Genomic DNA, 57671 nt, shown 5'->3' on the forward strand with positions numbered 1-57671 from the left:
ATTGAAATTGAAGGAACCGTTGTGGAGAAACTCCCCAATGCCATGTTTCAGGTCGAACTGGAGAATGGTCATCAGGTATTAGCCCACATCAGCGGCAAACTTCGCATGAACTACATTCGTATTTTACCCGGAGATAAGGTGACGATTGAAATGTCCCCTTATGATTTAAGCAAAGGAAGAATCATCTGGAGAGATAAATAAGGCGTTTTTTTCATATACGCCTCCCCTTTATGTCCATGACACACCAGGCTAAAGGGTTAATAAATATATAGGAAAAAGCGCTTGCATTTTAAGACGATTAGTGGTATAATGCTGTAGCGACTTTGTTGAAATACTGGGTGTATTATGTCTAAAGGGCAGCACTGGTTTTAAAATAAAACACACTGCGGGTATACTCAGAAGGCTCTTTGCAAAAGGAGGCTCCGCCGTTGCCAGGCTCGAGAGAGGCTTACCAGGTGCCGGGGAGTGCTTCGCACACAGGTGTCTGAAAGCAGACGCCGGGTGCTCAATGTGAAAGGGCGCATAACGGAAAGGAGAATTGCTGTGAAGGTTAGATCATCAGTCAAACCGATTTGCGAAAAGTGCAAAATCATCAAGAGAAAAGGCAGTATCAGAGTAATCTGTGAAAATCCTAAGCATAAGCAGAGACAAGGTTAAAAAAATTAATGGAGGTGTACTACACACATGGCTCGTATTTCAGGTGTTGATTTACCAAGAGAAAAACGTGTTGAGATCGGCTTAACTTATATCTACGGTATCGGTAGAACAAGTGCTAGCCGCATTCTTACAGAAGCTGGCGTTAATCCTGACACTCGTGTTAAGGACTTAACCGATGACGAAGTTAAAAGACTTGCAGAAGTAATTACTGCGTCTCAGACTGTTGAAGGTGATTTACGTAGAGAAATCGCTATGAATATCAAGAGACTTCAGGAAATTGGCTGCTACCGCGGAATTCGTCATAGAAAGAGCCTTCCGGTTCGTGGTCAGAAGACAAAGACCAATGCAAGAACCCGTAAAGGCCCAAGAAAGACCGTAGCAAACAAGAAGAAATAAGCATTGAACACTTAGTGGGATATCTCACGGATTGAGTGTGACGGTGTGCCCCGCTTTATCGGGCAAAGCCGTTCTTTGACCGGAAGGGAAAAGAACATTTTTGTTAAAATTAACAGCGAATCACGTTACATGTTTTAAAAACAGGAATAACAGGATTCAGATATTCGTACCCTGCGCCGGCTCTCAGGATCCATAGAGCAGGGCGGAGCAAGTAAAAAGAAAGTAGGTTAGTTTAAAATGGCTAAAAAAGTGTCCACTACTAAAAAAGTGACAAAAAAGCGCGTAAAGAAAAACGTTGAACGCGGACAAGCACATATCCAGTCATCTTTTAATAACACAATTGTGACATTAACGGATACACAGGGTAATGCATTATCCTGGGCAAGTGCTGGTGGTCTGGGATTTAGAGGTTCAAGGAAATCTACTCCATATGCAGCTCAGATGGCGGCAGAAACTGCTACTAAGGCAGCTCTTGTACATGGTTTAAAATCAGTAGACGTTATGGTTAAAGGTCCTGGTTCAGGCCGTGAAGCAGCTATTCGTGCACTTCAGGCATGCGGTTTAGAAGTAACCAGCATTAAGGATGTAACACCGGTTCCACATAACGGTTGTCGTCCACCAAAACGCAGAAGAGTCTAATTAGGAGGTAATTACAGTGGCAGTTGATAGAGTTCCTGTTCTTAAAAGATGTAGATCCCTTGGTCTTGATCCGATCTATTTAGGAATAGATAAAAAATCAAAAAGAGAATTAAAAAGAGCAAACAGAAAGATGAGTGAGTACGGCATTCAGCTGAGAGAAAAGCAGAAAGCGAAATTCATCTATGGAGTTCTTGAAAAACCTTTCCGTAACTACTATGCTAAGGCTGAGAGAATGAATGGTATGGTTGGTGAAAACCTTATGATTCTTCTTGAAAGAAGACTTGACAATGTAGTATTCCGTATGGGATTCGGAAGAACAAGAAGAGAGACCAGACAGATGGTTGACCATAAGAGCATCCTTGTAAATGGTAAATGCGTAAACATTCCTTCCTTCTTAGTAAAGGCTGGCGATGTGATCGAAGTAAAAGAAAAATGCAAAACCAATGCAAGATTCAAAAGTGTTCAGGAAACCACTGCAGGACGTATGGTTCCTGCATGGCTTGACGTTGACCATGAGAATTTACGTGGTACTGTTAAAGAGTTACCAACAAGAGACGAGATTGATGTTCCAGTGAATGAAATGCTTATCGTCGAGTTGTACTCCAAATAATTGAAAGTCTGTTGATTAAAGCCGGCTTTCGCCCGGGGGTTTTTATACTTCCGGGCAAGGTTTGAGTATAAGACCCTCGATACAAAATACCCAAAAGGAGGGGCTATTAGTGTTCGATTTTGAAAAACCAAACATTGAGATTGCTGAGATCTCAGAAGATAAAAAATATGGCAAGTTTGTAGTTGAACCGCTTGAAAGAGGTTATGGCACGACTTTAGGTAATTCCTTAAGAAGAATCATGCTTTCTTCCCTACCGGGCGCTGCAGTTAGTCAGGTAAAAATCGACGGCGTTTTGCATGAGTTCAGTTCCATCCCAGGCGTTAAAGAAGATGTGACTGAGATCATTATGAACATCAAGAGCTTATCTATTAAGAATAATAGCGATACCAACGAAGCAAAAGTTGCTTACATCGAGTTTGAAGGCGAAGGTGTTGTGACGGCTGCCGATATCCAGGCGGATCCTGATATTGAGATCATGAACCCGGAACAGGTAATCGCTACCCTTAGTGGCGGTACAGACAGCAAGTTCTATATGGAACTTACGATTACCAAGGGCCGCGGCTACGTGAGTGCAGACAAGAATAAAAGTGAAGATTTACCAATCGGAGTTATTGCCGTTGATTCCATCTATACACCAGTAGAACGCGTCAACATGACGGTACAAAACACACGAGTAGGTCAGGTCACTGATTATGATAAGTTGACATTAGATGTATACACAAATGGTACTTTGGCGCCAGATGAGGCAGTAAGCCTTGCAGCTAAAGTTCTGAGTGAGCATTTAAACCTGTTCATTGATTTATCTGAGAACGCTAAGACTGCTGAAGTCATGGTGGAGAAAGAAGACAATGAAAAGGAGAAAGTACTTGAGATGAACATTGATGAACTGGAGCTTTCTGTCCGTTCATACAATTGTCTTAAGAGAGCTGGAATCAATACCGTTGAAGAATTGTGCAACCGCACTTCCGAGGATATGATGAAGGTTCGTAATCTTGGCCGTAAGTCATTAGAAGAAGTGTTGGCCAAGTTAAAAGAGCTGGGCTTACAGCTTAATCCAAGCGACGATACCAACGCATAATTGGTCCGTTTGATACAGCTGATTTATGGAGAATAAGCACTGATACAGTAAGACCGAAGAAGCATGTATCCGTGTTCCACAAATGGAGGAATATTAAGATGGCAGGATATAGAAAGCTGGGAAGAACTTCCAGTCAAAGAAAAGCATTAATCAGAAGCCAGGTAACTGCATTATTACACAATGGCAAAATCGTGACAACAGAAGCAAGAGCAAAAGAAATCCGCAAAGTTGCGGAAGGTCTGATCGCTTTAGCAGTAAAAGAGAAGGATAACTTCGAGACTGTTAAGGTTACAGCAAAGGTTGCACGTAAAGATAAAGAAGGCAAGAGAGTCAAAGAAGTTGTAAACGGCAAGAAAGTTACCGTATACGATGAAGTTGAGAAAGAAATCAAAAAAGATCTTCCTTCCAGACTCCATGCAAGAAGACAGATGTTAAAGGTTCTTTATGATGTAACTGAGGTTCCGACCCAAGCTGCAGGCAGAAAGAAAAATACAAAATCTGTTGATTTACCAAAGCAGCTGTTTGAAGAGATTGCACCAAAGTATGTTTCCCGCAACGGTGGTTACACACGTATCGTTAAGATCGGTCAGCGTAAGGGTGACGGAGCTATGGCAGTTCTTCTTGAGCTTGTATAAGTAAAGCAATAAAAACCCGATGGTGGAGATAATCCCCTATCGGGTTTTTTTATTGAGATCCTGTTCCTGGCAAAGAACCGCAAGAATAAAGAAAGAATATCGTAAGTTGACGGACAAATGCTTTCCGGGCTATAATGTTAAATATAGAATAATATGGCTATTTTGCCAGATTCGTTAATATAGGAACGGGAGGAATTTATATGAAGCATTTTAAAAGACTGATGGCTTTTGTATCTCTGATAGCCTTGTTGGGAGTCAGTGTTCCATTTGAAGCATCAGCCGCCCCAGCGAAAACCATATCGTCCGTAACTCTCTATGTGGGGATGGAAGAGATTGAGTTGGGAGACACTTTGCCGTCTGAAACTTCTTTTAAGACGAAGGAAGGCAATGGAAATTACGTTTATACCAATAATGATAGATACGAAGTATCTGATTTGGAATGGATAACTTCTGACAACAAAAAGATGAAGGTTGGTTATGAGCCGAAGATGAAGGTGACTCTGAGGGCTTCAGATTCTGATACCTATGCATTTAAGGGGGGCTATCAGTCCAGCAACGTTACCATCAAAGGAGGAACTTATGTATCTTCCAACCGCTCCGGCAGTGATACGTTATATGTTACATTTACCTTTAAGCCGATTAAGGGAACGTATGAATCACCGGAGGATGCTGACTGGAGAGATTCTGGCTACGGCAATGCAAGATGGAGTTCCGTAGACGATAGTTCCGGAGCCTATGACGTGTACTTATACAGAGGCAGCACCGTTGTAAAGAAAGTAGAAAAGTTAAAAGCAACTTCCTATAATTTCTATCCGTATATGACAAAGGCAGGAACCTACAGCTTTAAGGTCCGCACCGTTCCTTATACAGACACCGAAGAAAAATACGGAAAGAAGAGTGACTGGACGGAATCCGGGGAAATGTATCTGCCGGAGGAAAAGGTATCCGATGGCCGCGGACAGGAGTCCGGCAATGGTTCTGTGATATCCAGCGAGGATGTGGGTTGGATCAAATCAGGGAATACATGGTATTACCGTTACCCGGATGGTTCCTACCAGAAGAATAACTGGGCAAAAATCAATGGAAGATGGTATTTATTCGATACCAGCGGTGCCATGCTGACCGGCTGGCAGCAGAAGAATGGTTTATGGTATTATTTAAATAATGACGGTGCCATGTTGACCGGCTGGATAAAATCTAATAACGTCTGGTATTATATGAACCCGTCCGCCTCAAATGGAGTGGAAGGTGCAATGGTATCCGGATGGATCAACTACAACAACAAATGGTACTACACCAACTCCAACGGGGCAATGCAGGAAGGTTGGAAAGAGATAGACGGTAACTGGTATTATTTCTATCCAGGAGAAGGCTCCAAGGCGGTGAATACCACGATTGGAGGATTTCCGGTAGATGCCAACGGTGTTTGGCATAAATAATAACGGGAAAGGATGTAGATGCAGATGAAATGGATACGGGGAAAGGCGGCATGGCTGGTGCTTCTGGGTACGGTCATGCTTCTGGGAACAGGAATGACGGCCAGTGCAGCTGCGGGATTGAAAATCCGTCTGGACCATGGAAGCAAAAGGAGCTGGACAGAAGAAATCCAGGTTCCCCAAGTGACAGTCAATTTCTCAGAGAATACACCGGAATGGAGTAAGGACCCCGATGACTGGGAGCCTGGCAAGAAAGTAACTGCTACCATAACCGTACCAGGTACCTTTACAAGATCGGATTGTACGGTGTATGGCGGTACGTTGATTTCTGCAAAAGCGAAGGACGGAGAGTCTGTCATCAAGGTTTCCTATATACCCGTAGCGAAGCTGGCAGGGCCGGAAAAAGCCGGCTGGAGTGATGCATCAAAAACAAAGGCTTCCTGGAAAAAAGTTCCCTTTGCACACAGATACCAAATTGTACTTTATAAAGAGGGCGGTATCTGGGTAAAGAGCCTGACGACTTCTTCCAACAGTGTAGATCTTCTGCAATACATGGAAAACGGACAAAAATATTATTACACGGTAAAAGCAATTCTAAAGGACTCTTCCGAAGAGGATTATTTAAAGGAAGGCGATCCGGTTACTTCTGATGATTCTGTGGTTCAGGTCCTGGGAGATACCGAAGGATCATGGGCGGAATATAAGGAAGGGAAAAAATACCGGGCAGAAGATGGCAGCTATGTCACCAACAGCTGGAAGATGATCAGTGGAAAATGGTACTATTTTAATAATGAAGGCTTTGCAGCAACTGGCTGGCAGTATCTGGGGGAAAAGTGGTATTACTTCGGCTCAGACGCCGCTATGAAGACCGGATGGCAGCAGCTCAATGGAAAATGGTACTACTTAAATCCTGACGGAGATATGGCGGTTGGCTGGATTCAGCCCCAGCCTGGAAAATGGTATTATCTTTACACGGATGGAAGTATGGCTGCCGATACAACAATAAGCGGTGTTTATCAGGTTGACAGTTCCGGCCTTTGGATAAAAAAATAAAAAAGCTTTTATGCGAAGCTGTCGTATTGATATAAGAATCTATGAATGAGGATGTTCTTTCTTGTGTTTGAAGGAACATCCCTTTTTTATATAAAAGAAGGGGAATGTTAGCGGAAGAAAAGAGAAAAGAGGTGGAATCTTTTTTAAATTCAATGGATGAGCACATATATCTGTTCCATATTTCTGAAACTAAGGACAAATACATTTTTTAATTTCGTACAATTCATGTCAAGCATATTTTAAAATATAAAAAGATTTGTGTCGATGCTTGACTGATCGACATTATTCATCTAAAATTATGTGGCATACGAGTGTATAATTTTATCACAGAAAGGCCTGCTATGGGAATAATAAAAGCGTCTAAGCTGATCTTTGATTATATCAGAAGAGATGAAGAAGAAAATATAGAAGAAATGAAACGTGCCATTGACAATGTCAGTTTGGATATCGAAGCCGGGCAGTTTGTTGCAATACTGGGGCATAACGGTTCGGGAAAGTCTACCTTTGCAAAGCAGTTAAATGCCATCTTACTGCCGACCGAAGGAACCGTATGGATTCAGGGGCTTGATACCTCTCAGGAAGAGAATCTGTGGGAAGTGCGTAAAAGGACCGGAATGGTATTCCAAAATCCGGACAACCAGATCATCGGCAATATTGTGGAAGAAGACGTAGGCTTTGGCCCTGAAAATATGGGCGTTCCTACGGAGGAGATTTGGAAACGGGTAGAAGAGAGCTTAAACGCGGTGGGGATGGCACCTTACCGGTTAAAGTCACCGAATAAGCTGTCCGGCGGACAAAAACAGAGAGTCGCCATTGCCGGAGTCATGGCCATGCGCCCTCAGTGCATTGTCTTAGATGAGCCGACGGCGATGTTAGACCCCAACGGGCGGAAGGAAGTGGTGAAAACCGTCCGGGAATTAAATAAAAAAGAAGGCATTACCGTTCTTTTGATCACCCACTATATGGAAGAGGTTACGGATGCGGACCGGGTGATCGTCATGGACGAAGGAAAGGTGGTCATGGACGGAACACCAAAGGAAATTTTTTCAAGAGTTGAGGAACTTAAATCTTACCGTCTTGATGTTCCCCAGGTGACGGAGCTTGCCTATGAGCTTCAAAAGAGCGGTGTGGATCTGCCGGATGGAATATTGACACTGGAAGAATTAATGGAAAACCTTCTGCCAAAGTTTGCCGGGCATTTTCCGTTAAAGATGACTCCGGAGAATGGAGGGAGCCATGGGAATTAAAGTGGAGCATTTAAGTTATATTTACGGGTATGGCACTGCCTTTGAACAGCATGCTTTAAAGGACATAAACCTTGAAATAAAGGATGGAGAATTTATCGGGCTCATTGGTCATACCGGTTCTGGAAAATCTACTTTGATCCAGCATTTAAACGGATTGATCCGGGCAACCGATGGTGCCATCTATTATAATGGAAAGAACATTTATGACAATGGGTATGACATGCGGTCTTTGAGAAATCACGTAGGTCTTGTATTCCAGTATCCAGAGCATCAGCTATTTGAAATTGATGTTTTTACGGATGTCTGTTTCGGTCCGAAAAACCAGAAGCTTTCAAAGGAAGAAGTTGAAAGCCGGGCAAAAGAGGCTTTAACCATGGTGGGACTGGATGAAAGCTATTATAAACGGTCTCCTTTTGAACTGTCCGGGGGGCAAAAGCGCAGAGTTGCCATCGCCGGAGTTCTGGCAATGAGACCGGAGGTCCTTATTCTTGATGAACCGACGGCCGGTCTGGATCCCAAGGGAAGGGATGAAATTCTGGACCAGATTGAGCGGCTTCACAGGGAGAAGAATATGACCATCATTCTGGTGTCTCACAGCATGGAGGACATTGCCCGCTATGTAGACCGGATATTGGTCATGAATCATGGGGAGAAGGTGTTTGATGATACGCCAAAGGAAGTATTTAAGCGTTATAAGGAATTGGAAGCCATCGGCCTCGCCGCTCCTCAGATCACCTATGTGGTCCACACTCTGAAAGAACAGGGTGTTCCCATTGACAGCAATATTACAACCATTGAGGAAGCCAGAGACGAGATTTTAAGGCTTCTTGGAAAATAGGCAGGAGATACTATGTTTAAAGACATTACATTGGGACAGTATTATCCCGTGGATTCCCTTCTTCACAGACTGGACCCAAGGACAAAACTGTTCGGGACTATGGTTTTTATCATATCCCTTTTTGTTGTAAATAACATCTGGGCGTATTTGCTCGCAACCCTGTTTTTGGTTACGGCAATCCGGTTAAGCCATGTTCCTTTTTCTTTTATGGTCCGTGGTTTAAAAGCAATCGTATTTCTTTTGCTGATCAGCGTCAGCTTTAACTTGTTCCTGACGCCAGGGGAAGAGATTTTCCGTCTGGGATTCATTAAGGTGACAAAAGAAGGAATCGAGATAGCGGCATTTATGGGAGTCCGCCTTATTTACCTGGTGGTGGGGTCTTCCATTATGACGCTGACCACCACTCCCAATCAGCTGACTGATGGACTGGAGAAAAGCCTGAAGGTTTTAAACCGGGTGGGAGTTCCGGTTCATGAGGTATCCATGATGATGTCCATTGCCCTGCGTTTTATTCCCATTCTTGTGGAAGAAACAGATAAGATCATGAAAGCACAGATGGCAAGGGGCGCGGATTTTGAAACAGGAAACTTGATTCAAAAAGCAAAAAATATGATTCCGCTTTTGGTACCCCTCTTTATTTCTGCCTTCCGGCGCGCCACGGATCTTGCCATGGCAATGGAGGCCAGATGTTATAGAGGCGGGGAAGGAAGAACAAAAATGAAACCGCTCCGCTACAGGAGCCGGGACAGAATCACCTATCTGGTTTATTTTCTGTATATTGGGGGTATCGCAGGACTTCGGGTGTTGGGATAAAATTCCCCAAAAAGGAGGAGATATGAAACGGGTAAAGATGATCGTGGCCTATGACGGCACCAATTACTGCGGATGGCAGATCCAGAAAAACGGAATTACCATTGAAGAGGTACTTAATAAGACCCTTACGGATCTACTGAAGGAGCCTATCACTGTGACCGGCGCCAGCAGGACTGATTCCGGTGTTCATTCGGAGGGCAATGTGGCGGTATTTGATACAGAAAACAGAATGCCGGCAGATAAAATCTGTTTTGCCCTCAACCAGAGACTGCCGGAGGACATCCGAATCCTTCATTCGGAAGAGGTGGCACCGGATTATCATCCGAGAAAACAAAACTGTGTAAAAACATATGAATATAAAATATTGAACCGGAAAATCGAAATTCCAACCCTGCGCCTTTACAGCCATTTCTGTTACTTTCCTCTTGATGTGGAGAAGATGCGGGAGGGCGGTGCCTATCTGGTGGGAGAGCATGATTTTAAAAGCTTCTGTACGGCCAGAGGACAGGCGGAAGAGACCGTAAGGACCATTTATAGCCTGGACATTGAAAAGACCGGGGATTTGATTACGATTCGTGTGAAGGGAAGCGGCTTCTTATACAACATGGTGCGGATCATAGCCGGCACGCTTATGAAGGTGGGAATGGGAGTTTATCCGCCGTCCCATGTGGAAGAAATACTTGATGCCAGAGACCGGAATGCGGCGGGACCAAAAGCGGCTGCCAGAGGACTTACCTTAATCCGCCTGGATTATGAGAAGGAACTTGAAAAAGAGATTCATGGAGAGAATAAGAATTGGAGCTACACCCTTTGCCAGGATAAGATCGTTTCCGAGGGGAGCGCCTGGCTTACCATACACCGGTGCACCCAGGAAGACTTTGAGCGGCTTTTGATCCGGGTGGTCCATCAGGCGGTCAGAAATGGTGCAGAGAAGGTTTTTGTAAGAGATGAAGAAGGAGCCGGAAGAATCATTGTGGGACAGCCCTATGGGTTTTATGTTTTCAAAAATGATGATGAAAACGGACTTTGGCTCGTCACGCAAAAATAAGCAGGAAAACCTTGATTTTATAGGGAAAAAAGGTTGACACATCAGGCTCAATGTAATATAATGTATAACTGTGACGTTAGACGAAAATGTTCAACCATGCCCCGGAATGAGCATTTTGCAATACAACTTATTTTAGAAGTTGTATTTTAACTTCTAATTGAAAGGTGCTCAGTTTCGGCACTGTTCATTTAATTATGAAAACATGTTTTCATAATCGAGTTATGATTAATAACACCAGAATTTACAGGAGGTTGTCCAATGAAGACTTTTATGGCTAGTCCAGCAACAATTGAGAGAAAATGGTACGTAGTTGACGCTACAGGATATACATTAGGACGTTTGGCATCAGAAGTAGCTAAAGTAATTAGAGGTAAGAATAAACCGATCTACACACCACATATGGATTGCGGTGATTATGTAATCGTTGTAAATGCAGATAAGATTTCCGTAACAGGTAAGAAGTTAGATCAGAAGATCTACTACAATCACTCTGAATATGTTGGTGGTATGAAAGAAACAACATTAAGAGAAATGATGGCTAAGAAACCTGAGAGAGTCATTGAATTAGCAGTTAAGGGTATGCTTCCTAAGGGACCTTTAGGCAGAAGCATGATTACAAAACTTCATGTATTTGCAGGTGCAGAGCATGATCATGCTGCTCAGAAACCAGAAGTTTTAGAGTTTAAATTTTAATCAGAGGCGCTGAAAGGAGGAAGTTATCATGGCTAATTCAAAATTTTATGGAACAGGTAGAAGAAAAAAATCTATCGCTAGAGTATATTTAGTACCAGGTACAGGTAAAATCACAATTAATAAGAGAGATATTGACCAGTACTTAGGTCTTGAAGTATTAAAGGTTGTTGTTCGTCAGCCGCTTGTTGCTACAGAGACAGTTGATAAGTTCGACATTTTAGTAAATGTTCACGGTGGTGGATTTACCGGACAGGCTGGTGCAATCAGACACGGTATCTCAAGAGCGTTACTTCAGGCAGATGCAGACTATCGTCCAATTCTTAAGAAGGCAGGTTTCTTAACAAGAGATCCAAGAATGAAAGAAAGAAAGAAGTACGGCTTAAAGGCAGCTCGTCGTGCACCACAGTTCAGCAAGAGATAATCTTTCTCTTACGAGAACATTACCAACAAAATATATGCCATACGGCGATCAGAACCTCCCAAGACGATGCAATTGGTATTCGTCCGGGAGGTTTTTGTATTACGAAAAAGAAGAAATGGCAGAAGAGGGAAAATGGAACCATATTATTATAGTCAGATGAATAAGCAGCAGCAAAAAATTTACCAGGTCGTTAAGAGCGGTCTGGAGTCACTGTCACAAAGTTTCGATGTTCCAAGAGTTGAGGGGGCAGAGCTGAGTGACATTTTTCATAAGATACGATTGGATTGTCCGGAGATATTTTATGCTTCCACATTTCGTTATTCTTTTTACGAGGATTCCACATTATTAAAGGTTAAGCCGGAATATTTGTTTGAAAAGAATAAAATCAAAGAGCATCAGCTGGCAATGAAGACCAGGGTGGAGAAGCTTGCGCGGGTGGTAAAGGATAAAAGCGACTTGGAAAAGGAGCAGTATATTCATGATTTTATATGCGAAAACGTAACTTATGATAAACTGAAAAAGCAGTACTCCCATGAGATAATAGGACCATTAGGACAGGGAGTGGGGGTCTGCGAAGGAATCGCCAAAGCGGTAAAGATACTGTGTGACCAGCTGTCGATTCCCTGTATCGTAGTTATTTCCGAAAACAATCCGGAGAAAAACATCAAATATCGTCATGCCTGGAATGTAATTCGGATTGATGGAGTGTGGTATCATTTAGATGCTACTTTTGATAATACCCTAGGGAAAAAAGAAGTGAGGTATGATTATTTTAACCTGGGTGATAAGAGTATTTTTAAGGATCACCAGCCTTTGATCTATAAAGTTCCGGCATGCAGCGAGGAGAATCGTTTTTACTATAAAGAGAAAAAACTTTCTTTTACCAAGAAGGAGGATGTGGAGAAACGCTGCAAACAGGCGGTCAAAAAAGGAAAGATCCTGACCTTTCATTGGAGGGGAGGTTATCTTACGAAAACGGTTATAGAAGAATTACTGGCTGTCATCGAGGAGGCTTCCAAGGAGAAAGAGATGCATAGTCAGGTTTCAATCAACTGGCAGCAGGCAGTCATTCGTGTAAAATTCATTCCGGATCAGATGGAAAATTCTGTGAAGATGGAGGATGCCTATGAAGAGGAGAATGGTACGGAGAATAATGCGGTGCCAGTAGTATAAAAGGGATTAAAAAAAATCATTTCTGTTTTATAGAAACATAGGCGCCATTCAGAAACGTGAAATATATCTTTTATATCAAAATTTAACTATTTGTAAATTAAGTTTATAAAAATATAATTGGACACAATGGAAAATGGTGGTATAATCGTATGTATGACTGAATGGGAACTACTGTTTTTGTAAAAAATGATAAGATAGATTTATGAAAAGGGTATTTCTGGATTTAGAGAGCATTTCAATTTAAAATGTTAGTTGATAAGGAGAAAAAGAATGAATGAAGTAATCCAAAATATTTTGACAAGAAGAAGTATAAGAACCTATCAGGAAAAGCAGATCTCCGATGAAGATTTAAATGCAATTTTGGAAGCAGCTAAATTTGCACCCAGTGGAATGGGAAGACAGAACTGGCATTTTACAGCGGTGCAGAACAAAGAAATTATGGATAAACTAATTTTAGCGATTAAAGAAGCATTACAGAAATCAGAGATTGAGCAATTTAAAAAGATGGGAAGTAATCCTGCTTTTAATCCTTTTTATGGTGCTCCTTCCATTATCCTTACGGCTTACGAAAAAAACTCACAGACAGGGGTTTCGGATTGTGCGGCAGCCCTTCAAAATATGTTCCTGGCGGCTCATTCTCTTAATATCGGCTCATGCTGGATTCACGTTTTAGCGTTTACGGGCAATGATCCTAAGGTGAGAAGTATTCTGACTGAGTTAGGGATTCCGGAAGATTATGAATTATCCGGGACTGCAGCTTTGGGATTTAACAGCAAGGAAGCTCCGAAGGCTGCTCCCAGAAAAGAAGGGACGGTTACCATTATAAAATAATGGCCGGAGGATATCAGTTTGGGGCCTATTAGGAAATCTGTGCTTCAAAACTGGAAAAGGTGCAGTCTGCGGCGGAACGCACAACGTATCAAGTGCAAGGGGATTGCTAAGGCTGTAGCCCATGAGGCAGACAGTATGAGCTGTCTATGAACTTAGGTAATAACACGGGAACAACTCTCGTCCTTTTGGAAACATCAGGGCGGGAGTTTTTTGTTTGAAATGCCTCGTGATTTAAAAATTGGGAACATTTTTATATGACGGAACAGAGAAAATGGTTCTTTAGGAACTTATTTTAAGCATTTAATAACATATAAAACATATGGGTTTATATTATAATATCTAATGATAGACCCGTTTACCAATTAATAGTTTGTAAATAAACACGAAAAACCGTGAATTGTTTTATTTAGAATTGACAGGAGGAATAATGACTCATATAATACATATAAATATAGTATGTAAAAGGAATTAAAGCAGAAGGGAGATTTAACGATGGGAAACAGTGCATTAACAGATTACAACGCTACTTATTTTGTGATGGGCATTCAGTGTTGCTGTATGCCTTGTTTTGCTGTGGTTAAATTTATAATTTCTGACGGATAAATTCAATCTTTTTCTTGCGAATGCGATAGAGGCAGTCCGGATCAGAATTATCCGGGCTGCCTTTTGTGTTTTTGGTTAAGGGAAAAAAGAGGTGTGTACAACTTTTGAATTTTTTGAAGATGGGAACAGTTTGGAATCTAAAGAGTCTTTTGCTGCTGTTACAGATGAGCATTTGATTATTCCCGGGAGGGAAAAGAAGGAGGAAATTCAGTATGAGGATCAGAAGGAAAAATGTAGGTATTTTAGCTCTATTTTTGGCTGCAGCGATGGGGGTCACCGCATGTGGCACGAAGAGTGCTTCCAATGCACCGGAGGGCACCACCCAATTTAAGTATGGAAAGATTGACATTCCGGGGAAAGACGGTGCTCTTTGCGGAGCGCCCATCTACATCGCTTATGAAAAAGGGTTTTTTGCGGAGGCAGGTTTTGACGTCAATTTAATATCCGCAGACAGTGAAACACGTAAGATCGGACTGAATAACGGCACCATTCCAATCGTAAACGGAGATTTTCAGTTCTTTCCTTCCATTGAGGAAGGGGTCAAGGTAAAAGTGGTGGATGGGTTGCACAATGGCTGCATCAAATTTGTCGTTCCCCAAAATTCACCCATTCACACGGTAGAGGATTTTAAAGGAAAGAAAATTGCGATTGATGAAGTTGGGGGAACTCCTCATCAAGTTGCCAGCCTGTGGCTGGAGAAGGCGGGAATATCAGCAAAACCTCAGGATGGAGATGTGACCTTCCTGCCCTATTCCGACGGAAATCTGGAATTAGAGGCTGCAAAAAACGGTGAGGTGGACATTGCTGCACTTTGGGACCCTCTTGGCTCCATTGCTGAAAAAAGTGGAGACTTCCGGGTGGTGTTTGATTTGTCTACGGATCCTGCTTTTGCGGGAAAATATTGCTGTTTTCTTTACGCATCCTCCAAGGTTCTTGATTCCGAACCGGAAAAGATTGCTGCTCTTTTAGGCGCTTATAGAAAAGCCCAGAACTGGATCGCAGAAAACCCCAAGGAAGCTGTTTCAATCATCTCTGATAAAAAATACTCGGCAATTGATGATAAAGAACTGGCGGAGGAACTTGTTGCAAGCTATGAGTATCCCACATTAAAGGAACATGAGTCCGGCGGTTCCCACGTGGCTGATGATGTTAAATATTTTGTTACGGAGATGAAGAATATCGGATATCTTAAAACCAACGATGCGGATGCATTTGCAAACCAGATCTACCAGGAGGTAGATGTAAAATAATCATGCGGCTGGCAATGAGGGAGGATAGAAGGATGAATCAAGTATCTGAATTTAAGCATTCCAAACTGCACCGGTTTTTACCGGGGCAGCCTGTTCGGAGTTTTACCGAGGACAGAAAATACTTTGTACTGACGCTGGTATCTGTTGCAGGTTTCTTTGCGGCAGTACTTGTTAATCTGCTTTTTCCCCAGATTGCGGCTGTTGAGATGAAGTCCTATACGGTAAGTAATATGGTAAGTCTGACAGCGGATCAGGCATACCGGCTGGTATTGACCGGGCTCATCATACTCTACGGCGCAATTGGCATCTATTCCTATTTCAGGGAGGATTTTAGGGAAAAATTTTTAAGCCGTGTTCCATTTCGCTTTACCGTAGGGGTGTTACTGGCATTGTGGGATATATTGGGAACAAAGCTTTTGCTTTTGCCACAGCCGTTTTTTCCGGGACCGTCAAAGATCGTAGAGTCCTTTCTTTTAGAGGGTGGGTATATTTTTCAAAATACGTTGTATTCCCTTCGGCTTTTTACGGTTGGTTTCTTATCCGGTGTGGTGTTTGGCGTGGGAACCGGGATTTTAATAGGTTGGTTTCCAAAGGTTTATTACTGGGTGTATCCGGTTTTAAAGATTACAGGAGTCATACCGGCTGTGGCATGGATGCCCTTTGCCCTGACGCTGTTGCCGGATCCCTTTACTGCAGCGGCCTTTCTCATTGTCATCTGTGCCTGGTTTCCGGTTGCTTTTTTGACGGCTCAGGGAATTGCAAGTACCCCCAAAATCCACTTTGAGGTGGCCAGGACCCTTGGGGCAAAAACTCCGTATCTTGTTTTTCATGTGGCCATTCCTCATGCAATGCCTCAAATATTTACAGGAATTTCAACGGCCAATGGGTTTGCCTTCACAACTCTGGTCATGTCGGAAATGATGGGGCAGCCGGGAGGACTTGGCTATTACATTAACGCATCGAAAGTGTGGTCCGCCTATTATAAGGTGTTTGCAGCTATTTTTGTGATGGCAGTCCTTTTTTCCGCAATTATGAAGGGAATCGGGATCATACAAAACCGTGTTCTGCGGTGGCAAAGGGGGCTGGTAAAATGAGCAACGAGATACTTATGGAGGTAAAATCGGTTGACCGTACCTATATGGATGCCAATAATCATACGGTGGAGGCCCTGAGAAATATCAACCTTTCTATAAAACGGGGGGAGTTTCTCTCAATCATTGGTCCGTCTGGCTGTGGCAAGACCACACTTTTGCGACTTCTGGCAGGGCTGGATGTACCGGAAGCAGGAGTGATTACTCTGGAAGGAAAGGAGGTAAAGGGTCCTCATCCGGACCGGGGATATGTTTTTCAGCAGAGCAGCCTTTTTCCATGGCTTACGGTTGAGAAAAATATTGCGTCTGGTCTGAAGGCGAGAGGGGTATATAAGGAAAATAAAGATGAAATTGCCCAATATATTAAGATGATCGGGCTTACTGGGTTTGAAAAAGTATACCCCCACCAGATATCAGGAGGTATGGCCCAGCGGGTCGCCATTGCAAGGTCCCTGATCAATCACCCGGCAGCCCTGCTTCTTGATGAACCCATGGGAGCCCTTGATGCCTTTACCAGAGCGGATCTTCAGGATAAGATCCTGGAGCTTTGGAAGGAAAATAAGACAACTATGATTTTGGTGACCCATGATGTAGATGAAGCCCTGTATTTGAGTGACCGGGTGGTGATCATGTCTCCCCGCCCTGGAAAAATCAGTGAAATATTAGAGGTTTCCCTGCCCAGGCCCAGACAAAAGAACAGTCAGGATTTTATGATATTGCGCAGCAGCATCCTGGAAAAACTGCATCTTGCCAGTACGGTGCCGCAAGTGGAATATACTATTTAAATAAAAATTTCCTTTGAACTTAAAGAAGAATATGATTCCAACCGGTTCTTTGATAGTCTGAAGCTGATTGCCCTGTCGGAACGTCTGGGCGGTATTTCATATGAGGCAGGTTAAAAAAATTTAAATAAATGTGGTAAAGTGAGTATGTGAGCAGGGGCATGGATGCAGGTTGTTTGTGAGAATTATCTGCATCCATGTTCTTTTTTTATGTACGATATGATGATAAATGTGAAGGTGTAATTTATTGTGAAAAAGATTATTTTCAAAAAAATAGCAGAAAACTATAAATAAATTTATATGTTTCTTCATAAGCGAATTGATTATACAAAGAAGATAGATACATAATACAGAGGGCGGTGTATAATGGTGTTAAAGGGGGGAGTTATGAAGAAGACAATTCATTTAAAAATATCTGTACTGCGAAAGAAAAGGGGAATAACCCAACAGGAATTAGGAGATGCGTTAGGTGTGTCATACCAGACAATCAGCAAATGGGAGAATGGGGTGACAATGCCGGATATTATCATGTTGCCTGAATTGACGGAGTTTTTTCATGTTACGGTTGATGAAATACTCGGATTAAAACCGTTAGAGCAGGAAGAATATCTTTCCCGGAAAACAGAAACAAAGGAATATTGGGAAAAAAAGTTAGACTACCTGCTGCGGACCAGGAGATCCCATTGGAATACGGATTATATGAAATTCTTAATTGATCATGTTTGGAAATTGGATTCTCCTGTCAGAATATTGGATTGTGGCTGTGGATACGGTTTTCTTGGACTTTTGATGATTCCTCTGCTGCCGGAGGGAAGTACTTATACAGGAATTGATTTTGCTGATTCATTAATCGAGGAAGGAAATAAGATATTTTTAAGTTCAGGGATTCGTGGCGAATTTATAAAAAAAGATTTTTATCAATATTCAAGCACTCAGAAATATGATATTGTGATATGCCAGGCAGTATTGAGACATATCAGTTCTCCAGAAGCATTTCTCTCTAAAATGATTGATCATGGCAAAGATGGCGCATGGATCATATGTATAGATACCAATCGGGAGTTTGAATGTGACGGCTTATACATAGATGGAATGGATTATAATTATCTGTGCGATCATATGGGACTGGATAAAAGCTGGAAAACGGAATTGGAACATGAAGGCCGTGACTATGCTGTTGCCATGAGAACGGCATATATCATGAAAAGGTATGGCTTGAAGCATATTGAAATTAGAATGAATGACAAAGTATCCTTTGTTCACCCTGAAGCAGAGGGCTATGAGCAGTTAATGGAAGACTTTATGGAATCCAATGGATGGAATCATGGAAGCAATGAAACTCAATTAGAAAAAAGTACGGAATATATGATAAATCATGGTATGTCAAGAAAGGAAGCGGATAGTTTCCTTCATAAAAATCTTTTAATTGCGGATTATATGAAACGTAATAAAGGAAATATTTCATATACACATTTAATTGGGAGTATGATAACATTTGGAAGAAAAGTGTTTGAAAGCCTATGAAGTGAAATCTCCTTATTAAGGATTTATCACTTTTACTTATATAGACAATATACTGACTTTATATATTGCACTCCGGGAATATATAATTGTCAAAATATTGTCTATATGAATAAAAGTGCTCAATGGAGTATTTTCCTTAATACGATATGCCAGATTCTATAAATACACGAATAAAAAGCCGGTAACATTCCTTTTACTCATTTGACAAAAGCGTATGAAAGAAATATAATAACCTACAATTACCTGCCGGCTTTAACTTGTAGATATCATGCTGCCACAACTGAACTAAGGGGATATGAGTAATCTTGTGATTTGAAGGGAGATAAAAGGATGAATCATTTAGGAACCGTTACTTTGGAAACCGAGCGTCTGATATTACGTCCGTTTCAATTGGAGGATGCCAGTGATATGTACCACAACTGGGCGGGCAGTAAACTTGTTACCAAATTTCTTGGCTGGCCGGCTCATACATCGGTGGAAGAATCGAGGAAAATCCTCGATACCTGGGTGAAAAATTACGCGGATCCAAAGTACTATGAGTGGTGCCTGGAATCCAAAGAAAACAATCAGGCCATCGGCAGTATGGGAGTCGTGAAAGTGGATGAGTCTATAGAAGCTGTGGAAATCGGCTACTGCATCGGCGAGTCTTATTGGCATAAGGGAATGACAGCGGAAGCCCTTCAGGCAGTGGTTCGATTCCTGTTTGAACAGGTCGGCTGTAACAGAATTTCAGCAAATCATGACATAAATAATCCCAATTCAGGAAAGGTCATGAAAAAAGCCGGGCTGCAATATGAAGGAACGCTCCTTCAGGCAGGAAAAAGCAATGCAGGGATTTTTGATATGGCGGTACATGGAATTACGAGAGCCATGTATTTTGCCAGATTTAGCGGGGAATTCGCAGCAGAAACCAGAAGAAATACATAAAGACAAGGAAGTGAACGTGATATGAAAAACCCTCTGAACTATCAGGTAACAGAATATGACTGCGGTCCCACAACGTTGCAAAATGCCATGAGTTTTCTCTTTAAGAGGGAAGAAGTACCGCCTGATGTCATTAAACATATCATGCTTTTTTGTCTTGATTCCTATAATGCAAAGGGCGAATTCGGTAAAAACGGTACATCCAAAATGGCAATGATGTTTTTAAGCGACTGGCTCAATCAGTTCGGCAAGATGAAAAAGTTTCCCATACACAGTGAATATTTAACGGGAGAAGAGGTATTTATAGGAGAGAACAGCCGGATCATGTATGCCCTGCAGCAGGGCGGGGCGGTAGTGGCACGGGTGATGTATGGCTGCTGGCATTATGTACTGCTTACTGGTGCGGACTCCAAACAGGTCTATCTCTTTGATCCTTATTACCGGAAAAAGCCGTTTCGCCAGCCGGAACTGAAGCTGATTAACGATATGCCTTACAGCCGGAACCGCAGCGTTCCCTGGGAGATGGTAAACAGTACAGGAAAAGGCTGCTATGCCCTTGGCCCCATTGATACGAGGGAAGCCACCATCATCTTTAACCGGGACACTCAGAAGAAGGCGGCAGATACCATTGAATATTTTATTTGATGTTCCATAGTGTTTCGATGACTTAAAATTTACAACGAAGCGGTTTTGAACTGCTTCGCTGTTTTGGGTAGGGCAAAGAGCCGGAGCTTGTTTAAATGCCAATGTTTTGTGTATTATAAAGGAAAAGGGAAAAAAATCACCTGTAAGGAATGGGGCAGTTTGCGCACTTATTTACAGAAAGGAAGAGTGACATGGAATCTTTAGGGTGGGAAAGAAAAAATCGTTTAGGAGGTCAGAAAACATGAAAGAGAAAACTCCTCGTAAAAAAGATACGATCAAAAAGGAGAGTAACCGGCATAAAATTGTTTTTGCTTCCTTTCTTACGATTTTAGTGGTAGCGGCTGCAATCTCTTTTAAGATGTTTGTGATCGGTTTTCCCCTGGAAAATTACAAAACCGAAACAGCAGTTGCGGGCGGGAAGCTGGAAATTAAAGGGGAAATCAGTGATACCAATCGAGTATACAGCAGTTATAAAGTCAAAGACGGGAAATTGACCGTCTATGGAAGTCTTCCGTCTTTCTGGAACAAAAGGCGGCAGTTTGTCCTTGCATATGATTTATCAGAAGGGGATATTTTGGTCAATGGGGATACCATTAAATCCGACGGAACCGTCATTACCAAAAAGGCCAGGGAATTATTTGAGAACAAAAATCCCAATATCGGAAATATGGCGGCCAATGAAAAGATCGCTCGGACGCTGGGAATCTATGACAGTTTAGGTGAATATAAAAATGAACTGCATACTACAGAGGAGCCTTTCGGCTGGACGTTTTTGTTCCAAAAAGAGGTACTTTCTGCCAATCAGGTGAAATTTGATTCCATAATGGAATCCTATGGGGCAGCACTTCTGGCATTGATTGACAACTGCGGGGAAGTGACCTGGACCTATACCAGCGGTCCCCAGACCATAAAGAAAACTTATACGCGGGAAGAGGCCGATAAAAGGTTGGGGCGGGATATAAAATCATATGCCGAAAGCCCGGAAAAGGTACAGGAACTCCTTGATTTGTTAAATATTAAATAGGACAAGAACAACCAGGGGAATCTGGTAGAAAACCACGGAATTTTATCAAAGGAAGACTGTTTATGGTATAGCGTGGATGGAAAAAAGGTATTATAATGATATTGTACCAGCAATGTCTGAGTTCACACGAAGTACAGCGTTACAAAGAAAATAGTATACATGCGGGAGGTATTTTATGCAGACATTTAAAGAGTTGTATGAAAGTACAGTCAGATCAGTACTCAATCAGGATTCGGATAAGACGGCACCCAAGGCCGGTAATTACGATCCCTATCATCTGGATTGTCTTTTAAATCCAAAGAAGCACCCGTTGGTAATCCGCACAGGGAAATGCACCTGCTCCAAAGAAAAAAAGAGCGAGTGTCTGGACCGCTGTCCATTTGGAGCATTGAGTATGGGAGAAGATGGGATTCTTGTGGATCCGGATCTTTGCTTTGGGTGTGAAAAGTGTATTGACGGGTGTGCCAAGGAGAAACTGACTGCAACCACAGACATTATTCCGGCTTTGAAGGCCATCCGCAGCTCCAAAGGCTTGGTTTATGCCATGATCGCACCTGCATTTCTGGGACAGTTTTCCAAAGAGGTGACGCCTGGAAAGCTGAGGACGGCGCTGAAGGAAGTGGGCTTTGACGGAATGCTGGAAGTGGCTTTATTTGCCGATATCCTTACCCTGAAGGAAGCCCTGGAATTTGACAAGAACATTAATGATGCCAGTGACTTTCAGCTGACCAGCTGCTGCTGCCCCATGTGGATCGGCATGATCCGCAAGGTTTATCATCAGCTCCTTCCCCATGTGCCGGGGTCTGTTTCTCCGATGGTGGCCTGTGGCAGAGTGATAAAAGCACTCCATCCCGATGCTATGACCGTATTTATCGGTCCCTGTCTTGCAAAGAAAGCGGAGGCAAGGGAAAAGGATCTGGCTGGAGCCGTTGACTATGTACTTACCTTCCAGGAGGTACAAAATATCTTTGAGGCCCTGGGAATCGACCCGGCTTCCATGGAAGAGAGTGAAAAAGACCATTCCTCCAGGGCAGGCAGGATCTACGCCAGAAAGGGCGGAGTCAGCGAGGCAGTAGAGCTTACGTTGAAAGCCATCAATCCCAACAGGGAGACAGAGATCATCACCAAAAAGGCCGATGGGGTACCAGCCTGCAAAAGGATGATTCAGGACATCATGGACGGTAAGATTGAAGCAAATTTCTATGAAGGTATGGGATGTGTGGGCGGCTGTGTAGGCGGTCCGAGAGCCATCTTAGGAGCCGAGCAGGGAACGGAATTAGTCAATCATTACGGAGAGAATGCCACGTATCAGCATCCGGCAGAAAATCCATATGTCATTGAGCTTTTGCACCGTTTGAATCTGGATACCATTGAAAGTCTTTTAGAAGAAACGGATTTATTCAGCCGGGACATTGCTGGAAAATCATAAAACCATTTCTATCAGCACACAGAAAAATGGGATGGATAAAAGAGATAAAACCGTAGATAAAAATACACAGGAAGCAGCAAACTTCTCATCTCCGCTGTATTTGGCAGCGAGTATGGCCGTGGTGGTTCCGGCAGGCATCCCGGATAAAACCACGGCCACGGAAGTCACCAGCTGATCCAGCTGGAGAACCCAGCATAAAAGGAGAACAATGGCAGGTATGGCGATCAGTCTGATGAAGCTGTAGAAAAGAGTGAGTTTGCTGCATACTGTTTTTAGGTCCACTTCAGCCAGAATTCCTCCGATGATGAGCATGGACAGGGCGGTGGTACAGCTGCTGAAAGATAAAATGGTCTTTTTGGCAAAAGCGGGTACCGGGAGCTGGAGCACCATGATGAGAAAACCGATGATAACTGCGATGATGCAGGGGTGAGTCAGGACCTTTCTTATGACTTCTTTCCCTTTGGCTGGTGTGAAGCAGGAGATGCCTGAGGACCACATAAAGATTCGCTGCGGGATTAAATAAATGGACGCATAGAGCAGTCCCTGGCTTCCATAGATTTGTTCCACCAAAGGATTGCCGATAAAACCGGCATTGGAGCAGATGGTGGCATATTTTAACACTTTTTGTCTGGAGGATGTGTGGTTCCGGTATAAGAAACTGCTTCCAAACAGACAGGTGATCTGGATGCCGAAAGAAATAGCCAGTATGGAAAAACAGGATTTTAAAATATCCAGATTCATCTCAATAAAAAACGAATAGATGATGTTGCAGGGCAGGACCACATTGACAACCAGTGCGGTCAGGCCTTTTCTTATTTCAGAGTCTATGACCCCGAGCTTACAAAGCAAATATCCTGTGGCAATGAGCAAAAAAATCATAATCTGCATATCCAGTAAATTCCCAAACATTCCACCAGTCCTCCTGTTATTTATCTATAAGTGATAATAACTTTATGTATTTATCGTTAAATGATAACTCATCGAAGAAAAAATATCCATAAGCAAAATTAAACAATATTTTTATCATTTATAAATAAAAAAAGAAAGGTTTTAGCTAATAATGATAAAATTTAACTTTTATGTATTGACAATGGTGGTCTGGTAACGTATTATGATGCAAAGCAAAACAAGCAGACAGATTACTTTGAACGAAGGCGTTCCTCTAAAAAAAGGGGGAGCGCCTTCTTTTCGTTTAAAGAAAAGGGAGGAAAGAAGAAGCGTGGATTCAGATAAAATCAGGGAAAACTTTTTTGGTATTGCAGACATTGGAAGGAATGAAGACGGATCAATCACAAGGCTTCTTTTCTCAAAAGAGTATGAAGAAGCACAAAACCGGACCAGAACATATATGGAGGAAGCAGGTCTTACAACTGCCATTGACCCGGTTGGCAATTTACACGGAGTCCTTCGGTCAGAGAATCCGGATGCCAAAACCATTCTCATTGGCTCCCATCTGGATACGGTGATCCAGGGGGGAGCATACGACGGGCTGTTAGGTATCATTGCAGGAGTGGAAGCTGCCAGGGAATTGGGAGAGAGTGGTTATAAGCTCAATCATCATTTGGAGATTATTGCATTTAACGGAGAAGAGGGAAACGACCTTGGCGGAACCTTTGGAAGCCGCTGTGCCATGGGTCTGGTCCCGGCGGAGGAGGAAGCATATCTTAAAAAGGCAAAGGCATTCGGCCTTACAAAAGATGATTTACTTCATTCCAAAATGGATACGAAAGATAAAAGCTGTTTCCTGGAGCTGCATATTGAACAGGGCAATACCCTTTGGCAGGCGGGAGAAGAGATTGGAATCGTAAACGGAATCGTGGGGCTTGTCCGGTATAAGGTCACTGCATGGGGGCAGAGCAATCACGCAGGCACCACCCGGATGGAACACAGAAAGGATGCCATGATCGGCCTGGCAAAGCTTATGGTGAAGACAGACCAGCTGGCAAGAGATTACGGAAACCATATGGCAGCCACGTTTGGAAAGGTGGAGGTGACCCCCCATGCGGTAGCGGTCATACCGGGGAAGGCAGAAGCGGTTCTGGAAATCAGGAATCTGGACAGAGAGCTGCTGGAACGTTTTTTTGAAGATTTAAAAAATCTGGCACAGGAGCTGGAACCGATTTCCTTTACCTTTGAAAAGCTGGTGGAAAAAACGCCCCAAGCCTGTGATAAAAGAATTATGGAAATTATGGAAACGCTATGCCGGGAAAAACATATCCCCCATCGGGTGATGCCAAGCGGAGCCACACACGATTCCGTGGCCATGGCACATAACATGCCGATTGGCATGATCTTTGTCCCAAGCAAAGACGGCATCAGTCATAACGGTGCAGAGTATACAAAATGGAGTCAGGTCATGACCGGAATCCGGCTTTTATGTGAAACGGTAAAAACGGTGGATAAACTTCACATTTAATAGAGGAAAGGACGGGCAATATGGGAGAGAAAAGAATGGGAATCATGGAGGCGGATCAAACGTTTAATCCGGAAAAGGAGTTCATTCTCCGTGCGGACCGGATCCATAAACGTTTTAAGCATCTGGAGGTATTAAAGGGTGTGGATTTGGCGGTCAAAAAGGGAGAAGTGGTGGTCATCATCGGACCTTCCGGATCTGGAAAGAGTACGCTTCTGCGCTGTTTCAATAAATTGGAGAAGATTGATGAAGGGGAGATCTTCTATAAGGGAGTTCCCACCTCGGATGCTACGGTAAAGACCAGCCATTTAAGGGCCAGAGTAGGGATGGTGTTTCAGCATTTCAACTTATTTCCCAATATGACCACCCTTGAAAACATCACGCTGGCCACCAAACGGGTAAAAAAGTTATCAGACGTAGAAGCCAATGCACAGGCAGAAGGGCTTCTTGCAAAGGTCGGTCTTCTGGATAAGAGAGAGGTATATCCGCAGAAGTTATCCGGAGGTCAAAAGCAGAGAATTGCAATTGCAAGGGCGCTTGCCATGAATCCGGATGTGATGCTTTTTGATGAACCTACTTCGGCTCTGGACCCGGAGATGGTGGGAGAAGTGCTTGGTGTTATGAAGGAAATGGCACAGTCGGGCATGACCATGGTCATCGTGACCCACGAGATGGGATTTGCCAGAGAGGTGGCATCAAGGATCGTATTCATGGACGAAGGCCAGATCCAGTTTAACGGAACACCGGAGCAGATGTTTGGCAGCTGCGGCAATGAACGCGTCAACAGTTTTTTATCAAAGGTCTTATAGGAGAAAATCATGGAAAGTTTGGTGAATTTAGCTTATCAATATAGAAATATGATCTGGATCGGAGTCCGGGTGACCATTATTGTTTCCGTATTGTCCGTACTTCTGGGATTTATATTCGGGACCCTGGTCTGTTTTATGAAAATTAGTAAGAATAAAGTGCTCAATACCATTGGAACCGTTTATGTGGAAATTATACGGGGAACACCGGTGCTTTTACAGATCGCTATGGTTTATTACGGGCTTCCTCTCATGGGACTTCATATTCCAAGCATCACTTTTCTGGGATTCAGCGTGGACAAGCTGGTCTGCGGAATCCTGGCCCTGACCATTAACAGCTCTGCTTACGTCAGCGAAATCGTGCGGAGCGGAATCCAGTCCATCGACAAAGGGCAAAGAGAAGCGGCGTTGTCTCTGGGTCTGGAAAAACCGGATGTCATGAGATTTATCATCATGCCTCAGGCCATCAAAAACATACTTCCGGCTCTGGGAAATGAATTTGTAAACTTGATCAAGACCTCTTCCCAGGTCTCCATCATCGGACTTGCCGATTTAATGTATACGGCAAATGTGATCCGGGGAAACAGCTTCCGCCCCTTTGCCCCTCTGGTGATCGTCGCGGTGTTATATCTGGTACTGACCTTCTCCACCTCTTCGTTGGTGAGAAACGTTGAAAAAAGGTTTAACCGAAGTTCCGCCAATTAGCAGACGGAATTTTATAAAACATAAAACACAAGGAGGAAAAAAATATGAAAAAAAGAATTGCAGCAGCCCTGTTGGCAGGCATAACCCTTATGGTATCTGTGACCGGGTGCTCCGGGGGCGGGACAGAAGCCACAAGGAAAGCCCCGGAAACAACGCCACAAGGGGCAGCCGCATCGGAAGAAACGAAAGCTTTAAGTCCTGTGGCTCTGGAAGGGGTGGACTTAAACAATCTTTCACCGGTGTTAAAAAAGATCAATGACAGAGGAACCCTGATTGTAGGAAATGACTCCACCTATCCGCCCTTTGGTTTTAAGGACCCTCAGACCAATGAAGCCATTGGGGTGGAAAAGGAAATGGCAACCGCCATTGCCGCCAAGCTGTCTCAGGTTCTTGGAAAAGAAATCAAGCTGCAGTTTGAAAGTATGGATTTCAGTGCGGTGCTTTCCTCTTTGGCATCTGGAACCATTGATCTGGTATGTTCGGCCTGTACGGTTACGGAAGAACGAAAACAGATCATGGATTTCTCCGATACTTATTTAAATACCAAGGACTGTCTGCTGGTATTAGATGAGAAAAAGGCCGGATATTCCACACTTGCAGATTTTAAAGACAAAGCCCTGGCCGCCAATACCGGTTCTTCCCAGGAAAAGAGAGCCAATGATTTAAGCACCAGCGTGGTATCTCTGCCAACCACCTCCGATGCTATTTTACAGTTAAAGGCAGGAAAGGTAGAGGCCATCGTTATTGATAATATCGTGGCGAAACGTTATATATTTAACGATCCTTCCCTCCACGCATTTGAGATCTCTGATGAAGAGCTTGCACCGGTGGACAAGGCGGTTGCCATGCAAAAAGGAAATGAAGACTTAAAAGCAATTGTCAATGCAGCCATTGCCGAACAAAAGGAAGCCGGCAATATTGATCAGTGGATTGATGAGTATACAGAAATTGCGGCAGAGATGCAGGTGGGCAGCTAACCGTTGAACGCATTGTGCATGGCCTTATATCAGCATATCATTCCCAAAGAGTGGCATGCTGATATGCTTTTTATAGAAGAAACTGACATTGATAAGCTTCCTGCTTCTATGAAAGGCATTGAGATTTTCATCGGACAGCCCTATTTGGTAAAAAAAAGTTTGCTGGATAAGCTGCCGGATCTAACGTGGGTCCAGATCACAGGTGCCGGATATGACCGTGCGGACGTGGACTATTTGAAGGAAAGAAACCTATTGCTTACCAATACCAGAGATGTGATGAGCATTTCCATTGCAGAGGATGTATTCAGCAAAATGCTGTTTTTTACAAGAAGAATGAGAGAGTTTGAATCCGCCAGAAAGGACCATAGATGGGAATCCTTTGGAAGCAACCAGTGGATGAGCACCATTTATCGGGATCTTTATGGAAAGACCATTGGGATCGTGGGGGACGGTTCCATTGCAGGAGAGATCGCGGTCCGGGCCGGAGCTTTTGGAATGAAGGTGCTGGCTTATGGAAGAACGGATAAAAAAAATCCGGTTTTCCATGAATTTCTTACGGGAAGGGAAGGGCTTAAAACCTTGGCGGAACACAGTGATGTTATGGTCATAGCGATTCCTCACAATCCTGAGACAGAAGGGCTCATTGACCGTGAGTTTTTCCGGTGGGTGAAAAAGGACTGCATCTTTATCAATGTGGCCCGGGGAGCCATTGTAGAGGAACAGGCCCTCATTGAGGCCATAAAGGAGAAAAAACTCTACGCTGCCCTTGATGTATTTGAGCAGGAGCCTCTTTCGGAGGATTCAGAGCTTTGGGAGCTGGACAGGGTCTATCTCACCTCTCACAAAAGCGGGGCCGGTGACAGCTGGGTGGTATTTCTAAAAGAACTTATAACAGAAAATCTGGCGGCTTATCAGGCGGGCCGGCCCTTAAAGAATCAGATTCCCCTATAATCTGGAGAAAGAAGGTGTACTGTGAAAATTCTCATTATCAATCCGAACAGTGATGAAAAAACCAATGAAATCATCCGGACAAAGGCGGAAGCATTTGTAAACGGAGCCTGTGAGGCAGAGGTAAAAAGCCTGAAAAAGACGCCCAAACTGGTTTCTTCCTATGAAGATATTGCTTTGGGTGCCGGTGAGATGATGGACCTGGTGCGGGAAGGGGAGGCATACGATGCCTTTATTGTGGCCTGTCATTCGGACCCCAACTTAGATTTATTAAAGGAGATCACTTCAAAGCCTGTGGTAGGAATTGCAGAGGCTTCCATGAAGCTGGCTTCCATGGCAGGAAATTCCTTTGCCGTCATTTCCCCATCCGTAAAGTCTATATCAAAAAAAATGGCATTGGCCCGGAAATATCATTGTGAAAGCCTGTTTCAGGCCACCCGGGTCCCGGCTTCCAATGAGATAGAAGATATTTATCAGGCGGCAAAAGCGGCGGTGGAAGAAGCCCATGTGGACTGTATCGTATTGGGTTGTGCCAATTATGCCAATGCGGATAAGTATTGTGAAGAAAAGCTTCATGTGCCGGTATTTGACGGTGTAGCCTGTGCCCTGATGATGGCCCAGGGACTGGTCATGTATCAGAAGTATAAAACGTGTAAATAAGGAGGAATCCATATGTTGGATCTGGTATTAAAAAATGGAAATGTGTACGTGGAAGGAAGTTTTAAGGAAACTGCCGTCGGCGTAAAGGATGGAAAAATTGTAATTATTTCTGATGAGGCGTGGATGCCAGAGGCAGAAAAAGTAATTGATATAAAGGGACAGTATGTGATTCCTGGCACCATTGATACCCACGTTCATTTCAGAGATCCGGGAAGATCGGAGCGGGAGACGTTTTATACGGGGTCTCTTGCTGCGGCAGCCGGCGGTGTGACCACCGTCATGGAACACCCTATTTCCATGCCCCCTCAGTATAACAAGGAGATTTTGGATAACCGGATCAAAGTGGCAGACTGCCAGAGCATTGTGGATTACTGTTTTTACGGGGCAGCCGGGGCACAATTTCCGGAAGAGATCACCAAGCTTGCAAAAGAAGGGATCGTGGCGTATAAAACCTTTCTTCATGCAGCTCCCGAAGGCAGAGACAAAGAATTTATCGGACTCACCATGGCAAATGATGCGGAACTGCTCATCGGTCTTACGGAGGTGGCAAAGACCGGACTCATCTGTGCCACCCATGCAGAAAACAACGATATGATCTCTGCCAACATAAAAAGACTCCGTAAGGAAGGCAAAGTCAGCGGACGGGACCATGCATTAAGCAGACCGCCCATCAGTGAGATCGAAAGCGTAGAGAAAATGCTCCGCCTGGCAAGAGAGACCGGGGCAATCATCGAATTTGCTCATATCTCCACACCAGAGGCCATGGAGCTGATCAGAAAAGCCAAATACGACGGTCAGGAAGTCTACCTGGAAACATGCCCTCACTATTTATTCCTTGATGAAGATGATCTGGAGCGATTCGGTACCTTTGCAAAATGCAATCCGCCTTTAAGAAAAAAAGAACTGGTGGAAGGTCTGTGGAAATACATTCAGGATGGAAGTGTAGACTTCATCGGAAGTGATCACAGCCCGTTTTTGTTATCCGAAAAGGAAACCGGATATGAGGATATCTTCAAGGCTCCCGCAGGATTTCCGGGCATTGATCTGCGGCTTCCGCTTATGCTTGATGCGGCGGCAGAAGGAAAGGTGACCATAGAACGGGTGGTGGAGCTTCTTGTGACCAATCCGGCAAAAATCTTTAAGCTGTTTCCTCAAAAAGGAGCCATCCGGGTCGGCTCTGATGCTGATTTTGTGGTATTTACTATGGATGAAACAACCGTAGTGGATAAAAATAAGTGCTATTCCAAGGCAAAGGACATTGCCATCCCTTACGATGGAAGAACGTTAAAATGCAGCTTATCTTATACCATTGTACGGGGACGTGTATTGATGGAACATGGAATTGTAGATGAAAGCGCAAAGGCATACGGGCAGCTGGTGAAACCGGCTGGGGCGTAAAGCCGGAACGCATGAAAAGGAGTTCGTGGAATGGAGTACAAAATATCAAGGAAGCTGGATCTGCTTCCTCCTTCCGGAATCAGAAAGATCAATGAAAAGGCGTTACAACTGGAACGGGAAGGAAAGAATATCATACATCTGGAAATAGGCAGGCCGGATTTTGACACGCCTGAATACATCAAAAAAGCCTGTATCAAAAGCATAGAAGAAGGAAATGTCTTTTACACCTCCAATTTCGGGACCCTGGAGCTTCGGAGGGCCATCGCTGAAAAGCTTGAGAAACAAAACCATATTAAATATGACCCCCAAGAGGAAATCCTGGTATCCGTAGGCTTATCAGAAGCGGTTTATGATGTGCTGTCCGTTCTTTTAGAGGAGGGAGATGAAATCCTGGTCCCGGACCCGGTATGGATGAATTATTTAAATCTTCCAAAGCTCCTGGGGGCAGTCCCGGTGACCTATCAGCTTTTGGAGGAAAACGATTACCAGCTGGATCTGGATGAAATCGAAAAAAAGATCACAGACAAAACAAAGGCAATGGTCATTGTATCGCCCAATAACCCTACCGGAGGAGTGCTAAAAAAACAAACCCTGGAACAACTGGCAGGGCTTGCCGTCAAGCATGATATGATGATGATATCCGATGAGGTTTATGAGCGGATCATTTTTGACGGGGAGACCCATTTAAGCATTGCGTCCATGGAAGGCATGAAGGATAGGACGGTCACCTTAAACGGATTTTCCAAGGCGTACTCCATGACCGGCTGGAGGCTTGGCTATGTGGCAGCCCCGGCTCCCATCATAGCAGCCGTCAATAAGATGCACCAGCATCTGACCACCTGTGCGTCTTCCTTTGTCCAGGCAGCAGGTGTTGCCGCTTTACGGGAAGAAAAGGATGAGCTGCAGCTTATGGTGGCAGAATACAAAAGACGGCGGGATTACCTGGTCTCTGAACTGAATCAGATTCCGGGCTTTCGCTGCCGGATGCCCGGCGGTTCCTTTTATGTATACGTGAATGTTAAGGCATTTTCCATGTCCAGTGCAGAACTTTGTGAGTACTTTTTAATGGAAGGCCACGTGGCGGCAGTACCGGGAAGCGTTTTTGGAGAAAATGGAGAAGGCTATTTAAGACTGTCCTTTGCCAACAGCTATGAGAACATAGCTGAGGCGGTAGAACGGCTGAAAAAATGTGTGGCAGAATTAATAAAGGCAGGTAAGATCAAATGAGCTATCAGGTACTATTGTTAAAAAAGCTTGCAGATACAGGCATCCGTCATTTAATGGACCATGGCTGTGACGTTATCATCAGCAGCGGAAAAACAGAAGAAGATTTTATCCGGGATATGAAAAATTGCGACGGTCTGTTTGTGAGGAACGAAAAAATCACCGCACACATGATGGACATGGCACCCAAATTAAAGGTCATTGCAAAGCATGGGATCGGCTATGACAACATTGATGTTGAAGCCGCAACCAGCCGGAATATCCAGGTGGTTTACGCCCCCATGGGAAATGTGAATTCCGTAGCCGAACACGCCATCATGCTGATTCTGGCCAGTGCCAAACGGTATGGGGTAGTGAACCAGGAAATGAAACGGGGAAACTATGAAATCCGTTATACCCTTCCCGACGGGTATGAGGTAAAAAATAAAACGTTAGGACTGATCGGCTGCGGCAATATCGCAAAGGCTCTGGCAAGAAAGGCATACTTTGGCCTGGATATGAGAGTCATCGGCTATGATCCCTATCAGAAACCCGGATTCAATGAAGCCGGAATCGAGATTTTAGAAAGCCGGGAGGAGGTGCTGCGCCGTTCTGATTTCATCAGCATTCACCTGCCCTCCACCAATGCCACAAAGAACAGCTTTGGGATGGCAGAGTTCAAACAGATGAAACCAACCGCATATTTGATCAACACATCAAGAGGCGATATTGTAATAGAAGAAGAACTGGTGACGGCCTTAAAACAGGGGATCATCAAAGGGGCAGGACTTGATGTATACGATACAGAGCCGGTGCGTGTGGAGAATCCGCTCCTTTCCATGCCCAATGTCATTGCAACGCCTCATTCGGCAGGAATGACGGTGGAAGCCTCCGACGCCTTGAGCCTGACCGGAGCACAGGGGATTGTAGAAGCCTTATACGGGAAAAAGATCACGTGGCCCGTCAACCGGATATTGGTTGACAAGGATGAAGTTATTCAATACAATGAGTATGAAATAAACAGACAGAGAAGGTGATGATTGTGTCACATTTGCAAACCGTATCCAATGCGTTAGACATATTGACTGCACTTGGAAAAAGTGACGATTATTTATCCGTAGAAAAAATTGCAGAGTACTTAAAAGTTCCGGAAAGCACCACCTACCGCCTTTTGCAGACCCTTGAGGCCAAAGGCTTTGTAGAGCGCCATTCCAGGAATAACATCGGCCTGGGTTCCAGTCTTTTGAGTCTGTCCAGGAACATACACGACAAGCTGGACAAGGAGCTGGCTCTCATCGCAAACCCATGGCTGGAAAAGATTACGGAAGAAAGCCGGGAAACGTCCATTTTATCCATAAGAACGGATATTTACAGCAAATGCATCAAAAGTGTGTCATCCCAATATATCATCCGTTTCGTAGCAGAAAATGACCGGTTGCTGAAACTGAATGTAGGGGCCTCCAGCAAAGCCATACTGGCCTTTGAAAAGGAGCGTGTCATCAAATCTGTGTTGGATACGCTTTCCGGGAAAGAGGAGCAGGAGGCGCTGTTAAAGGAATTGGAGGAAATCAGGGAGAAAGGGTATGCAGTCTCCTCCAGCGAATATGACTTGGGCGCGGTGGGCTTTGGAGTCCCTGTGTTCAACTCCCTGGGGCAGATTTATGCAAGCCTGGCAATTGTAGGACCGGATACCAGACTGAAAATTGAAGACCGGGACCATTATGTAGAACTGCTGCAGACAGCAAGCCAGGATATAACAAGTAAATTAAGGTAAATTCTATAAATAACACCAGACCTGGTTCTGGTGTTATTTATTTGGGAAAACGTTTTTCCTATGGGGATTCCCGGATTGTGACTTGCATTTCCCCCTCTAAAAATGATAATATAATAAGGTATGCACAGGCAAGGGCCGAAAGGAAAGAAAGGAATTGGTTATGACAACAGACAGAATGAATCAGCTGGTGATCATGGTGAACTTATGCAGCAGCGTGGTGGAAGGGATCGAACACCTTATGTCCAATTGGAAAAATGAACGGCTGAAGGAAGATGCTGTCTCAGGGCTTATGACTTTGGTGGGAAGTTTAAAAGAAATGCAGGCGGACAAAGCCGTGATCCATGAGACAAGGTGGATGGCCAAAGTCATAAAGAACTGGCTGTTTGTCTATGACCGGGAATTTAAAGACAGGCTGTACCGGTGGTATTTTTCCGCATTAAAGGAGATCCGCAACCTAATGACAGAGGAACTGGAAACATGTCCTGTCTGCGGCGGAAAAGGAAAACCGCATTACGGTGCCGCAGTCTATATGGAAGGAGGAACGAAAGAAGAAAGCGTGCTGAAGCCGGTCCGTGTCTATATGAAATGCAGGGAGTGCAGAAATTACTATCTGGCAAAGGAAGAAGGCGGATTTTTTAAAGGTAAAAAGGGTCACCGCCGCACAAAGGCAGGATGCCAAAGGCTATTGGCCGAACTCGGAACTTTTTGTACAGAAGGAGCCATGCTGTTTATCGGCGGGGAAAGAAGTCAATTATATATAGAAGCAGAAAAGGCAGGATACGTCTTAAAAGCAATCGCTCTGGAAGAAGCCTTTCACAGGAAGGACATGGAAACGTATTCCGTCGTGGTCCTTGAAGAACTTCCTAAAACCAGAGATATCAAAGCGGTGCTGATGGGTGCGGCAGAATATCTGGCAGAGGGGGGAATCCTGTGGTTTGACGGTCTGGATCTGGAACGGTTTCTTGGCAGTTTGGAGAAAAAGGGGACTTCCATCTGGAAACGGGAGGCACAAGAGGTCTGTTTTACAAAGGACGGTGTGAACATGCTGGTACAGGCGTGCGGGCTTTGTGTGCAATCCTACCGCCGCGTGGGAACAGCCAACGGACGTATTGAAGTCATTGCTAAAAAATTAGTCTGAAAGAAGGAATGTAACATGGGGCATCTGACAACCCGTGATGCTTACTTGAATTTAAGTGACCGCATCAACTGGTTTACACAAGGGGCGCCTGCGTCAGAGACGCTTTATAAAATACTTCAGGTTTTGTATTCGGAAAAAGAAGCCAAATGGGTGGCACTTCTTCCGGTACGTCCATTTACGGCAAAAAAAGCCGCTAAGATCTGGGGAACTACGGAATACCGCGCAGAAAGGCTGCTGGAGCATTTATGCGAAAAAGCCCTTTTGGTGGATTCCTGGCACAATGGAGTGCGTAAATTCGTTATGCCGCCGCCAATGGCAGGATTTATTGAATTTGCGCTCATGAGGACCAGAGGAGACATTGACCAGAAATACTTAAGTGAGCTTTACTATCAGTACATGAATGTGGAAGAGGACTTTATCAAGGACCTATTCTTTGTTACAGACACAAAACTGGGGCGGGTCTATGTCCAGGAACCGGTGCTGACCAATGATAAGACCAATCATATTCTGGATTATGAAAGGGCCACACATATCGTAGAAGAGGCAGAGTATATCGGACTTGGTTTATGCTACTGCCGTCATAAGATGTCTCATGCGGGACATCCTTGTGAGATTGATGCCCCCTGGGATGTATGTCTCACATTTGACAATGTTGCCCGTTCTCTTTCAGAGCACGGAGAATATGCAAGGCTCATATCAAAGGAAGAGGCCCTCGATGCCCTGGAACGTTCTTATGCCAGCAATCTGGTTCAGATTGGAGAGAATGTGCGGGAGCACCCGGCTTTCATCTGCAACTGCTGCGGATGCTGCTGCGAGGCATTGCAGGCGGCCAGGAAGTTCAGCCCCATGCAGCCCGTTGCAACCACCAATTATCTCCCTCATATCTCTGAAGAGACCTGTGTGGGATGCGGAAAATGTGCCAAGGTCTGTCCGGTTCTGGCCATTTCCATGAAAGAAGAGGCAGACGGGAAGAAAAAGGCAGTTGTGGATGAAGAAATCTGTCTGGGGTGCGGAGTCTGTGCCAGAAACTGCGGCGTAAAAGCCATCGAGTTAAAGCGCAGACCAAAGCAGATCATCACACCGGTCAACAGCACCCACCGGTTCGTGCTTCAGGCCATTGAAAAAGGGACTTTGCAGAATTTGGTTTTTGACAATCAGGCCTTTGCAAACCACCGGGCAATGGCAGCTTTGTTTTCCGCCATTTTAAAGCTTCCTCCTGTAAAGCAGGCACTGGCAAGCAAGCAGTTAAAGTCCATTTATTTAGACCGGCTTTTGTCCCATTATCAGAAAAAGCCGTCTGCCAAAGAAACGGCAAAACCCATGGCGGGGGAAGCCACAGAAGGAAAAGGGAAGCGGTAACGTGTTTGATAAACTAACGGAAAATGATATTAAAAAGATGAAGGAAGAGATCGACTACCGAAAGCTGGTAGTTCGCAAGAAAGCCCTGGAAGCCGTCAAAGAGGCCAGGGCCCATGGAGATCTCAGTGAAAATTTTGAATACCATGCGGCAAAAAAGGACAAGAACCAGAATGAAAGCAGGATCCGCTATCTGGAGCGGATGATCAAGACGGCTCGTGTCATCTCCGATGAATCCAGGGAAGACGAGGTGGGCCTTTATAATACGGTAGACCTCTACTTTGAGGATGACGATGAGGTGGAGACGTTTAAACTGGTCACTACGGTCCGTGGAAATTCCATGAAAGGCCTTATAAGTGCAGAGTCTCCGCTGGGAAGTGCCATTATGGGACATAAAGAAGGAGACCGGGTATATGTAAAGGTCGATGAAAAAACCGGATATTATGTGGTGATAAAGCATCTGGAAAATACAAAAGACGATGGCAGTGACAAGTTAAGAAGCTATTGACCGCCAAAAGGAACCTATCATGGTAAAAAATATGACAGAGGGAAACATACCGTCCCGGCTGATCGGATTTTCCATTCCACTGGTTTTGGGCAATTTGTTTCAGCTTACCTACAATGCGGTGGATTCCATTGTAGTGGGACGGTTTGCAGGAGAGAATGCGCTGGCAGCGGTTGGGACAGGCAATCCTGTCATGAATATTGTTATACTGGGGATTACGGGGATCTGCATCGGAGCCTCTGTTCTCATGAGTGAATTTTACGGCGCCGGAAAGCAGGAGCGGTTAAAGCAGGAGGTTTCCACTGTTTTGCTGTCCGGGTTTTATTTTTCTCTGGCCGTCGCTTTGCTGGGGACGGGATTCTCCGGGCCTGTCTTGCGGCTTTTGCAGGTGCCGGAGGAGATTTTTAAAGATGCGGTCCTGTATTTGAGGGTCATATTTTTGGGCATGCCCTTTACCTTTTTTTACAATGCCGTGGCTTCGGCCCTCCGAAGTGTGGGGGATTCTAAAACTCCCGTCCGTTTTCTGGCCTTTGCGTCTGTGCTCAACGGCACTCTGGATCTGCTTTTTGTGGGAGCCCTTGGAATGGGCGTTTTCGGGGCCGCACTTTCGACGGTAATTGCGGAGGCGGCTTCTGCGGCTTTGTGCATCTGGCACGTTTACCGAAAGGTCCCTCTTTTGCAGCTTGAGAAAAAGGATCTCCGCATAGACAAGGGGCTTTTAAGGCTTACGCTGCAGCAGGGCTCTATTACGGCATTGCAGCAGTCCTGCCAGCCCATTGGAAAGCTTTTGATCCAGGGCATGATTAATCCTTTGGGAGTGAGTACCATTGCTGCTTTTAATGCGGTAAACCGGGTGGATGATTTTGCATTTACGCCCGAACAGAGCATTGCAAGCGGAATGATGACCTTTATCGCGCAGAACCGGGGAGCCGGAAAGCGGGAGAGAGTGAAGAAGGGCTTCCGTTATGGAATGCTTATTGAATTTTGCTACTGGGTGATTATCTGCGCAGTCATCCTGCTTATCAAAATTCCGGTCATGAAGCTGTTTGTGTCCGGAGGTGATGCGGGACTGGTGCCGATAGGTGCCAAATATTTGAGCCTGATGGCATTTTTTTATCTGCTGCCAGCGGTTACCAATGGGCTGCAGGGATTTTTCAGAGGGATGGGGGACATGTCCATCACTCTCATTTCCACCTTGATCCAGATTTCCGTCCGGGTATTGTTTGTATCTTTGCTGGTTCCCGTCATGGGGCTGACCGGAGTTGCCTTTGCCTGTTTTATGGGCTGGATCTGTATGCTGCTTGCGGAGATTCCTTATTATTTCTGGTATAAGAAAAGGAATCCATTTCTACAGGAGAAAACCAATGATTAAAAATATAGTATTTGATATGGGAAGAGTACTCGTAGACTATGAGGGAGATAAAGTCTGCCGTATGTTTATTGAAGATGAGGCGGAGCGCAGGGCAGTCACAGCGAGTGTATTTGAATCCCAGGAGTGGCTTTTCCTGGACATGGGACTAATGACGGAGGAAGAGGCGTTAAAGAGAATGCAGGCCCGTCTGGAAACAGACCATGCAAAGGAAATGGCGGCTCTTTGCTTTAACCATTGGCATGAATATAACATGCAGCCCAGAAAAGATATGGGAGACCTGGTAAAAGAACTTAAAAATCAGGGCTATGGGATCTATTTATGCTCCAATGCTTCTGTGCGTATTCTTTCCTGCTATCAGATCATTCCAGGAATTGACCAATTTGACGGAATCTTATTTTCCGCAGAGGTAAAATGCATCAAGCCCCAGAAGGAGATGTATCTTCATCTCTTTGAACGGTTTCATTTAAAGCCGGAGGAATGCTTTTTCATTGACGATCTGCCCATGAATATTGAAGGCGGAAGGGCATGCGGCATGGACGGCTACTGCTTTGCAGACGGAGATGTGGACCGGTTAAGAGAATTTTTGTCTCATTTAAATGAGGGACAGTCACTTACATAATTGTTTGCTGGCACATGAAAGATCAGCTGACAGCACACCAGACAGGAGAAATGCTTCGTATGTACCGGATACAGATAAACGATATGGACTTAGAACAGATAGCCCGGTCCGGCCAGTGCTTCCGCATTGGGAAAAGGGAGGAACATAAGGATATCTTTTCCATTGCGGCGGGGGAACACTATGTGGAGGCAGTGAAGGAAGGAGACCACTTTCTTTTTTCCTGCAGCGAAACGGATTTTCACCGCATCTGGGCCGGATACTTTGACTTACAGACCGATTACGGTGGCTATAAAAGCCATGTGGCTTCGGACGATTCCTACTTACGGGAAGCCGTGAAATGGGGCTGGGGAGTCCGGATATTACAGCAGGATTTATGGGAAATGATCATTACTTTTTTGATTTCCCAGAACAACAGCATCACCCGGATCAGAGGCAGCGTGGAAAAGCTCTGCTCTCTGTTGGGGGAGAAGAAGTCTGGCATTGGCTTTGCCTTTTTGCCGGATAAAAGCCTGATTGAGACGAAACGGACCTACCAGACATTTCCCAAGCCGGAGGCCATTGCAAAGGCCGGCCTTTCCGGACTTTCTTCCATGGGGCTGGGATACCGGGATAAATATATCCTGTCTATGGGAGAGTTTTGCAGCGGGCAGGAAGGAAAGGCATGGCTTGAAACACTGAAAGAGGCAGAATATAAGGACGCCCATGAAATGCTCAAGCATCAATACGGCATTGGGAAAAAGGTGGCGGACTGCATCTGTCTGTTCGGACTGCATCATGTGGGAGCCTTTCCCGTGGATACTCATGTGAAGCAGATCCTGGAGTCTCATTATCCCCAGGGCTTTCCGTTAGAGCGGTATCAGGGGTATGCGGGGATTCTGCAGCAGTATATGTTTTATTACAAGGTAAACGATGTACATTCCAGAAAATCTATTCCTTCCTTATAGGCGAAGGGGTCATTCCCCTTTGCTGTCTGTTCTTGCAGATCTTGTCGAAACATTTCATACTTTTATCACACAATCAACAAAAATATATCACACATTTTTCACAATTCCCTTCTAATCTAGATGAGAGCGCAAATATGCGAAAAAGAACAGGAGGAGAGAGCGTTGATTGAAGTCAAAAACCTGGTTAAAGATTATGGCGGCCATCTGGCTGTAGATCATTTAAGCTTTACCATCGAAGACGGTCAGATCTATGGCTTTCTGGGACCGAATGGTGCCGGTAAATCAACCACAATGAATATTATGACCGGTTATATCGGTGCAACGGAGGGCGATGTACTGATCAATGGCCATAATATACTGGAAGAACCGGAGGAAGCCAAGAAATGCATTGGTTATCTTCCGGAACTTCCCCCCTTATACGTGGATATGACTGTAAAAGAACAGTTATATTTTGCGGCAGAGTTGAAGAAAATCCCCAAAAAAGAAAGGGAACAGGCTGTCTCCAGCGTAATGGAGCTTGCGAAACTCTCGGATGTTATGGGCCGTCTGATCCGCAACCTGTCAAAGGGCTACCGCCAGCGCGTGGGGCTGGCACAGGCAGTGTTGGGATTTCCTCCGGTCATCGTTTTGGATGAGCCGACCGTAGGTCTTGATCCCAAGCAGATCATTGAGATTCGGGACACCATCCGGGAGCTTGGCAAGAAGCATACCGTGATTTTAAGCTCCCATATCTTATCTGAGGTCAGCGCCGTGTGCGACCATATTCTGATCATTGACAAGGGAAGGCTGATTGCCAGCGATACGCCGGAGAACTTAGAGCGGCAGATGGCAGGGGCTTCGGGAATGGAGCTTTTGGTAAAAGCCCCGAAAGAAGAGATTGTAACCACTCTGGAGTCCATTCCTCAGGCAGCGGATGTTACGGTAGAGGAAAGCGGAGAAGAAGGAATCAAAAAAGTTTCCATTCATTTAAGCGGTGCAGAACAAGAAGACGGTGAGGATATCCGGGAGATCATTTTCTTTGCGTTTGCAGATCAGAGACTTCCCATACTTTCCATGCAGTCCCAGAAGGCATCTCTGGAAGAAGTGTTCCTCAAATTGACATCAGAAGCAGAAGAAGAGAACACCATGGTGATTCCGGAAACACAGGAAGAAATCCGGGAGACAGAAGATGGAGAGGGGGAAAAAGAAGAATGAGAGCAATCTATTGGCGGGAACTAAAGTCCCATTTCCAGTCCATGACCGGGTATGTATTTATAGCCTTTTTGGTGCTGTTTATCGGAATTTATTTTATGGCGTATAACATGATGAGCGGGTACCCGTATTTTTCCTATACCCTTTCGGGTATGGTGACAATCATCATGATCGGTATTCCGGTACTTACTATGAGAAGCTTTGCGGATGACAGAAAGACAAAGACCGACCAGCTCCTCTTGACCGCCCCAGTCACCGTTGCCAAAGTGGTTCTGGGAAAATACTTATCCATGGTAACGGTATTTGCCGTTCCGGTCCTTCTTACAAGCGTCTGTCCGCTGATCATCAAGATGAACGGCACCGCTTATTTAAAGGCAGATTATAGTACCATTCTGGCGTTTTTCCTGCTTGGCTGCATCTATATTGCGATTGGAATGTTTATTTCTTCTTTAACAGAAAGCCAGATCATTGCTGCCGTGGGAACCTTCGGCATCATTCTTCTGCTTCTGCTGTGGCCCAATCTAATTGGATTTCTGCCGGCCAGCGCTTCAGGATCAGCCATTGGGTTTTTGATTCTCTGGACGCTTGCCGTATTGATCGTGCACAGGGTCACCAGCCATAATCCCCTTGCGGTTATTTTAGAGGCTGTGGGTCTGATCGGTATCGTGGGAATTTATTTGATAAAAAGAGGTCTTTTTGACCGGGCGCTTATCCGACTGCTGGAAAAAGTGTCCGTCACGGATGTGTTCCAGAATTTTGCCAGTCATTACATCTTTGATGCAGGCGGTCTTGTATCCTATTTAAGCATCATATTCCTGCTGATATTCTTGACCGTGCAGTCCATAGAAAAACGCAGATGGAGTTAGGAGGATGGAAATGACCAGAAAATTAAAAAAAGGCGGCTATACGGCGATCCTTTCCGTAATCGTCATCGCAGCCGTTGTGATATTCAACATGATTATAGGCCGTCTCCCGGAAAAGGTGCGGCAATGGGATATGAGCAGCACCCAGATCTATACCCTTGGCCAGACCACAAAGGATCTGTTAAAAGGGCTTGATAAGGACATTACCATTTATGTGGTGGGCGATCCGGCTGTTGTGGATAAACGGATTACCAGCTTTGTAAAACGATATGAAGATTTGTCTTCCCATATTAAAGTGGAAACGGTGGACTCTGTTCTCCACCCGGATCAGCTGAATCAGTTAAAGGCCCAGGACGACGCCCTGTTTGTAAAGTGTGAAGCAACCAACAAAACAGAATCCATTCCATTTACAAGCATCATTAAAATGGATGAATCATCCTATTATTATACCGGGCAGTCCCAGGAATCCCAGTTTGACGGAGAGGGCCAGCTGACCAGTGCCATTTCCCATGTGACAAGTGATGTGGAGAAAAAGGTCTATGTGACCGAAGGCCACGGAGAAGCGGTACTTGGAGCCACGGTTTCCGATATGCTCAAAAAATCCAATCTGACGGTGACCTCCTTAAATCTTCTTACGAAAGGAAGCATTCCAAAAGATTGTGAGCTTCTCCTGTTAAACGCCCCGGTATCCGATCTGGCAGATGATGAGAAAAAGATGATCTCTGAATTTTTGGATAAGGGCGGCAACGTGCTTCTTTTAGCAGGATATTCGGAAAAGGAACGTCCCAATTTAAACCAATTGATGAACGCATACGGTCTGAATCTGGAAAACGGCCTTGCAGCCGATACCAAAAATTTTTACCAGAATAATCCGTACTACATTTTCCCTACCATTCCGTCAGGAAGTGAAGTGACAAATGGTCTCGATACCAAAAGTGCCTCTCTTGTTCTGCAGTCGGCAGCCATGACCCAGTTAAAGGCGCTGCCGGAAGGCGTGGAAGTGACCCCCTTTATGAAAACGAGTGAAAAGGGGATGCTGGTGACGGCTGATAAGCAGACTCCCGGAACCTATATTTTAGGAGCCGTTGCGGAAAAGACCCTGGATTCCGGTACCGCCCGTTTCACCGTATTAAGCACCCCGTCCTTGATTGATGAAGGCTTAAATACCAGCTTTACCAATCTAAATAACTTAAACCTGTTCATGAATGCGGTGACCGCCAATTTTGATGATGTGGCAAACGTATCCATTCCGGCCAAGAGCCTTGCTGTAACCTATAACACCGTGACCCGCGGCGGCCTGTGGGGAATCCTGTTTATTTTTGTGATTCCTGTGATCACCCTGGCTGTGGGACTGGTGATCTTTATGAAGCGCAGACGTCTGTAAAAGGAGGGAAACCATGAAAAAGAAAAAAGGTATTTTCTATGGTGCATTGGCACTGGTTATCCTGTGCCTGATCTATACAGGAACCACCCTCTATCTGGACCACAGCGAGAAAAAGGAAAATGAAAAAAAGGAAGCCGATAAAGCTTATATGACAGACTTGGGGGAGGTGGCAGCCGTTTCTTTTGAAAAAGACGGGAAACCATTGTCCTTTACCAAAAAAAACGGAGTGTGGAACTATGACAACGATGACCTCTTTCCGGTAAAGCAGACAAAGCTGGAGGGCTTAGCATCCACCGTTTCCAAGCTGGAAGCCCTTCGTAAGCTGGAGGGAGGAGACCCGCTCAGCGCCTATGGTCTGGATAAACCCATAAGAATCATCGAAGTAACCTCAAAAGAGGGGAAAAAATCCCGGATTCTTTTAGGAAACGGCACAGAGGATGGAAATTATTATGCAATTGTTGAAGGGGAGACCACTCCCTATTTAATCAGTTCTTCTCTTTACAGTGAAACGGACGGGGAACTCAATGATTTTATGGCTTTAGAAGAATTCCCCGCCATTTCAGGAACGGATATCAAGACCATTACCATAACAGAAAATGGAACCACCCATCATTTTGTAAAAAAGAAACCAGACGATAAAAAGGGGACCGTGGAATGGTATAAGGATTCTGCAGATTCTCCGGATCATAAGCTTAAAGACAATTCCACGTTAAATGTACTGGCGGACTCCCTGAGCAGTCTTACCGTAAAAAACTGTGCCAATTATAAAGTCCAGGAGAGCGAGCTTGCGGGCTACGGCCTGGATAAGCCTACGGCCGAAATCACCTATACCTATGAAAAGAACGGAAAGGAAGAAACTTTTCAGCTGACCGTAGGTTCCCTGAACCAGGATTCCACCAGTTACTATACCCGGACGAAAAATTCCTCCAACATCAATGAGATTGAAAAAGCCTCCATTGATAAATGTCTGAATGTGGATAAACAGGCGTAAACCGTTCTCCGTGCAGGATTTTTTTGGAGAAAATAAAGAATAAAAAAGCAGTGCCGAACGCAAATTTCCGGCGCTGCTTTTTTTAATGGACCGCTCTTTTATTCTCTTTTATAACCTTGATTTATAGTATCAATTCCAATCTTATATAGTTGTTTCCAGTAAAATTATTTTATTTTAGTTGAAAAATCTCGATAAATGTTCTATTATGAGAAGAAATATATTAGCATAGTACAGTGGCATAGAGGGAGAGGACGAGATGAATTACAACATTGCAGTGATCCCCGGTGACGGAATCGGGCCTGAAATCATTGGAGAAGCCAGGAAAGTCCTTGATAAAGTGGGGAGCGTATACGATCATAAATTTCAGTATACCGAAGTCCTGATGGGCGGCATATCCATTGATACCCATGGAGTTCCATTAACAGACGAAGCTCTAAAAACAGCAAAAAAAAGTGATTCCGTTCTCCTTGGCGCAGTCGGCGGAGATGTAGGAAATTCAAAATGGTACGATGTGGCACCGAATCTCAGACCTGAAGCGGGGCTGCTATCCATCCGCAAGGGTCTTAATTTATTTGCCAACATAAGGCCGGCCTATCTCTACAAAGAGCTGTCAGCGGCCTGCCCCTTGAAGGAAGAGATTATCGGAGACGGCTTTGACATGGTGATCATGAGAGAGCTGACAGGCGGACTGTATTTCGGAGCGCGTTCCACCAAAGAGGTGGATGGTGTTTGGACGGCTGTCGATACGCTTACCTATAATGAAAAGGAGATCCGAAGGATCGCCGTCAAGGCATTTGACATCGCCATGAAGCGCAGAAAACAGGTGACCAGCGTGGATAAAGCCAATGTGCTGGATTCTTCCAGACTATGGCGCAAGGTGGTGGAAGAGGTGGCAGAGGATTATCCGGAAGTCACATTGAGCCATATGCTGGTGGATAACTGTGCCATGCAGCTTGTGATGAATCCGGGACAGTTCGATGTGATCCTTACGGAGAACATGTTTGGAGATATTTTATCGGACGAGGCCAGTATGATCACCGGTTCCATCGGAATGCTGCCCTCAGCCAGTATGAATGAAAGCAAATTCGGAATGTACGAACCAAGCCATGGTTCCGCCCCGGATATTGCAGGAAAAAATATAGCGAATCCCATAGCCACCATTTTATCAGCGGCCATGATGCTCCGTTATTCCTTTGACCTTGATAAGGAGGCGGAGTCCATGGAAAAAGCGGTGGAGGCCGTATTAAGGGAAGGATACCGGACCCCGGATATTTTATCGGAAGGCTGTAAAAAAGTATCCACCACGGAGATGGGAGATTTGATCGCAAAGCGAATCGGAATATAAATGTCAATCATTGCCGGAAGCGGAAGAAAACTCTAGTTTTTTACCGCTCCCGGATTTCCATATAATCAGAACATTTAGAATAAAAAAAGGAGTGTGCAGCAGATGAAGAGTGATTCAGTTAAAAAAGGAATGCAGCAGGCACCTCACCGTTCCCTGTTTCATGCACTGGGAATGACAGAGGAAGAGATGGAGAAGCCTTTGATTGGAATCGTCAGTTCCTATAATGAAATCGTACCGGGTCATATGAACTTAGATAAGATTACCAATGCCGTTAAGATGGGTGTTGCCATGGCTGGCGGAAACCCGGTCATGGTGCCGGCCATTGCCGTCTGTGATGGAATTGCCATGGGTCATATCGGGATGAAATATTCCCTGGTCACCAGAGATTTAGTTGCGGATTCGACGGAATGTCTTGCGAGAGCACACGCCTTTGATGCTCTGGTTATGATTCCCAACTGCGATAAGAACGTTCCCGGACTTTTAATGGCGGCAGCCCGCATTAATGTACCCACAGTGTTCGTCAGTGGCGGACCAATGTTAGCTGGACGTGTGCATGGACATAAAACCAGTCTTTCCAGCATGTTTGAAGCGGTTGGTGCTTATACGGCAGGCACCATGTCCGAGGAAGATGTAAAGGAATTTGAGCAGAATGCATGTCCCACCTGCGGTTCCTGTTCCGGGATGTATACCGCCAACAGCATGAACTGTCTGACCGAAGTTTTGGGCATGGGACTGCGCGGAAACGGAACCATTCCGGCGGTCTACTCCCAGCGTCTGGCCCTGGCAAAGCATGCAGGAATGGCTGTTATGGATATGCTGGAAAAGAATATCCGTCCCCGTGACATCATGACTGAGAAAGCATTTAAGAATGCCCTGACCATGGATATGGCACTGGGATGCAGCACCAACAGTATGCTTCACCTTCCCGCCATCGCTCATGAAGCAGGCGTTGAGTTAAATCTGGAAATTGCCAATGCCATCAGTGCCAAAACGCCCAACCTCTGCCATCTGGCTCCGGCAGGCCCTACTTATATAGAAGATCTGCATGAGGCAGGCGGTATTTATGCGGTTATGAATGAGATCAGCAAGCTTGGACTTCTGGAGCTGGACTGCATGACCGTAACAGGGAAAACCGTGGGAGAGAATATTGAGGGCTGTGTCAATAAGGACCAGAAGGTGATCCGTCCGGTGGAAAACCCCTATAGCGTCACCGGAGGAATTGCCATTTTAAAAGGCAATCTGGCTCCCGACTCTGCCGTTGTAAAACGTTCGGCCGTTGCACCTGAGATGTTAAAGCATGAAGGCCCTGCAAGAGTCTTTGACTGCGAGGAGGATGCCATTGAAGCGATCAAAGGCGGAAAGATCGTGGCAGGAGATGTGGTGGTGATCCGTTACGAAGGTCCTAAGGGCGGTCCTGGCATGAGAGAGATGTTAAATCCTACTTCAGCCATTGCCGGAATGGGACTGGGTTCCTCCGTGGCTCTTATTACGGACGGCCGTTTCAGCGGTGCATCAAGAGGTGCGTCCATCGGTCATGTCTGTCCCGAAGCAGCCGTGGGAGGTCCCATCGCTCTGGTGGAAGAGGGAGATATCATTTCCATTGATATTGACAATCACCGGCTTGATGTAAATGTTTCAGAGGAAGAACTGGCAGCCAGAAAGGAAAAATGGCAGCCAAGAAAGCCAGCAGTAACCACCGGATATCTTGCCCGGTACGCAGCCATGGCAGCCCCGGCCAGCCGTGGAGCAATTCTTGAATTATAAAAAAGGAGCGGCCTATGAAGACATTGACAGGAGCGGAAATATTAATTGAATGCTTAAAGGAGCAGCAGGTGGATACGGTTTTTGGATATCCGGGAGGTTCCATCCTAAATATATATGATGCCCTTTATAAACATCAAGACGAGATCACCCACATCCTCACCGCCCACGAACAGGGGGCATCCCATGCGGCAGACGGATATGCCAGAGCCACCGGAAAGGTAGGGGTCTGTATGGCGACCTCAGGCCCTGGAGCCACAAATCTTGTAACGGGAATTGCTACAGCCTATATGGATTCCATCCCAATGGTAGCCATCACCTGCAACGTAGCCCTTGAGTTACTTGGACGGGACAGCTTCCAGGAGATTGATATTACAGGCGTAACCATGCCCATTACAAAGTATAATTTTATTGTAAAGGATATCACCAGACTGGCGGATACCATCCGCAGAGCCTTTGTGATCGCACAGACGGGTAGACCAGGCCCCGTCCTCATTGATATCACAAAGGATGTAACGGCAGCTTCCTATGACTATGAATATCAGGAACCGGAGCCTATCATCCGTCAGGAAGCGACCATCACCGAAGAAGCTCTGGAAGAAGCACTGAAGCTGATCCGCAAAGCCCAGAAACCTTATATTTTTGTAGGCGGAGGAGCCATAACTGCCGGGGCATCGGAAGAGCTTTGCTCCTTTGCCCATAAGATTCAGGCTCCGGTGGCAGACAGTCTGATGGGAAAAGGCGCCTTTGACGGGACCGATGAACTTTATACCGGTATGGTGGGAATGCATGGAACAAAGACCTCCAATTTAGGAATCACCGAGTGTGATCTTCTGATTGTAATCGGAGCCAGGTTCAGTGACCGTGTAATCGGCAAAGCGTCTAAGTTTGCAAGAAATGCCAAGATCCTTCAGTTTGATGTTGACCCGGCTGAGATTAATAAGAATGTAAAGACCCATGCCAGCGTCATCGGAGATGTAAAGTCCATTCTGAGGAAATTAAATGCCCGTCTGGACCCGATCAACCATGAAGAATGGCTTGCGCATATCGACCGGTTAAAGGATATGTATCCGATGCGGTATGAAAAGAGCATTCTGACAGGGCCCTATATCATTGAGAAGATCTATGAGGTCACCGGCGGAGATGCAGTCATTTGTACCGAGGTAGGCCAGCATCAGATGTGGGCCGCCCAGTTCTACCGGTATAAATACCCCAGAAGCTTTATTACCTCCGGGGGTCTTGGGACTATGGGCTACGGACTGGGGGCTTCCATGGGTGCCAAAATGGGAGCGAAGGACAAAGTGGTCATCAACGTGGCCGGTGACGGTTGTTTCCGCATGAATTTCAATGAAATTGCTACCGCCACCCGTTATAACATCCCCATCATCCAGGTGGTTTTAAACAACCATGTGCTCGGTATGGTACGCCAGTGGCAGACACTGTTCTATGGCAAACGGTATTCCCATACCGAATTGAATGACCAGGTGGATTTTGTTAAGATAGCAGAAGGAATGGGAGCAAAGGCTTACCGCGTCACCGCCAAAGAAGAATTTGAGCCGGTGCTGAAAGAAGCAATTGCCCTGAACGTTCCTGTTGTTATAGATTGTCAGATTCATTGCGACGATAAAGTATTCCCCATGGTATCACCGGGGGCGCCGATTGATCATGCATTTGACGCAGAAGATTTAAAGATTTAAAGATTTAGCAGACAGCTAAAATTATGAGGAGGAAGAGATATGAGCAGAGTGTTTAATTTTTCCGCAGGGCCAGCAGTTCTGCCGGAGGAAGTCCTGAAAGAAGCCGCAGAAGAAATGATGGATTACAGAGGCTGTGGAATGTCCGTAATGGAGATGAGCCACCGGTCTAAAATGTTCCAGACCATCATTGGCGAAGCAGAAGCGGATCTCAGGGAATTAATGGGAATTCCGGATAATTACAAGGTATTGTTTTTACAGGGAGGTGCATCCCAGCAGTTTGCCATGATTCCGATGAATTTATTTAAAAACCGCGTAGGCGATTTTATCATCACCGGACAATGGGCAAAAAAGGCATACCAGGAAGCGTCGCTTTATGGAAAAGCCAATGCAGTTGCATCGAGTGCCGACAAGACCTTCAGTTATATCCCGGATGTCTCCGATCTGCCCATCTCTGAGGATGCGGATTACGTGTATATCTGTGAGAATAATACCATTTACGGAACGAAATATAAAACCCTTCCTGATACAAAGGGGAAAACACTGGTTGCCGACCTCTCCTCCTGTTTCTTATCCGAACCTGTTGATGTTTCAAAATACGGCCTGATTTTCGCAGGCGCCCAGAAAAACGTGGGACCTGCCGGTGTGGTGATCGTCATTATCCGGGAAGATCTGATTTCAGAGGAGGTGCTTCCTGGGACTCCCACCATGCTTCGTTACAAGACCCATGCAGATGCCGTTTCCCTTTATAATACCCCTCCGGCATATGGGATCTACATATGCGGAAAGGTGTTCCAATGGTTAAAGAAGTTAGGCGGATTAAATGCCATGAAAGAGATCAATGAAAAGAAAGCAGCCCTTCTTTATGACTTCCTGGATCAGAGCAAGCTGTTTAAGGGAACCGTAGTAAAGGAAGACCGTTCCCTCATGAATGTTCCTTTTATCACCGGAGACGAAGCGCTTGATGAACTTTTTGTAAAGGAATCAAGAGCAGCAGGCTTTGAAAACTTAAAGGGGCACAGAACCGTAGGCGGTATGCGTGCCAGCATTTATAACGCCATGCCGACAGAAGGGGTAGAGAAGCTAGTTGCTTTTATGAAAGATTTTGAAGAAAAGCACGCCAAATAAACACATGGGAAGGAGAACGGAACGTATGAAAAAAATACATTGCTTAAATGAGATTTCCCCTTGCGGAACCGCATTACTGACAGAGGAATATACACTGACAAACGACATCAAAGAGGCCCAGGGGGTCCTTGTAAGAAGTGCCTCTATGCATGAAATGGAACTGCCGGAAGGGCTTTTAGCCATTGCGAGAGCCGGTGCAGGGGTCAACAACATCCCCCTGGATGGCTGTGCGGCAGAGGGAATCGTGGTGTTCAACACTCCGGGAGCCAATGCAAACGGAGTAAAGGAACTGGTTCTTGCAGGTCTTTTACTGGCCTCCCGGGATATCACAGGAGGCATCGACTGGTGCAAGGCCAACAAGGATGATGAAAACATTGCAAAGTCTGCGGAAAAAGCAAAAAAAGCATTCGCCGGATGTGAAATCAAAGGAAAAAAGCTTGGGGTTATCGGCCTTGGTGCCATTGGCGCGGAAGTAGCCAACGCCTGCTCCTCTCTTGGAATGGAGGTTTACGGATATGACCCCTTCATTTCCGTTACCGCTGCCTGGGGACTCTCCAGAAATGTCAAACACATCACTTCCGTGGATACCATTTACAAGGAGTGTGATTACATCACCATCCATGTTCCCTTGATGGATAATACAAAAGGAATGATTCATAAAGCTGCGTTTGACAGCATGAAGGACGGAGTCGTTATATTAAACTTTGCCAGAGACATTTTGGTCAATGAAGATGATATGGCGGAGGCATTAAAATCCGGCAAGGTTAAAAAATATGTAACCGATTTCCCGAATCCCAAGTCCGTTCACTTAGACGGTGCTATCGTGATCCCTCACCTTGGGGCTTCTACCGAAGAATCTGAGGATAACTGTGCAAAGATGGCGGTGGAAGAGATCATGGATTACATCGAAAACGGCAACATCCGCAACTCGGTGAATTTCCCGGCCTGTGACATGGGGATCTGCAAGGCAGCCAGCCGTATCGGGGTGCTTCACTTAAACATTCCCAACATGATCGGGCAGATCACAGGAACGCTTGCAGCAGGTAATGTAAATATTTCAGATATGACCAACAAGAGCCGTGAAAAATATGCATACACCCTGCTTGACCTTGAAAATGCCCCTGATGCCATGAGCATTCAGAAGCTTAACGCCATCAAAGGCGTGCTGCGGGTAAGGGTAATCAAATAAAGGAGATATTATGGCTATCGTAAAACCATTTCAATGTGTAAGACCAGAAAAGCAGTATGCCCATCTGGTAGCCGCTCTTCCTTATGATGTATACAACCGCAAAGAGGCTTGTGAAGTGACGGCAGCAAATCCAAAATCATTTTTAAATATCGACCGTCCGGAGACCCAGTTTTCCGATGACGTAGATACATATGATGACCGTGTTTATGAGAAGGCAAGACAGATGTTAGAAAGCTGGATCAGCGACGGAACCTTGCAGAAGGACCGTAAAAAAGCTTACTATATCTATCAGCTGATCATGGATGGAAGGAGCCAGACCGGAATTGTGGCCTGCTCCTCCATTGATGATTATGCAAAAGGAGTCATTAAAAAGCACGAAAATACCAGAGAAGAAAAAGAACGGGACCGGATCCGCCACGTGGATACCACCAATGCCCAGACCGGTCCTATTTTCCTGGCGTACCGCTCAAAGGAAACCATCAACCGGCTGGTGGCAGAGGTTACCGAGAAAAGTCCCCTGTATGACTTTACATCCGATGACGGGATCAGCCACAAGGTATGGCGGATTGCAGAACCGGAAACCGTTGGAGAGATTGAACAGGCTTTTCTTGAAATTCCGGTCACCTATATTGCCGATGGCCACCACAGAGCGGCTTCTGCTGTAAAAGTGGGACTAAAGCGCCGGGAAGAAAATCCGGGATATACCGGAGAAGAGCCTTTTAACTTTTTCCTTTCCGTTTTATTCCCGGATGACCAGCTGATGATCTTGCCCTATAACCGCGTGGTAAAGGATTTAAACGGACTATCGGAGGAAGCGTATTTAAAAAAATTGGAAGAGTCTTTTCTGGTGGAGTTGACAGGCGAAAAAGCGTATGCTCCTGCACAGAAAGGAACCTTTGGTATGTATTTAAACCACAAGTGGTACCGGCTCACCATAAAAGAATCCTTTCTATCTAAGGACCCGGTAAAGGGGCTTGATGTTTCCCTTCTTCAGGATCATCTCCTGAATCCGGTTTTGGGAGTGAAAGATCCGAGAACCGATCAAAGGATTGATTTTATCGGGGGAATCCGGGGGTTAAAGGAGCTTGAGAGACGGTGTGAGGAGGATATGACAGTGGCATTTTCCATGGTTCCCACTTCCATCGAGGAACTGTTTTCCGTAGCAGATGCAGGTCTTTTGATGCCGCCTAAGTCCACCTGGTTTGAGCCGAAGCTTCGCAGCGGTCTGTTTATTCATCCGTTGTCTCCGGTTTAAGCTCCTTTATGCGGTATTGTTCATAGACCTCAAGAAGCTGGGGACGTTTGACCACTCCTATTTTCTGAAAAATGTTATGTACGTGGGTTTTCGCCGTTCCCAGCGAAATGCAGAGAATATCGCTGATATCCTGATTGGTTTTATCAAGGAGCAGGACTTTTAGGATTTCCCGTTCCCTGGAAGTCAGATGATAGGCTTCGCTGAAATGGTATAGAAGGCTGTCTTCAATGTCTGAAGGTATGGTTCGTTCACTTTTTCTGTTTACGGCAGAAACGATGCGGTTATTCCTTAGCATTACTTTTAGGTAATCCATGAGATAGGCGGTTGTAAAGCCTGCGTGGGTGATGTATAGAAGATCAGAAGTAAAGCTTCGGTTGTTCATAATAATAGAAGAAGTGGAATAAGTATCGAAATTAAAGATCACAATGGTGTCTTCTGCAATAACCAAAAGATTTAAGAAAATGGTAATCATAAAAAGTCTTTTGCACCATCGGTAAAAGGAACCCTGAAATTGTTCAGGGTTTTTTTTGCGTATAAAAAAACTTCTGGCTGCCACATAGGTGTTGAAAAGCTGGCTGGGAAGAAAGTAGAGCCATATTTTCCAGGAGCTGTTCTTTAATGCGGGAACAAAAAGCATAAAGATCACGTAAAAGGCCAGAATTCCATAATCCAACCCCATGATCCTGCGGTTTAGTAATTTCTGAAAGATGTTTAAGTAGCCCAGGGACAGGATCAGATAGATCAGAGTCTTGTAAGTGGGAACAATCATAAAGAGTTTATTATAAACATCTGCAAAATGAACAAACATTTCTGAAAGAAATATCACCATATCATCCATCAAAACGGCAGAAAAAATTATGCCGGTCCAAAGTAAGATCTTTTCCCTCCCATTCATGAAAAGCAAAAACGACATCCAGATTATACCGGAATATACCATGATCAAAACCAGATTGTAAATAAATATCCCAATTCTTTCCATAGAGACCTCCTGTCTTTTTTTGTCGGAACGTAAGTTATAAACAGTATAGCAAAATCAAAAGTTTTTTCAACCACAAAAAACTCAAAAAACCCATTTTTTAGTGCAATATGCACAAAAGATTAGAGGAGTTTATGGTGAAATGGTGAAAAGGTGTTATAAAAATCTATCCATTCGATCCATTCTCAACCCATCTTCAAACTGCTATTTTCGTCTTGTGAGGACGGTCTCAAAGCGAAATCACAGAAAAAACAGCAAAGGAGGTTTACCAGTGGCAGAAAAGATTGTTCTGGCTTTGGGAGGCAATGCACTCCAGTCAGGGAAGGAAGGAGCAACCGCTGAGGGACAGCGTTTGGTAGTGCAAAGAACCTGCGAATCCATTGCACAGTTAAATGAACGCGGGTATGAAATGGCCATTGTACATGGAAACGGTCCTCAGGTGGGCCGGATTGTCATGGCCAGCGAAGCGGCAAAAGATATCACTCCTGCAATGCCCTTTGATGTATGCGGAGCCATGTCCCAGGGCTATATCGGTTATCACCTGCAGCAGGGGCTGAAATACGCTCTTAATAAACGAAACCAGAGTTTTCCCGTTGTAACTATCTTGACGCAGATGATTGTGGATGGACAGGACCCGGCGTTTCAAGATCCCACCAAGCCCATCGGACCTTTTTATACCAGAGAAGAAGCACAGGTCCTGGAAAAAGAAAAGGGGTATGTGATGAAGGAGGATTCCAAAAGGGGATACCGCAGAGTGGTTGCATCCCCTCTTCCCCAAAAAATTGTGGAAATTGAGGCGGTGAAAGAGCTGTGGCCTCATGCCATTGTCATTACCTGCGGCGGCGGCGGGATACCGGTGATTGAAGATCCTACGGGAGCCTTAAACGGAACGGCAGCAGTCATTGACAAGGATTTTGCGGCAGAGCTTCTGGCAGAGCAGGTAGATGCAGATATCTTAATCATTTTAACAGAAGTGGAAAAGGTGGCGGTCAACTTTAACAGGCCGGACCAGAAGGATCTGGACCATTTGAGCCTTCTGGAAGCCCATCAATACTGCAAAGAAGGACAATTTGCACCGGGAAGCATGCTGCCTAAGGTTCAGGCAGCCATGAAATTTGTACGCTCCAATCCCTCAAAACGAGCCATTATTACGTCTCTGGATAAGGCTTTAGAGGCACTGGACGGAAAGACAGGAACCGTATTTACATTTAACGGATAAAAAACATATTAGGAGGATTTGCCATGAAAGCAAACGGAGTAACCCATTTTATTGACACCAACGATTTTACAAAAGAAGAACTGCTTGACATCATTGATTTGTCTCTTGCAATCAAAAAAAGCATTCAATCGGGATATCACCCGCCTTTGATGAAGGGGAAAACATTGGGAATGATTTTCCAGCAGTCTTCCACAAGGACTCGTGTCTCCTTTGAAACAGCCATGGAACAGCTGGGAGGACATGCCCAGTATTTAGGGCCTGGAATGATCCAGCTTGGGGGCCATGAGACCATTGGCGATACGGGAAAAGTGCTTTCTCAGATGATTGATGTGGTGATGGCGAGAGTGGTGGAACACAAAACTGTTGAGGAATTGGCAAGGGCCTGTTCCATTCCCGTATTAAACGGAATGAGCGATTACAATCACCCCACGCAGGAAATCGGGGATATCTGTACCATTGTGGAACATCTTCCAAGAGGAAAGAAGCTAGAAGAGTGCAAGGTGGTTTTTGTAGGAGACGGTACCCAGGTGTGCGCTTCTTTGGGATTTATCACCACAAAGCTTGGAATGCACTTTGTTCACTACGGACCAAAGAGCAATCAATTGTTAGAAGTACACAAACAGATCATGGAAGAAAACTGCAAACTCTCCGGCGGGACCTGGGAAGTAACCGACAGCCGGGAAAGCGTGAAGGGCGCGGACTTCATTTACACCGATGTGTGGTATGGATTGTATGAAAATGAGACCCCCAAGGAGGAACGGGTGGCGGCTTTTCATGACTACCAGGTGAACAGAGAGTTGATGTCTCTTGGAAATATTGGCTGTAAATTCATGCACTGTCTGCCTGCAACCAGAGGAGAGGACGTTACCGATGAGGTTTTAGACAGTGACAGCTCCATTGCATTTTTAGAGGCCGGAAACCGGTTGACGGCCATGAGAGGCCTTTTGGTCTACTTTACACAGTATCAGAGAAAACAGGCCAAAAGTGAACTTCAGATCGCGGCAGCAAAAGAAGAACTGGAAACATTCATGATTGATAGACGGATCAGATAGGGGGGATGGGTCATGTCAGATGCGCCAAAGAAAAAGTTTCGGCTAATTGATGCCATCATGGCGGTGATTTGTGTGGTGTTCGTGGCAGAAGCGGCAGGTCCTGTTGCAGCAATCGGCAACTCCCAGTATTTCTGGTGGATCTTTCTGCTGATCGCATTTTTGCTGCCCTATGGTCTGATTGCCTCTGAGCTTGGCACCGCCTATGAAGGGGACGGCGGGCTGTATGACTGGGTGTCAAAAGCCTTTGGTAAAAAATGGGGAGGAAGGGTCGCCTGGTATTATTGGGTCAACTTCCCGCTGTGGATGGCTTCTTTGGCGCTCATGTTTCCCAAGGTCATCGGTCTTTTGGCAAACACGGAGATGGGAATTCTTCCTTCATTGATTATTGAGCTTATCTTTGTATGGATTGTGGTCTTTATCAGCTTTTTCTCCGTTTGTGACAGTTCCTGGATCTTAAACAGTGCAGCCGTAATAAAAATACTGATCGCGCTGATTGTTGGGGGTCTGGGAATCTATGGGGCGGTCACTCACGGAGTTGCCAACGAATACACCCTGTCCTCCTTGCTTCCAAGCTTTGATTTGGACAGCTTATCCTACATATCGGTGATCCTGTTCAACTGCCTGGGCTTTGAAGTGGTGTGTACTTTTGCAGAGGATATGGAAAATCCAGGAAAACAGATCCCCCAGGCCATTGTAGCAGGCGGACTGGTGATTGCAGCAATCTACATCTTTATGGCATTCGGCATCGGCGTTGCCATCCCGTCAGACCAGATCAGCACCAGCACCGGTCTGCTGGACAGTGTACAGCTTTTGACCGGAACCACCAGAGGGACCCTTGTCATCGTTGTTGCCGTCGGATTTTTGCTGACCCTTTTGGGAAATATGATTTCCTGGTCTTTGGGAGTCAACAATGTGGCAGCCTATGCCGCTGACCATGGAGACATGCCAAAGGCATTCAAAATCAGAAGTAAAAAAAACAAGATGCCGGTAGGTGCTTCGGTAATGAACGGAGCAGTAGCAAGCATGGTGCTGATCATCGCGCCCTTTATTCCCAATCAGGATCTGTTCTGGAGCTTTTTCGCACTGAATCTGGTCATGTTTTTGCTTTCTTATCTGCCTGTATTTCCGGCATTTTTAAAGCTGAGAAGGATAGATTCTAAGACCGAACGGCCCTTTAAGGTTCGAGGAGGTCCGATGTTTTTAAAGGTTTTGGCAGGGCTTCCCATGCTGCTCATCATTATTTCCCTGATCTTTACGGCAATTCCTCTCAGATTTGACCGGAAAAGTCTGGCAGAAGTTCTTCCTATTACAATAGGGGCGGTAATATTTCTGCTGCTGGGGGAAATGAATGGGAACAAAAAACGAAAAAATTAAAAGAAAAGAGGGATACAAATGGCTAAAAGAATTATAGATTCAACTCCAAAACAGGATGGATACCGCATGCCTGCGGAGTTTGAGGAACAGGAACAGATCTGGATGCTGTGGCCGGAACGGACGGATAACTGGAGAAATGGTGCCAAACCCGCCCAAGCGGTATTTGCGGAGGTGGCAAAAGCCATTGCCCGGTTTGAACCGGTAACGGTCTGTGTGTCGCCGGGCCAGTTTCAAAACTGCCGTGCACGCCTTCCGGAGGATATCCGGGTCGTTGAGATGACCAGCAACGATTCCTGGATGAGAGACTGCGGTCCCACATTTGTGGTCAATGACCAGGGAGGCATAAGGGGATGTGACTGGACCTTCAATGCATGGGGAGGACTTGTGGACGGGCTGTATTTCCCATGGGATCAGGATGATCTGGTGGCTCGGAAGGTGTGTGAGATAGAGCGTATCCCAACCTACCGGACCGAAGGCTTTGTTCTGGAGGGAGGCTCCTTCCATGTGGACGGAGAAGGGACGGTGATTACAACAGAGATGTGCCTGCTCAGCAAAGGAAGAAATCCGCATCTGTCCAAGAAAGAGATCGAA

Annotated in this window: 57 protein-coding genes and 1 pseudogene (2 of these 58 running past the window's edge); 56 read left to right on the forward strand and 2 right to left on the reverse strand. The window is 45.2% G+C overall.

Translation table 11 applies throughout. The features are described from left to right. From infA to VIG27_RS02730, 26 genes and pseudogenes are all read left to right on the forward strand, one after another. Positions 1–201 carry the 3' portion of a translation initiation factor IF-1 gene (gene infA, locus VIG27_RS02605; protein ID WP_013274317.1) on the forward strand. It extends 18 nt beyond the left edge of the window, so only the last 201 of its 219 coding nucleotides appear in the window; its start codon lies off the left edge, out of view; it ends in the stop codon at positions 199–201. A 342-nt stretch (positions 202–543) separates the two neighbouring features. Continuing rightward, on the forward strand, positions 544–657 hold the full coding sequence (gene rpmJ / locus VIG27_RS02610; RefSeq protein ID WP_003497809.1) for a 50S ribosomal protein L36: 114 nt from the start codon (positions 544–546) through the stop codon (positions 655–657). Positions 658–684: 27 nt separating this feature from the next. Next, positions 685–1053 (forward strand): 30S ribosomal protein S13, encoded by a 369-nt coding sequence (rpsM, locus tag VIG27_RS02615; protein WP_394524972.1) that lies wholly within the window; start codon positions 685–687, stop codon positions 1051–1053. Between the two features lie 237 nt (positions 1054–1290). After that, positions 1291–1692, forward strand: a complete 402-nt coding sequence (gene rpsK / locus VIG27_RS02620) for a 30S ribosomal protein S11 (protein WP_006771855.1) — start codon at positions 1291–1293, stop codon at positions 1690–1692. A gap of 16 nt (positions 1693–1708) precedes the next feature. Beyond that, positions 1709–2302, forward strand: coding sequence for a 30S ribosomal protein S4 (gene rpsD, locus VIG27_RS02625; RefSeq protein WP_394524973.1), 594 nt, complete (start codon positions 1709–1711; stop codon positions 2300–2302). Between the two features lie 109 nt (positions 2303–2411). Next, complete coding sequence (locus VIG27_RS02630; RefSeq protein WP_394524975.1) at positions 2412–3380, forward strand: DNA-directed RNA polymerase subunit alpha; 969 nt, start codon at positions 2412–2414, stop codon at positions 3378–3380. Positions 3381–3478: 98 nt separating this feature from the next. Further along, positions 3479–4015, forward strand: a complete 537-nt coding sequence (locus VIG27_RS02635; protein WP_394524977.1) for a bL17 family ribosomal protein — start codon at positions 3479–3481, stop codon at positions 4013–4015. A gap of 200 nt (positions 4016–4215) precedes the next feature. After that, positions 4216–5454 carry an N-acetylmuramoyl-L-alanine amidase family protein gene (locus VIG27_RS02640; RefSeq protein ID WP_394524979.1) on the forward strand — a complete coding sequence of 413 codons (1239 nt, stop codon included), beginning with the start codon at positions 4216–4218 and terminating at the stop codon, positions 5452–5454. A 24-nt stretch (positions 5455–5478) separates the two neighbouring features. Then, entirely contained in the window at positions 5479–6504 is a 1026-nt protein-coding gene (locus VIG27_RS02645) for an N-acetylmuramoyl-L-alanine amidase family protein (protein ID WP_394524981.1), read from the forward strand. Between the two features lie 341 nt (positions 6505–6845). After that, entirely contained in the window at positions 6846–7751 is a 906-nt protein-coding gene (locus tag VIG27_RS02650) for an energy-coupling factor transporter ATPase (protein ID WP_394524983.1), read from the forward strand. Continuing rightward, entirely contained in the window at positions 7741–8589 is an 849-nt protein-coding gene (locus VIG27_RS02655; protein WP_394524985.1) for an energy-coupling factor transporter ATPase, read from the forward strand. The genes VIG27_RS02650 and VIG27_RS02655 overlap by 11 nt, the downstream gene beginning before the upstream one ends. 12 nt (positions 8590–8601) lie before the next feature. Then, entirely contained in the window at positions 8602–9402 is an 801-nt protein-coding gene (locus VIG27_RS02660) for an energy-coupling factor transporter transmembrane component T family protein (RefSeq protein ID WP_394524987.1), read from the forward strand. Between the two features lie 22 nt (positions 9403–9424). Continuing rightward, the gene (gene truA, locus VIG27_RS02665) at positions 9425–10450 is read left to right on the forward strand and encodes a tRNA pseudouridine(38-40) synthase TruA (RefSeq protein WP_394524989.1); all 1026 of its coding nucleotides are present in this window, start codon (positions 9425–9427) and stop codon (positions 10448–10450) included. A 258-nt stretch (positions 10451–10708) separates the two neighbouring features. Then, positions 10709–11143: a 50S ribosomal protein L13 gene (gene rplM / locus VIG27_RS02670; RefSeq protein ID WP_394524990.1), complete on the forward strand. Its 435-nt coding sequence runs from the start codon at positions 10709–10711 to the stop codon at positions 11141–11143. Between the two features lie 28 nt (positions 11144–11171). Beyond that, positions 11172–11564, forward strand: a complete 393-nt coding sequence (gene rpsI / locus VIG27_RS02675; RefSeq protein ID WP_394524991.1) for a 30S ribosomal protein S9 — start codon at positions 11172–11174, stop codon at positions 11562–11564. A 132-nt stretch (positions 11565–11696) separates the two neighbouring features. Beyond that, complete coding sequence (locus tag VIG27_RS02680; RefSeq protein ID WP_394524992.1) at positions 11697–12737, forward strand: transglutaminase domain-containing protein; 1041 nt, start codon at positions 11697–11699, stop codon at positions 12735–12737. 270 nt (positions 12738–13007) lie between these two features. Next, a complete protein-coding gene (locus VIG27_RS02685; protein WP_394524994.1) occupies positions 13008–13568 on the forward strand; it encodes a nitroreductase family protein in 561 nt (186 codons plus the stop codon). A gap of 815 nt (positions 13569–14383) precedes the next feature. Beyond that, positions 14384–15421: an ABC transporter substrate-binding protein gene (locus VIG27_RS02690; protein ID WP_394524996.1), complete on the forward strand. Its 1038-nt coding sequence runs from the start codon at positions 14384–14386 to the stop codon at positions 15419–15421. 32 nt (positions 15422–15453) lie between these two features. After that, complete coding sequence (locus VIG27_RS02695; protein ID WP_394524997.1) at positions 15454–16515, forward strand: ABC transporter permease; 1062 nt, start codon at positions 15454–15456, stop codon at positions 16513–16515. Continuing rightward, a complete protein-coding gene (locus VIG27_RS02700; protein WP_394524999.1) occupies positions 16512–17297 on the forward strand; it encodes an ABC transporter ATP-binding protein in 786 nt (261 codons plus the stop codon). The genes VIG27_RS02695 and VIG27_RS02700 overlap by 4 nt, the downstream gene beginning before the upstream one ends. Before the next feature lie 384 nt (positions 17298–17681). Then, positions 17682–17873: pseudogene (locus VIG27_RS02705) on the forward strand (helix-turn-helix transcriptional regulator); the annotation flags it as partial. Between the two features lie 120 nt (positions 17874–17993). After that, positions 17994–18818, forward strand: a complete 825-nt coding sequence (locus tag VIG27_RS02710; RefSeq protein ID WP_394527374.1) for a class I SAM-dependent methyltransferase — start codon at positions 17994–17996, stop codon at positions 18816–18818. Between the two features lie 330 nt (positions 18819–19148). Beyond that, positions 19149–19745 (forward strand): GNAT family N-acetyltransferase, encoded by a 597-nt coding sequence (locus VIG27_RS02715; RefSeq protein ID WP_394525000.1) that lies wholly within the window; start codon positions 19149–19151, stop codon positions 19743–19745. Between the two features lie 21 nt (positions 19746–19766). After that, entirely contained in the window at positions 19767–20387 is a 621-nt protein-coding gene (locus VIG27_RS02720; RefSeq protein ID WP_394525001.1) for a peptidase C39, read from the forward strand. 241 nt (positions 20388–20628) lie between these two features. Beyond that, the gene (locus VIG27_RS02725) at positions 20629–21411 is read left to right on the forward strand and encodes a DUF4825 domain-containing protein (protein ID WP_394525003.1); all 783 of its coding nucleotides are present in this window, start codon (positions 20629–20631) and stop codon (positions 21409–21411) included. Between the two features lie 175 nt (positions 21412–21586). After that, on the forward strand, positions 21587–22840 hold the full coding sequence (locus VIG27_RS02730; RefSeq protein ID WP_394525004.1) for a [Fe-Fe] hydrogenase large subunit C-terminal domain-containing protein: 1254 nt from the start codon (positions 21587–21589) through the stop codon (positions 22838–22840). Here VIG27_RS02730 and VIG27_RS02735 read toward each other — a convergent pair. Further along, positions 22835–23749 (reverse strand): AEC family transporter, encoded by a 915-nt coding sequence (locus VIG27_RS02735; protein WP_394525006.1) that lies wholly within the window; start codon positions 23747–23749, stop codon positions 22835–22837. The two genes, VIG27_RS02730 and VIG27_RS02735, sit on opposite strands and share 6 nt — an antisense overlap. Before the next feature lie 310 nt (positions 23750–24059). Here VIG27_RS02735 and VIG27_RS02740 point away from each other — a divergent pair, with 310 nt between their 5' ends. The 26 genes from VIG27_RS02740 to VIG27_RS02865 all read left to right on the forward strand — a co-directional run bounded on the left by VIG27_RS02740 (position 24060) and on the right by VIG27_RS02865 (position 52459). Beyond that, positions 24060–25256 (forward strand): M20 family metallo-hydrolase, encoded by a 1197-nt coding sequence (locus tag VIG27_RS02740; RefSeq protein WP_394525007.1) that lies wholly within the window; start codon positions 24060–24062, stop codon positions 25254–25256. Positions 25257–25300: 44 nt separating this feature from the next. Further along, positions 25301–26062 (forward strand): amino acid ABC transporter ATP-binding protein, encoded by a 762-nt coding sequence (locus VIG27_RS02745; RefSeq protein WP_394527376.1) that lies wholly within the window; start codon positions 25301–25303, stop codon positions 26060–26062. A gap of 9 nt (positions 26063–26071) precedes the next feature. After that, complete coding sequence (locus VIG27_RS02750) at positions 26072–26764, forward strand: amino acid ABC transporter permease (protein WP_394525008.1); 693 nt, start codon at positions 26072–26074, stop codon at positions 26762–26764. 44 nt (positions 26765–26808) lie between these two features. Continuing rightward, positions 26809–27741 carry a substrate-binding periplasmic protein gene (locus VIG27_RS02755; RefSeq protein WP_394525010.1) on the forward strand — a complete coding sequence of 311 codons (933 nt, stop codon included), beginning with the start codon at positions 26809–26811 and terminating at the stop codon, positions 27739–27741. 3 nt (positions 27742–27744) lie between these two features. Next, positions 27745–28692: a D-2-hydroxyacid dehydrogenase gene (locus VIG27_RS02760; protein ID WP_394525012.1), complete on the forward strand. Its 948-nt coding sequence runs from the start codon at positions 27745–27747 to the stop codon at positions 28690–28692. Between the two features lie 21 nt (positions 28693–28713). After that, complete coding sequence (locus VIG27_RS02765; protein ID WP_394525013.1) at positions 28714–29349, forward strand: aspartate/glutamate racemase family protein; 636 nt, start codon at positions 28714–28716, stop codon at positions 29347–29349. A gap of 12 nt (positions 29350–29361) precedes the next feature. Further along, positions 29362–30747, forward strand: a complete 1386-nt coding sequence (allB, locus tag VIG27_RS02770) for an allantoinase AllB (protein ID WP_394525015.1) — start codon at positions 29362–29364, stop codon at positions 30745–30747. A gap of 30 nt (positions 30748–30777) precedes the next feature. After that, positions 30778–31974 carry a pyridoxal phosphate-dependent aminotransferase gene (locus tag VIG27_RS02775; protein WP_394525016.1) on the forward strand — a complete coding sequence of 399 codons (1197 nt, stop codon included), beginning with the start codon at positions 30778–30780 and terminating at the stop codon, positions 31972–31974. Next, a complete protein-coding gene (locus VIG27_RS02780) occupies positions 31971–32987 on the forward strand; it encodes a hydroxyacid dehydrogenase (RefSeq protein WP_394525019.1) in 1017 nt (338 codons plus the stop codon). The genes VIG27_RS02775 and VIG27_RS02780 overlap by 4 nt, the downstream gene beginning before the upstream one ends. Positions 32988–32992: 5 nt before the next feature. Continuing rightward, positions 32993–33724, forward strand: coding sequence for an IclR family transcriptional regulator (locus VIG27_RS02785; RefSeq protein ID WP_394525020.1), 732 nt, complete (start codon positions 32993–32995; stop codon positions 33722–33724). A 160-nt stretch (positions 33725–33884) separates the two neighbouring features. Continuing rightward, entirely contained in the window at positions 33885–34862 is a 978-nt protein-coding gene (locus tag VIG27_RS02790) for a hypothetical protein (RefSeq protein ID WP_394525022.1), read from the forward strand. 15 nt (positions 34863–34877) lie between these two features. Continuing rightward, positions 34878–36221 carry a 4Fe-4S dicluster domain-containing protein gene (locus VIG27_RS02795; RefSeq protein WP_394525024.1) on the forward strand — a complete coding sequence of 448 codons (1344 nt, stop codon included), beginning with the start codon at positions 34878–34880 and terminating at the stop codon, positions 36219–36221. Position 36222: 1 nt separating this feature from the next. Further along, entirely contained in the window at positions 36223–36726 is a 504-nt protein-coding gene (locus tag VIG27_RS02800; protein ID WP_394525025.1) for a GreA/GreB family elongation factor, read from the forward strand. A 19-nt stretch (positions 36727–36745) separates the two neighbouring features. Next, entirely contained in the window at positions 36746–38095 is a 1350-nt protein-coding gene (locus VIG27_RS02805; RefSeq protein ID WP_394525026.1) for an MATE family efflux transporter, read from the forward strand. Then, positions 38088–38714 carry an HAD family hydrolase gene (locus tag VIG27_RS02810; RefSeq protein ID WP_394525028.1) on the forward strand — a complete coding sequence of 209 codons (627 nt, stop codon included), beginning with the start codon at positions 38088–38090 and terminating at the stop codon, positions 38712–38714. The genes VIG27_RS02805 and VIG27_RS02810 overlap by 8 nt, the downstream gene beginning before the upstream one ends. Positions 38715–38773: 59 nt before the next feature. Next, the gene (locus tag VIG27_RS02815; protein ID WP_394525029.1) at positions 38774–39658 is read left to right on the forward strand and encodes a DNA glycosylase; all 885 of its coding nucleotides are present in this window, start codon (positions 38774–38776) and stop codon (positions 39656–39658) included. A 162-nt stretch (positions 39659–39820) separates the two neighbouring features. Then, the gene (locus tag VIG27_RS02820) at positions 39821–40852 is read left to right on the forward strand and encodes an ABC transporter ATP-binding protein (RefSeq protein WP_394525030.1); all 1032 of its coding nucleotides are present in this window, start codon (positions 39821–39823) and stop codon (positions 40850–40852) included. Further along, positions 40849–41715 (forward strand): ABC transporter permease, encoded by an 867-nt coding sequence (locus tag VIG27_RS02825; protein WP_394525031.1) that lies wholly within the window; start codon positions 40849–40851, stop codon positions 41713–41715. Before VIG27_RS02820 ends, VIG27_RS02825 begins: the two co-directional genes overlap by 4 nt. A gap of 10 nt (positions 41716–41725) precedes the next feature. Continuing rightward, positions 41726–43096, forward strand: a complete 1371-nt coding sequence (locus VIG27_RS02830) for a Gldg family protein (protein WP_394525034.1) — start codon at positions 41726–41728, stop codon at positions 43094–43096. A 13-nt stretch (positions 43097–43109) separates the two neighbouring features. Continuing rightward, positions 43110–44087 (forward strand): DUF4340 domain-containing protein, encoded by a 978-nt coding sequence (locus tag VIG27_RS02835; protein ID WP_394525035.1) that lies wholly within the window; start codon positions 43110–43112, stop codon positions 44085–44087. A 256-nt stretch (positions 44088–44343) separates the two neighbouring features. Further along, entirely contained in the window at positions 44344–45432 is a 1089-nt protein-coding gene (gene leuB / locus VIG27_RS02840) for a 3-isopropylmalate dehydrogenase (protein ID WP_394525037.1), read from the forward strand. 102 nt (positions 45433–45534) lie between these two features. Then, on the forward strand, positions 45535–47196 hold the full coding sequence (gene ilvD / locus VIG27_RS02845; RefSeq protein ID WP_394525039.1) for a dihydroxy-acid dehydratase: 1662 nt from the start codon (positions 45535–45537) through the stop codon (positions 47194–47196). Between the two features lie 14 nt (positions 47197–47210). Beyond that, positions 47211–48890: a biosynthetic-type acetolactate synthase large subunit gene (gene ilvB / locus VIG27_RS02850; protein WP_394525040.1), complete on the forward strand. Its 1680-nt coding sequence runs from the start codon at positions 47211–47213 to the stop codon at positions 48888–48890. Between the two features lie 39 nt (positions 48891–48929). Then, on the forward strand, positions 48930–50015 hold the full coding sequence (gene serC, locus VIG27_RS02855) for a 3-phosphoserine/phosphohydroxythreonine transaminase (protein ID WP_394525041.1): 1086 nt from the start codon (positions 48930–48932) through the stop codon (positions 50013–50015). A gap of 25 nt (positions 50016–50040) precedes the next feature. After that, positions 50041–51204 (forward strand): phosphoglycerate dehydrogenase, encoded by a 1164-nt coding sequence (locus tag VIG27_RS02860; RefSeq protein WP_394525042.1) that lies wholly within the window; start codon positions 50041–50043, stop codon positions 51202–51204. A gap of 10 nt (positions 51205–51214) precedes the next feature. After that, a complete protein-coding gene (locus VIG27_RS02865; protein ID WP_394525044.1) occupies positions 51215–52459 on the forward strand; it encodes a DUF1015 domain-containing protein in 1245 nt (414 codons plus the stop codon). Here VIG27_RS02865 and VIG27_RS02870 read toward each other — a convergent pair. After that, positions 52434–53438 (reverse strand): helix-turn-helix domain-containing protein, encoded by a 1005-nt coding sequence (locus VIG27_RS02870; RefSeq protein ID WP_394525047.1) that lies wholly within the window; start codon positions 53436–53438, stop codon positions 52434–52436. The genes VIG27_RS02865 and VIG27_RS02870 overlap by 26 nt on opposite strands. A 268-nt stretch (positions 53439–53706) precedes the next feature. Between VIG27_RS02870 and arcC the strand changes: the two genes are divergently transcribed. The 4 genes in view from arcC to aguA are tightly spaced (at most 23 nt apart) and all read left to right on the forward strand, a layout consistent with a single transcriptional unit that may run on beyond the window. Next, complete coding sequence (gene arcC / locus VIG27_RS02875; protein WP_394525052.1) at positions 53707–54654, forward strand: carbamate kinase; 948 nt, start codon at positions 53707–53709, stop codon at positions 54652–54654. Positions 54655–54677: 23 nt separating this feature from the next. Continuing rightward, positions 54678–55706 (forward strand): putrescine carbamoyltransferase, encoded by a 1029-nt coding sequence (gene ptcA / locus VIG27_RS02880; RefSeq protein WP_394525056.1) that lies wholly within the window; start codon positions 54678–54680, stop codon positions 55704–55706. 12 nt (positions 55707–55718) lie between these two features. Further along, positions 55719–57080, forward strand: coding sequence for an APC family permease (locus tag VIG27_RS02885; RefSeq protein WP_394525059.1), 1362 nt, complete (start codon positions 55719–55721; stop codon positions 57078–57080). 18 nt (positions 57081–57098) lie between these two features. Then, positions 57099–57671, forward strand: the 5' portion of a protein-coding gene (gene aguA, locus VIG27_RS02890) for an agmatine deiminase (RefSeq protein WP_394525061.1). The gene runs 528 nt beyond the window's last position; only the first 573 of its 1101 coding nucleotides appear in the window; it begins with the start codon at positions 57099–57101; its stop codon lies beyond the right edge, outside the window.

The organism is Lacrimispora sinapis (assembly GCF_043633585.1).
Taxonomy (GTDB): Bacteria; Bacillota; Clostridia; order Lachnospirales; family Lachnospiraceae; genus Lacrimispora; species Lacrimispora sinapis.

Coding starts and splice junctions, on each gene's coding strand:
- VIG27_RS02860 (WP_394525042.1), top strand. CDS start 50,041: ATGAAAAAAATACATTGCTTAAATGAGATTTCCCCTTGCGGAACCGCA.
- ilvD (WP_394525039.1), top strand. CDS start 45,535: ATGAAGAGTGATTCAGTTAAAAAAGGAATGCAGCAGGCACCTCACCGT.
- VIG27_RS02870 (WP_394525047.1), bottom strand. CDS start 53,438: ATGGAAAGAATTGGGATATTTATTTACAATCTGGTTTTGATCATGGTA.
- rplM (WP_394524990.1), top strand. CDS start 10,709: ATGAAGACTTTTATGGCTAGTCCAGCAACAATTGAGAGAAAATGGTAC.
- VIG27_RS02780 (WP_394525019.1), top strand. CDS start 31,971: ATGAGCTATCAGGTACTATTGTTAAAAAAGCTTGCAGATACAGGCATC.
- ptcA (WP_394525056.1), top strand. CDS start 54,678: ATGAAAGCAAACGGAGTAACCCATTTTATTGACACCAACGATTTTACA.
- VIG27_RS02730 (WP_394525004.1), top strand. CDS start 21,587: ATGCAGACATTTAAAGAGTTGTATGAAAGTACAGTCAGATCAGTACTC.
- VIG27_RS02830 (WP_394525034.1), top strand. CDS start 41,726: ATGACCAGAAAATTAAAAAAAGGCGGCTATACGGCGATCCTTTCCGTA.
- VIG27_RS02755 (WP_394525010.1), top strand. CDS start 26,809: ATGAAAAAAAGAATTGCAGCAGCCCTGTTGGCAGGCATAACCCTTATG.
- serC (WP_394525041.1), top strand. CDS start 48,930: ATGAGCAGAGTGTTTAATTTTTCCGCAGGGCCAGCAGTTCTGCCGGAG.
- VIG27_RS02805 (WP_394525026.1), top strand. CDS start 36,746: ATGGTAAAAAATATGACAGAGGGAAACATACCGTCCCGGCTGATCGGA.
- VIG27_RS02720 (WP_394525001.1), top strand. CDS start 19,767: ATGAAAAACCCTCTGAACTATCAGGTAACAGAATATGACTGCGGTCCC.
- VIG27_RS02695 (WP_394524997.1), top strand. CDS start 15,454: ATGAATCAAGTATCTGAATTTAAGCATTCCAAACTGCACCGGTTTTTA.
- VIG27_RS02725 (WP_394525003.1), top strand. CDS start 20,629: ATGAAAGAGAAAACTCCTCGTAAAAAAGATACGATCAAAAAGGAGAGT.
- VIG27_RS02680 (WP_394524992.1), top strand. CDS start 11,697: ATGGAACCATATTATTATAGTCAGATGAATAAGCAGCAGCAAAAAATT.
- VIG27_RS02715 (WP_394525000.1), top strand. CDS start 19,149: ATGAATCATTTAGGAACCGTTACTTTGGAAACCGAGCGTCTGATATTA.
- VIG27_RS02885 (WP_394525059.1), top strand. CDS start 55,719: ATGTCAGATGCGCCAAAGAAAAAGTTTCGGCTAATTGATGCCATCATG.
- rpsK (WP_006771855.1), top strand. CDS start 1,291: ATGGCTAAAAAAGTGTCCACTACTAAAAAAGTGACAAAAAAGCGCGTA.
- VIG27_RS02865 (WP_394525044.1), top strand. CDS start 51,215: ATGGCTATCGTAAAACCATTTCAATGTGTAAGACCAGAAAAGCAGTAT.
- leuB (WP_394525037.1), top strand. CDS start 44,344: ATGAATTACAACATTGCAGTGATCCCCGGTGACGGAATCGGGCCTGAA.
- VIG27_RS02815 (WP_394525029.1), top strand. CDS start 38,774: ATGTACCGGATACAGATAAACGATATGGACTTAGAACAGATAGCCCGG.
- VIG27_RS02835 (WP_394525035.1), top strand. CDS start 43,110: ATGAAAAAGAAAAAAGGTATTTTCTATGGTGCATTGGCACTGGTTATC.
- VIG27_RS02790 (WP_394525022.1), top strand. CDS start 33,885: ATGACAACAGACAGAATGAATCAGCTGGTGATCATGGTGAACTTATGC.
- rpsI (WP_394524991.1), top strand. CDS start 11,172: ATGGCTAATTCAAAATTTTATGGAACAGGTAGAAGAAAAAAATCTATC.
- VIG27_RS02825 (WP_394525031.1), top strand. CDS start 40,849: ATGAGAGCAATCTATTGGCGGGAACTAAAGTCCCATTTCCAGTCCATG.
- VIG27_RS02645 (WP_394524981.1), top strand. CDS start 5,479: ATGAAATGGATACGGGGAAAGGCGGCATGGCTGGTGCTTCTGGGTACG.
- VIG27_RS02700 (WP_394524999.1), top strand. CDS start 16,512: ATGAGCAACGAGATACTTATGGAGGTAAAATCGGTTGACCGTACCTAT.
- rpsM (WP_394524972.1), top strand. CDS start 685: ATGGCTCGTATTTCAGGTGTTGATTTACCAAGAGAAAAACGTGTTGAG.
- VIG27_RS02640 (WP_394524979.1), top strand. CDS start 4,216: ATGAAGCATTTTAAAAGACTGATGGCTTTTGTATCTCTGATAGCCTTG.
- VIG27_RS02810 (WP_394525028.1), top strand. CDS start 38,088: ATGATTAAAAATATAGTATTTGATATGGGAAGAGTACTCGTAGACTAT.
- VIG27_RS02710 (WP_394527374.1), top strand. CDS start 17,994: ATGAAATTCTTAATTGATCATGTTTGGAAATTGGATTCTCCTGTCAGA.
- truA (WP_394524989.1), top strand. CDS start 9,425: ATGAAACGGGTAAAGATGATCGTGGCCTATGACGGCACCAATTACTGC.
- VIG27_RS02685 (WP_394524994.1), top strand. CDS start 13,008: ATGAATGAAGTAATCCAAAATATTTTGACAAGAAGAAGTATAAGAACC.
- allB (WP_394525015.1), top strand. CDS start 29,362: ATGTTGGATCTGGTATTAAAAAATGGAAATGTGTACGTGGAAGGAAGT.
- VIG27_RS02750 (WP_394525008.1), top strand. CDS start 26,072: ATGGAAAGTTTGGTGAATTTAGCTTATCAATATAGAAATATGATCTGG.
- VIG27_RS02690 (WP_394524996.1), top strand. CDS start 14,384: ATGAGGATCAGAAGGAAAAATGTAGGTATTTTAGCTCTATTTTTGGCT.
- ilvB (WP_394525040.1), top strand. CDS start 47,211: ATGAAGACATTGACAGGAGCGGAAATATTAATTGAATGCTTAAAGGAG.
- VIG27_RS02635 (WP_394524977.1), top strand. CDS start 3,479: ATGGCAGGATATAGAAAGCTGGGAAGAACTTCCAGTCAAAGAAAAGCA.
- VIG27_RS02650 (WP_394524983.1), top strand. CDS start 6,846: ATGGGAATAATAAAAGCGTCTAAGCTGATCTTTGATTATATCAGAAGA.
- VIG27_RS02735 (WP_394525006.1), bottom strand. CDS start 23,749: ATGTTTGGGAATTTACTGGATATGCAGATTATGATTTTTTTGCTCATT.
- VIG27_RS02745 (WP_394527376.1), top strand. CDS start 25,301: ATGGAGGCGGATCAAACGTTTAATCCGGAAAAGGAGTTCATTCTCCGT.
- VIG27_RS02795 (WP_394525024.1), top strand. CDS start 34,878: ATGGGGCATCTGACAACCCGTGATGCTTACTTGAATTTAAGTGACCGC.
- VIG27_RS02775 (WP_394525016.1), top strand. CDS start 30,778: ATGGAGTACAAAATATCAAGGAAGCTGGATCTGCTTCCTCCTTCCGGA.
- VIG27_RS02660 (WP_394524987.1), top strand. CDS start 8,602: ATGTTTAAAGACATTACATTGGGACAGTATTATCCCGTGGATTCCCTT.
- VIG27_RS02655 (WP_394524985.1), top strand. CDS start 7,741: ATGGGAATTAAAGTGGAGCATTTAAGTTATATTTACGGGTATGGCACT.